The sequence below is a fragment of the Limnohabitans sp. B9-3 genome (assembly GCF_002778325.1).
GTDB lineage: Bacteria > Pseudomonadota > Gammaproteobacteria > Burkholderiales > Burkholderiaceae_C > Limnohabitans > Limnohabitans kasalickyi.
Map to the genome: position 1 here is coordinate 227292 of NZ_NESI01000002.1, position 55895 is coordinate 283186.

General features: G+C 58.2%; 54 protein-coding genes (2 of these 54 cut by a window edge). 22 read left to right on the plus strand and 32 right to left on the minus strand.

What is annotated here, in order from left to right; genetic code table 11:
* On the plus strand, positions 1-520 hold the 3' portion of the coding sequence (locus tag B9Z42_RS03950) for an Hsp33 family molecular chaperone HslO (RefSeq protein WP_100132043.1). 455 nt of this gene lie to the left of the window's left edge; only the last 520 of its 975 coding nucleotides appear in the window; its start codon lies beyond the left edge, outside the window; it ends in the stop codon at positions 518-520.
* A gap of 1 nt (position 521) precedes the next feature.
* Here the strand turns inward: B9Z42_RS03950 and B9Z42_RS03955 are convergent, their stop codons facing one another.
* The 5 genes from B9Z42_RS03955 to B9Z42_RS03975 are packed head-to-tail and all read right to left on the minus strand — an operon-like array spanning position 522 to position 5128.
* The gene (locus tag B9Z42_RS03955) at positions 522-965 is read right to left on the minus strand and encodes a hypothetical protein (RefSeq protein WP_100132044.1); all 444 of its coding nucleotides are present in this window, start codon (positions 963-965) and stop codon (positions 522-524) included.
* Positions 966-969: 4 nt separating this feature from the next.
* Positions 970-1245 (minus strand): cell division protein FtsB, encoded by a 276-nt coding sequence (gene ftsB / locus B9Z42_RS03960; protein ID WP_100132045.1) that lies wholly within the window; start codon positions 1243-1245, stop codon positions 970-972.
* A 9-nt stretch (positions 1246-1254) separates the two neighbouring features.
* Complete coding sequence (gene eno / locus B9Z42_RS03965) at positions 1255-2538, minus strand: phosphopyruvate hydratase (RefSeq protein WP_100132046.1); 1284 nt, start codon at positions 2536-2538, stop codon at positions 1255-1257.
* A 58-nt stretch (positions 2539-2596) separates the two neighbouring features.
* A complete protein-coding gene (gene kdsA, locus B9Z42_RS03970; protein WP_100132047.1) occupies positions 2597-3454 on the minus strand; it encodes a 3-deoxy-8-phosphooctulonate synthase in 858 nt (285 codons plus the stop codon).
* A gap of 21 nt (positions 3455-3475) precedes the next feature.
* On the minus strand, positions 3476-5128 hold the full coding sequence (locus B9Z42_RS03975) for a CTP synthase (RefSeq protein WP_100132048.1): 1653 nt from the start codon (positions 5126-5128) through the stop codon (positions 3476-3478).
* Positions 5129-5197: 69 nt separating this feature from the next.
* On the opposite strand from B9Z42_RS03975, the gene coaBC reads away from it, so the two are divergent.
* Together coaBC and dut are read left to right on the plus strand one after the other, a co-directional pair.
* A complete protein-coding gene (gene coaBC / locus B9Z42_RS03980) occupies positions 5198-6415 on the plus strand; it encodes a bifunctional phosphopantothenoylcysteine decarboxylase/phosphopantothenate--cysteine ligase CoaBC (protein ID WP_100132049.1) in 1218 nt (405 codons plus the stop codon).
* Positions 6416-6500: 85 nt separating this feature from the next.
* Positions 6501-6950, plus strand: a complete 450-nt coding sequence (dut, locus tag B9Z42_RS03985; RefSeq protein ID WP_100132050.1) for a dUTP diphosphatase — start codon at positions 6501-6503, stop codon at positions 6948-6950.
* Between the two features lies 1 nt (position 6951).
* Here dut and B9Z42_RS03990 read toward each other — a convergent pair whose 3' ends face one another.
* Complete coding sequence (locus tag B9Z42_RS03990; RefSeq protein ID WP_100132051.1) at positions 6952-7476, minus strand: peptidylprolyl isomerase; 525 nt, start codon at positions 7474-7476, stop codon at positions 6952-6954.
* A gap of 19 nt (positions 7477-7495) precedes the next feature.
* On the opposite strand from B9Z42_RS03990, the gene B9Z42_RS03995 reads away from it, so the two are divergent.
* Both B9Z42_RS03995 and B9Z42_RS04000 read left to right on the plus strand, forming a co-directional pair.
* A complete protein-coding gene (locus B9Z42_RS03995; protein ID WP_100132052.1) occupies positions 7496-8641 on the plus strand; it encodes a cupin domain-containing protein in 1146 nt (381 codons plus the stop codon).
* A gap of 154 nt (positions 8642-8795) precedes the next feature.
* Complete coding sequence (locus tag B9Z42_RS04000) at positions 8796-8990, plus strand: hypothetical protein (RefSeq protein WP_100132053.1); 195 nt, start codon at positions 8796-8798, stop codon at positions 8988-8990.
* Positions 8991-9070: 80 nt separating this feature from the next.
* Here the strand turns inward: B9Z42_RS04000 and B9Z42_RS04005 are convergent, their stop codons facing one another.
* The 7 genes from B9Z42_RS04005 to B9Z42_RS04030 all read right to left on the minus strand — a co-directional run bounded on the left by B9Z42_RS04005 (position 9071) and on the right by B9Z42_RS04030 (position 14698).
* The gene (locus B9Z42_RS04005; protein ID WP_100132054.1) at positions 9071-9856 is read right to left on the minus strand and encodes an MBL fold metallo-hydrolase; all 786 of its coding nucleotides are present in this window, start codon (positions 9854-9856) and stop codon (positions 9071-9073) included.
* Between the two features lie 26 nt (positions 9857-9882).
* Positions 9883-10950: an outer membrane protein assembly factor BamC gene (bamC, locus tag B9Z42_RS04010; protein ID WP_100132280.1), complete on the minus strand. Its 1068-nt coding sequence runs from the start codon at positions 10948-10950 to the stop codon at positions 9883-9885.
* Between the two features lie 56 nt (positions 10951-11006).
* Complete coding sequence (dapA, locus tag B9Z42_RS04015) at positions 11007-11900, minus strand: 4-hydroxy-tetrahydrodipicolinate synthase (RefSeq protein WP_100132055.1); 894 nt, start codon at positions 11898-11900, stop codon at positions 11007-11009.
* Positions 11901-11974: 74 nt separating this feature from the next.
* On the minus strand, positions 11975-12532 hold the full coding sequence (locus B9Z42_RS04020) for a bifunctional 2-polyprenyl-6-hydroxyphenol methylase/3-demethylubiquinol 3-O-methyltransferase UbiG (RefSeq protein ID WP_100132056.1): 558 nt from the start codon (positions 12530-12532) through the stop codon (positions 11975-11977).
* Positions 12533-12538: 6 nt separating this feature from the next.
* Positions 12539-13336 (minus strand): SDR family oxidoreductase, encoded by a 798-nt coding sequence (locus B9Z42_RS04025; protein WP_100132057.1) that lies wholly within the window; start codon positions 13334-13336, stop codon positions 12539-12541.
* Position 13337: 1 nt separating this feature from the next.
* Complete coding sequence (locus tag B9Z42_RS16485) at positions 13338-13472, minus strand: hypothetical protein (RefSeq protein ID WP_255407980.1); 135 nt, start codon at positions 13470-13472, stop codon at positions 13338-13340.
* 5 nt (positions 13473-13477) lie between these two features.
* Positions 13478-14698 carry an MFS transporter gene (locus tag B9Z42_RS04030; RefSeq protein WP_100132058.1) on the minus strand — a complete coding sequence of 407 codons (1221 nt, stop codon included), beginning with the start codon at positions 14696-14698 and terminating at the stop codon, positions 13478-13480.
* 148 nt (positions 14699-14846) lie between these two features.
* Here B9Z42_RS04030 and B9Z42_RS04035 point away from each other — a divergent pair, with 148 nt between their 5' ends.
* Together B9Z42_RS04035 and parC are read left to right on the plus strand one after the other, a co-directional pair.
* Positions 14847-16826, plus strand: coding sequence for a DNA topoisomerase IV subunit B (locus B9Z42_RS04035; protein WP_100132059.1), 1980 nt, complete (start codon positions 14847-14849; stop codon positions 16824-16826).
* On the plus strand, positions 16823-19174 hold the full coding sequence (gene parC, locus B9Z42_RS04040; protein WP_100132060.1) for a DNA topoisomerase IV subunit A: 2352 nt from the start codon (positions 16823-16825) through the stop codon (positions 19172-19174). The genes B9Z42_RS04035 and parC overlap by 4 nt, the downstream gene beginning before the upstream one ends.
* A 4-nt stretch (positions 19175-19178) precedes the next feature.
* Here the strand turns inward: parC and B9Z42_RS04045 are convergent, their stop codons facing one another.
* From B9Z42_RS04045 to B9Z42_RS04080, 8 genes are read right to left on the minus strand one after another with little or no spacing between them, the layout of a single operon-like run.
* Positions 19179-19973 carry a crotonase/enoyl-CoA hydratase family protein gene (locus B9Z42_RS04045; RefSeq protein ID WP_100132061.1) on the minus strand — a complete coding sequence of 265 codons (795 nt, stop codon included), beginning with the start codon at positions 19971-19973 and terminating at the stop codon, positions 19179-19181.
* A gap of 18 nt (positions 19974-19991) precedes the next feature.
* Positions 19992-21026: an acyl-CoA dehydrogenase family protein gene (locus B9Z42_RS04050; RefSeq protein WP_100132062.1), complete on the minus strand. Its 1035-nt coding sequence runs from the start codon at positions 21024-21026 to the stop codon at positions 19992-19994.
* Positions 21027-21036: 10 nt separating this feature from the next.
* Positions 21037-22194, minus strand: coding sequence for an acyl-CoA dehydrogenase family protein (locus tag B9Z42_RS04055; protein ID WP_100132063.1), 1158 nt, complete (start codon positions 22192-22194; stop codon positions 21037-21039).
* Positions 22191-23474: a CaiB/BaiF CoA-transferase family protein gene (locus B9Z42_RS04060; RefSeq protein WP_100132064.1), complete on the minus strand. Its 1284-nt coding sequence runs from the start codon at positions 23472-23474 to the stop codon at positions 22191-22193. The genes B9Z42_RS04055 and B9Z42_RS04060 overlap by 4 nt, the downstream gene beginning before the upstream one ends.
* Entirely contained in the window at positions 23471-24457 is a 987-nt protein-coding gene (locus B9Z42_RS04065) for a tripartite tricarboxylate transporter substrate binding protein (protein ID WP_100132065.1), read from the minus strand. The genes B9Z42_RS04060 and B9Z42_RS04065 overlap by 4 nt, the downstream gene beginning before the upstream one ends.
* Positions 24458-24479: 22 nt before the next feature.
* Positions 24480-25460 (minus strand): tripartite tricarboxylate transporter substrate binding protein, encoded by a 981-nt coding sequence (locus B9Z42_RS04070; RefSeq protein WP_100132066.1) that lies wholly within the window; start codon positions 25458-25460, stop codon positions 24480-24482.
* Between the two features lie 53 nt (positions 25461-25513).
* Complete coding sequence (locus B9Z42_RS04075) at positions 25514-26011, minus strand: MaoC family dehydratase (RefSeq protein WP_233203516.1); 498 nt, start codon at positions 26009-26011, stop codon at positions 25514-25516.
* A gap of 35 nt (positions 26012-26046) precedes the next feature.
* On the minus strand, positions 26047-27264 hold the full coding sequence (locus B9Z42_RS04080) for a CaiB/BaiF CoA-transferase family protein (protein ID WP_100132067.1): 1218 nt from the start codon (positions 27262-27264) through the stop codon (positions 26047-26049).
* A gap of 105 nt (positions 27265-27369) precedes the next feature.
* Here B9Z42_RS04080 and B9Z42_RS04085 point away from each other — a divergent pair, with 105 nt between their 5' ends.
* Positions 27370-28272 (plus strand): LysR family transcriptional regulator, encoded by a 903-nt coding sequence (locus B9Z42_RS04085; RefSeq protein WP_100132068.1) that lies wholly within the window; start codon positions 27370-27372, stop codon positions 28270-28272.
* A 79-nt stretch (positions 28273-28351) separates the two neighbouring features.
* On the opposite strand, the gene B9Z42_RS16325 is transcribed toward B9Z42_RS04085, so the two are convergent.
* A complete protein-coding gene (locus B9Z42_RS16325; RefSeq protein ID WP_199171974.1) occupies positions 28352-28504 on the minus strand; it encodes a hypothetical protein in 153 nt (50 codons plus the stop codon).
* 184 nt (positions 28505-28688) lie between these two features.
* On the minus strand, positions 28689-29087 hold the full coding sequence (locus B9Z42_RS04095) for a thiol-disulfide oxidoreductase DCC family protein (protein WP_100132070.1): 399 nt from the start codon (positions 29085-29087) through the stop codon (positions 28689-28691).
* Between the two features lie 66 nt (positions 29088-29153).
* On the opposite strand from B9Z42_RS04095, the gene B9Z42_RS04100 reads away from it, so the two are divergent.
* From B9Z42_RS04100 to B9Z42_RS04110, 3 genes are all read left to right on the plus strand, one after another.
* On the plus strand, positions 29154-30467 hold the full coding sequence (locus tag B9Z42_RS04100) for an amidase (protein WP_100132071.1): 1314 nt from the start codon (positions 29154-29156) through the stop codon (positions 30465-30467).
* Positions 30468-30552: 85 nt separating this feature from the next.
* On the plus strand, positions 30553-30942 hold the full coding sequence (locus B9Z42_RS04105) for a hypothetical protein (protein ID WP_100132072.1): 390 nt from the start codon (positions 30553-30555) through the stop codon (positions 30940-30942).
* 114 nt (positions 30943-31056) lie between these two features.
* Positions 31057-31503, plus strand: coding sequence for a hypothetical protein (locus B9Z42_RS04110; protein WP_143474030.1), 447 nt, complete (start codon positions 31057-31059; stop codon positions 31501-31503).
* On the opposite strand, the gene B9Z42_RS04115 is transcribed toward B9Z42_RS04110, so the two are convergent.
* Together B9Z42_RS04115 and B9Z42_RS04120 are read right to left on the minus strand one after the other, a co-directional pair.
* A complete protein-coding gene (locus B9Z42_RS04115) occupies positions 31500-32426 on the minus strand; it encodes a 3'-5' exonuclease (protein WP_100132074.1) in 927 nt (308 codons plus the stop codon). The genes B9Z42_RS04110 and B9Z42_RS04115 overlap by 4 nt on opposite strands.
* 30 nt (positions 32427-32456) lie before the next feature.
* Positions 32457-33677 carry an MFS transporter gene (locus B9Z42_RS04120; RefSeq protein ID WP_233203517.1) on the minus strand — a complete coding sequence of 407 codons (1221 nt, stop codon included), beginning with the start codon at positions 33675-33677 and terminating at the stop codon, positions 32457-32459.
* Positions 33678-33808: 131 nt separating this feature from the next.
* Here B9Z42_RS04120 and B9Z42_RS04125 point away from each other — a divergent pair, with 131 nt between their 5' ends.
* The 4 genes from B9Z42_RS04125 (at position 33809) to B9Z42_RS04140 (ending at position 36874) form a co-directional block, all read left to right on the plus strand.
* Positions 33809-34363 (plus strand): phospholipase D family protein, encoded by a 555-nt coding sequence (locus tag B9Z42_RS04125; RefSeq protein ID WP_100132075.1) that lies wholly within the window; start codon positions 33809-33811, stop codon positions 34361-34363.
* Between the two features lie 175 nt (positions 34364-34538).
* The gene (gene phaP, locus B9Z42_RS04130) at positions 34539-35084 is read left to right on the plus strand and encodes a TIGR01841 family phasin (protein ID WP_100132076.1); all 546 of its coding nucleotides are present in this window, start codon (positions 34539-34541) and stop codon (positions 35082-35084) included.
* Positions 35085-35186: 102 nt separating this feature from the next.
* Positions 35187-36296 (plus strand): NAD(P)/FAD-dependent oxidoreductase, encoded by a 1110-nt coding sequence (locus tag B9Z42_RS04135; RefSeq protein WP_100132077.1) that lies wholly within the window; start codon positions 35187-35189, stop codon positions 36294-36296.
* A gap of 20 nt (positions 36297-36316) precedes the next feature.
* Positions 36317-36874, plus strand: a complete 558-nt coding sequence (locus B9Z42_RS04140) for a C40 family peptidase (RefSeq protein ID WP_100132078.1) — start codon at positions 36317-36319, stop codon at positions 36872-36874.
* A 69-nt stretch (positions 36875-36943) separates the two neighbouring features.
* On the opposite strand, the gene B9Z42_RS04145 is transcribed toward B9Z42_RS04140, so the two are convergent.
* Positions 36944-38053, minus strand: coding sequence for a quinone-dependent dihydroorotate dehydrogenase (locus B9Z42_RS04145; protein WP_100132079.1), 1110 nt, complete (start codon positions 38051-38053; stop codon positions 36944-36946).
* Between the two features lie 41 nt (positions 38054-38094).
* Here B9Z42_RS04145 and rpiA point away from each other — a divergent pair, with 41 nt between their 5' ends.
* Positions 38095-38793, plus strand: a complete 699-nt coding sequence (rpiA, locus tag B9Z42_RS04150; RefSeq protein WP_100132080.1) for a ribose-5-phosphate isomerase RpiA — start codon at positions 38095-38097, stop codon at positions 38791-38793.
* Positions 38748-39494, plus strand: a complete 747-nt coding sequence (locus tag B9Z42_RS04155; protein ID WP_233203518.1) for an SDR family NAD(P)-dependent oxidoreductase — start codon at positions 38748-38750, stop codon at positions 39492-39494. Before rpiA ends, B9Z42_RS04155 begins: the two co-directional genes overlap by 46 nt.
* A 7-nt stretch (positions 39495-39501) precedes the next feature.
* Here the strand turns inward: B9Z42_RS04155 and B9Z42_RS04160 are convergent, their stop codons facing one another.
* The 5 genes from B9Z42_RS04160 to B9Z42_RS04180 all read right to left on the minus strand — a co-directional run bounded on the left by B9Z42_RS04160 (position 39502) and on the right by B9Z42_RS04180 (position 46397).
* Positions 39502-40113 (minus strand): LysE family translocator, encoded by a 612-nt coding sequence (locus B9Z42_RS04160; RefSeq protein WP_100132082.1) that lies wholly within the window; start codon positions 40111-40113, stop codon positions 39502-39504.
* Positions 40114-40118: 5 nt separating this feature from the next.
* Positions 40119-42260: a M3 family metallopeptidase gene (locus tag B9Z42_RS04165; RefSeq protein ID WP_100132083.1), complete on the minus strand. Its 2142-nt coding sequence runs from the start codon at positions 42258-42260 to the stop codon at positions 40119-40121.
* 13 nt (positions 42261-42273) lie between these two features.
* On the minus strand, positions 42274-43140 hold the full coding sequence (gene folD, locus B9Z42_RS04170) for a bifunctional methylenetetrahydrofolate dehydrogenase/methenyltetrahydrofolate cyclohydrolase FolD (RefSeq protein ID WP_100132084.1): 867 nt from the start codon (positions 43138-43140) through the stop codon (positions 42274-42276).
* 97 nt (positions 43141-43237) lie between these two features.
* A complete protein-coding gene (locus B9Z42_RS04175; protein WP_100132283.1) occupies positions 43238-43864 on the minus strand; it encodes a response regulator transcription factor in 627 nt (208 codons plus the stop codon).
* 22 nt (positions 43865-43886) lie between these two features.
* On the minus strand, positions 43887-46397 hold the full coding sequence (locus B9Z42_RS04180; protein ID WP_100132284.1) for a PAS domain S-box protein: 2511 nt from the start codon (positions 46395-46397) through the stop codon (positions 43887-43889).
* 167 nt (positions 46398-46564) lie between these two features.
* Here B9Z42_RS04180 and aceE point away from each other — a divergent pair, with 167 nt between their 5' ends.
* From aceE to iaaH, 4 genes are all read left to right on the plus strand, one after another.
* Positions 46565-49276: a pyruvate dehydrogenase (acetyl-transferring), homodimeric type gene (aceE, locus tag B9Z42_RS04185; protein WP_100132085.1), complete on the plus strand. Its 2712-nt coding sequence runs from the start codon at positions 46565-46567 to the stop codon at positions 49274-49276.
* 15 nt (positions 49277-49291) lie between these two features.
* Positions 49292-50953, plus strand: a complete 1662-nt coding sequence (gene aceF, locus B9Z42_RS04190) for a dihydrolipoyllysine-residue acetyltransferase (protein ID WP_100132086.1) — start codon at positions 49292-49294, stop codon at positions 50951-50953.
* 9 nt (positions 50954-50962) lie between these two features.
* Positions 50963-52846, plus strand: a complete 1884-nt coding sequence (gene lpdA / locus B9Z42_RS04195) for a dihydrolipoyl dehydrogenase (protein WP_100132087.1) — start codon at positions 50963-50965, stop codon at positions 52844-52846.
* A gap of 141 nt (positions 52847-52987) precedes the next feature.
* Complete coding sequence (gene iaaH, locus B9Z42_RS04200) at positions 52988-54385, plus strand: indoleacetamide hydrolase (RefSeq protein ID WP_100132088.1); 1398 nt, start codon at positions 52988-52990, stop codon at positions 54383-54385.
* On the opposite strand, the gene B9Z42_RS04205 is transcribed toward iaaH, so the two are convergent.
* Positions 54382-55161 (minus strand): helix-turn-helix transcriptional regulator, encoded by a 780-nt coding sequence (locus B9Z42_RS04205; RefSeq protein WP_100132089.1) that lies wholly within the window; start codon positions 55159-55161, stop codon positions 54382-54384. The two genes, iaaH and B9Z42_RS04205, sit on opposite strands and share 4 nt — an antisense overlap.
* A 186-nt stretch (positions 55162-55347) precedes the next feature.
* Here B9Z42_RS04205 and B9Z42_RS04210 point away from each other — a divergent pair, with 186 nt between their 5' ends.
* A protein-coding gene (locus B9Z42_RS04210) for a Bug family tripartite tricarboxylate transporter substrate binding protein (protein WP_100132090.1) crosses the window boundary here: on the plus strand, positions 55348-55895 show its 5' portion. It continues 409 nt past the right edge of the window; the window shows 548 of its 957 coding nt (coding positions 1-548); its start codon is at positions 55348-55350; its stop codon lies off the right edge, out of view.

A 55895-nucleotide genomic window follows, 5' to 3' on the forward strand; every position in this document is an offset into this window, starting at 1 on the left:
GTTCAGCGACGTGCTGCAGCATTACATGCTGCAAAGCGAGCAACTCGACACCACCTTGGTGCTGGCCGCCAACGACACCACCGCGGCTGGTTTGCTAATTCAACGCTTGCCTATCAAGGGGCAAGGCAACTTGGCGGCCAAAGCCAGCATGGAAGACGAAGACGAAATTGGTCGCAACGAAGACTACAACCGCATCGCCATCTTGGCCGGCACATTAACGCCCGAAGAGTTGCTGACCTTGGATGCCGACACCATCTTGCGTCGCCTGTTTTGGGAAGAAACCTTGGTGCGCTTTGAACCGTTGACACCCAGTTTTGCCTGCTCGTGTAGCCGTGAACGCGTGAGCAACATGATCCGCGGCTTGGGCGCAGAAGAGGCCGAAAGCATCTTGGCCGAGCGTGGCGAGATTGAAGTGGGTTGTGACTTTTGCGGTCAGCAATACCGTTACGACCCTGTCGATGCGGCGCACATTTTTGCGCCACCCGTGCAGCAACCGCCTGCACCGACTTCGCTGCAGTAAGTTATTTTTTCGCGAGCAACTGGCTAAACAGCTGGTGCTCGCAGTCTGCATCTGCGCAGTTTTCGCAGGCCCCCGTCCAGCGTACCGGTTGTGTTTGTCGCATGTGGGCCGCCAAGGCCTCGAAACCCATGGTCTGTGCGCGTAGCGCCGCCGCATACAGGCCGTTCGTGAAGCGTTCAGCACCTTGGCCATACACCACTTGAAATTGGGTTTGTTGAATCGCTAGAACTTGTCGCAGCACCTCATCAGTTCTGTGTTCGGTCACTGACGCCGCTGACGTCAAGTCAAGCCCACAGAGCAACACGATGTCGTTGGGGGCGAGCTGTTCGGGGGAGGGGGCGTCAACCACGACCCAGTTAATTTGCCGTGCTGTGAAATAGGCCGTGAAGGCGAGTGCGAGCTGTGTTTTGCCCGTTTGAGGCGCGCCAAGGATGGCGATGCGCATGCGTTCAGCGTGCGATTTGCACGAAAATTTCGTTCGGCTTGACCATGCCGATTTCAGAACGTGCGCGCTCTTCGACCATTTCCAGTCCGTCTTTCAAATCATGAAGTTCGGCGCTTAGTCGGTCGTTGGCCAAACGTGATGCCGCATTTTGTTGCTTTTGGTCTTTGAGCACTTGGCGCAAGCGCATCACGTCGGGAACACTGCCGCGACCCAGCCAGAGTTGGCCTTGCAGCATGAGCAGCAAGGCCAACAAAACCAAGTGGAGAGGGCGCAGCAGCATGAGCCAGGCTTATCGAAGGTTGTAGAACGCGTCGCGGCCTGGGTACACCGCCACGTCGCCCAAGTCTTCTTCGATGCGCAACAGTTGGTTGTACTTGGCCATACGGTCAGAACGGCTCATGGAGCCGGTTTTGATTTGACCGGCGTTCAAGCCCACCGCGATGTCAGCGATGGTGCTGTCTTCGGTTTCGCCAGAGCGGTGGCTGATCACGGCGGTGTAGCCTGCGCGCTTGGCCATCTCGATGGCTGCAAACGTTTCGGTCAAGGTGCCGATCTGGTTGATCTTGATGAGGATCGAATTGGCGATGCCTTTGTCGATGCCTTCTTTGAAGATCTTGGTGTTGGTCACGAACAAGTCGTCACCCACGATTTGCACTTTCTTGGCCAAGCGGTCGGTCAACACTTTCCAGCCGTCCCAGTCGCCTTCAGACATGCCGTCTTCGATGCTGATGATAGGGTACTTGTCACACCAAGTGGCCAACATGTCGGTCCATTGTTGGGCGGTCAACTGCAAGCCCTCGCCCGACAAGTGGTACTTGCCGTCTTTGTAGAACTCGCTCGCAGCGCAGTCCAAACCAATGGCGATTTGCTCACCAGCGGTGTAGCCTGCGGCAGCAATCGCGTCCAAGATCATTTGGATAGCGGCTTCGTGGCTGGTGACGTTAGGCGCAAAACCACCTTCGTCGCCCACAGCGATGCTCATGCCTTTGTCGTGGATGATTTTCTTCAAGGCGTGAAACACCTCAGCACCCCAGCGCACAGCTTCACGGAAAGTGGGTGCGCCGACGGGGATGATCATGAACTCTTGCAAGTCCAAGTTGTTGTTGGCGTGTGCGCCGCCGTTGATCACGTTCATCATGGGCACAGGCAGTTGGTTGGCGTTCATGCCGCCAAAGTAGCGGTACAAGGGCAAGCCAGACTCTTCAGCGGCAGCACGCGCCACTGCCATCGACACGGCCAACATCGCGTTGGCGCCCAAACGGCTCTTGTTTTCTGTGCCGTCAAGGTCAATCAGGGTTTTGTCGAGGAAGGCTTGCTCAGAGGCGTCCAAGCCCAAAATAGCTTCAGAAATTTCGGTGTTGATGTGCTCAACGGCTTTCAACACGCCTTTGCCGAGGTAGCGGCTTTTGTCGCCGTCGCGCAGCTCGATGGCTTCACGGCTGCCGGTGGATGCGCCGGAGGGCACAGCGGCACGGCCCATCGTGCCGGACTCCAACAACACATCACATTCCACGGTGGGGTTGCCGCGGCTGTCCAAAATTTCACGGGCGACGATGTCGACGATAGCGCTCATTGCTGATTTCCTATTTCAAGTTTTTAAAAAGGGTTGGAGGCTGTGTGCTTGGCGCACCTCAGGCTTCAAAATTGTTTTCTAAGAAGGGGCGTTTTTTGGTCACAGCATCGAGCTCGACCAAGGTTTCTAACAACGCTTTCATCTTGCCCAAAGGCACGGCGTTGGGGCCATCCGACCAAGCGTCTGCGGGGCGGGGGTGGGTTTCCATGAACAAGCCCGACACACCTGCGGCCACACCAGCACGGGCCAAAACGGGAACCATCTCGCGGGCGCCACCACTGACCGTGCCTTGACCGCCTGGTTTTTGCACAGAGTGGGTCACGTCAAACACCACGGGGGCGCCAGATTTGCGCATTTCGGCCAAGCTGGTCATGTCAGCCACGAGGTTGTTGTAGCCAAAGCTCACGCCACGTTCGCAGGCCAAAAAGTTGTCTTCGGGCAAGCCAGCTTCGCGTGCGGCGTCGCGTGCTTTGTCGATGACGTTTTTCATGTCCCAAGGGGCCAAAAACTGGCCCTTCTTGATGTTCACAGGTTTGCCCGATTGCGCCACGGCGCGGATGAAGTCGGTTTGGCGGCACAAGAAGGCAGGGGTTTGCAGCACGTCGACCACGCTGGCCACGGTGGCGACTTGCGAGGCTTCATGTACATCGGTGAGGATGGGCAAATGCAGTTGTCGGCGCACTTCGTCAAGAATCTTCAAGCCTGCATCGATACCCACACCGCGTTGGGTGCTGCCCGACGAACGGTTGGCTTTGTCGAACGAGCCTTTGTAGATCAAAGGGATACCCAAGCCAGAGCAGATTTCCTTGAGCTGGCCTGCCACGTCCATCGACATTTCCAAACCTTCGATCGAGCAAGTGCCTGCGATCAAAAAGAAGCGTTGGTCCAGACCGACGTCAAATCCGCAAAGTTTCATGGGTGTCCTGTGAACAGAAAATTAAGCTTTTGCCAAAGCCTTGTGGTCCAGCGCCGCCTTCACGAAGGCGTTGAAGAGCGGGTGACCATCCCATGGCGTCGATTTGAACTCGGGGTGGAACTGAACGCCCATGAACCAAGGATGCACGGTTTGTGGCAACTCGACGATTTCAGTCAGTTGCTCGCGTTGCGTGAGGGCAGAGATTACCAAGCCTGCTTTGCGAAGCGTGTCGAGGTAATTCACGTTGGCTTCGTAGCGGTGGCGGTGACGCTCGGTCACCACGTCGCCGTAAATTTTGTGGGCCAAGGTGCCGGGGGCCACGTCTGAGCTTTGTGCACCCAAACGCATGGTGCCGCCCAAGTTGGAGTTGGCTGAGCGGGTTTGGATGCTGCCGTCCGCGTCTTTCCACTCATTGATGAGGGCGATCACAGGGTTGGGGCCATCGGGCACAAACTCGGTGCTGTTGGCGTCCGTCAAGCCAGCCATGTGGCGGGCGTACTCGATGGTGGCCACTTGCATGCCCAAGCAAATGCCGAGGTAGGGCACTTTGTGTTCACGGGCGAATTGGGCTGAGGAAATCTTGCCTTCCACACCGCGAATGCCAAACCCGCCGGGCACAAGAATGGCGTCGAATTTTTCGAGCTGCTGCACGTTGTCAGGGGTGATGAGTTCGGAGTCAATGTACTCAATCTTCACGCGCGCATGGTTCTTCATACCGGCGTGACGCAGCGCTTCGTTGAGCGATTTGTAGCTGTCGGACAGTTCGACATATTTGCCGACCATGGCAATCGACACTTCGGTCTTGGGGTTGGCCACTTCGTGGACCAAATCGTCCCAGCGTTGCAAGTTGGCGGGCTGCACGTTGATGCGCAGTTTGTCGCAGACCAAACGGTCCAAGCCTTGCTCGTGGAGCATGCGCGGTACTTTGTAGATGGTGTCCACGTCCCACATGGAAATGACGCCCCACTCAGGCACGTTCGAGAACAGGCTGATTTTTTGGCGCTCTTCTTCAGGAATTGGGCGGTCTGCACGGCACAGCAAAGCATCGGCTTGGATACCGATTTCGCGCAGTTTTTGGGCGGTGTGTTGGGTAGGTTTGGTTTTGAGTTCGCCAGCCGCAGCAATCCAAGGCACGTAGCTCAGATGCACGAAGGCGGTGTTGTGTGCGCCGAGCTTCAGGCTCATTTGGCGCGCGGCTTCGAGAAAGGGGAGTGACTCAATATCACCCACGGTACCGCCAATTTCAACGATGGCCACATCGACCGCTTCAGGTGTGCCGTAAGCCGCACCGCGTTTGATGAACTCTTGAATTTCGTTGGTGATGTGCGGGATGACTTGCACCGTTTTGCCGAGATAGTCGCCGCGACGCTCTTTGTCGAGCACGCTTTGGTAAATCTGGCCGGTGGTGAAGTTGTTGGCCTTTTTCATGCGCGTCGTGATGAAGCGCTCGTAGTGACCTAAGTCGAGGTCGGTTTCGGCGCCGTCTTCGGTCACAAACACTTCGCCGTGTTGGAAGGGCGACATGGTGCCTGGGTCTACGTTGATGTAGGGGTCCAGCTTGATGAGGGTGACTTTGAGGCCGCGCGATTCAAGGATGGCGGCGAGTGAGGCGGCTGCAATTCCCTTACCAAGGGAAGAGACAACACCGCCGGTGACGAATACAAATTGGGTCATGCCAGATCGGGAGGCTGTCTCCCGGTAGGTGGAAATCGAAATTATAGGCGCTCTGCTACATTGCGAGCCATGTCTGATCTGTCAAATAAACACATTGTTTTGGGTTTGAGCGGGGGCATCGCCTGCTACAAAGCGGCCGAGTTGTGTCGCGCTTTGATCAAAGCGGGGGCCACGGTTCAAGTGGTCATGACGGAGGCCGCAGCCCAGTTCATCACCCCTGTCACGCTACAAGCCTTGTCCAACCGCGCGGTGTACGTGTCGCAATGGGATGCGCGTGAGCCGAACAACATGGCGCACATCAATTTAAGCCGCGAGGCCGATGTGATTCTTGTCGCCCCAGCCAGTGCTGACTTCATGGCCAAACTGCTGCACGGTCGTGCAGACGATTTGCTGAGTCTTATGTGCTTGGCCCGGCCCATTGACCGCGTGCCCTTGATTCTTGCGCCTGCGATGAATCGCGAAATGTGGCAACACCCCGCCACCCAGCGCAACATGGCACAACTCAAGGCTGACGGCACACATGTGCTCGACGTGGGGCAAGGCGAACAAGCCTGCGGCGAAACGGGTGACGGCCGCATGCTGGAGCCAGAAGAAATTTTGGAAGACTTGATTGCTTTTTTTCAGCCCAAGGTGTTGGCTGGCCAGCACGTACTGGTCACAGCCGGTCCCACTTACGAGGCGATGGACCCTGTGCGTGGGATCACCAATTTGTCGAGCGGAAAAATGGGTTTTTCCATCGCCCGTGCTGCGCGCGAAGCGGGTGCTGAGGTGACCTTGGTAGCGGGCCCTGTGCATCTGCCCACACCGCGTGGTGTGCGGCGTGTGGACGTGCGCTCGGCTTTAGACATGCAAGCGGCAGTGCTCAAGTGTGTAGATGCTGCTTCGGTGTTTGTGGCCACCGCTGCCGTCGCCGATTGGCGTGTGGCGGATGTGGCGGGGCAGAAAATAAAAAAAGATGTCTCAGGTCAATTGCCCCAGCTCAACTTTGTCGAAAACCCAGACATCTTGGCCGGTGTGGCGCAGTCAGCACGAGCCCAAAGTGGCGCTTTGTATTGCGTGGGTTTTGCGGCCGAAAGCCATGATTTGCTCCAACACGCCACGACCAAACGCGCGCGCAAAGGTGTGCCGCTGTTGGTGGGCAACATTGGCCCCGCAACCTTTGGGTTAGACGACAACGCCTTGTTGTTGGTGGACGCCCAAGGCGCAAAAGAGCTACCGCACGCCACCAAGCTCGCGTTGGCGCGTCAGTTGGTGGCCGAAATTGCCAGGCGCTTACACAGCGCTTGATCCCCCTTCATGGCGGTAATGTCAGAGGGCAACTTGGCCAACAAGAGCTCATTCAATTTTCAACATTCTTTTCATTCAATTCACCATGAAACTCGACGTCAAAATTCTTGATCCCCGCATGGCAGAGCATTTGCCGCAATACGCCACGCCCGGTAGTGCGGGTCTAGATTTGCGCGCTTGCCTAGACGCCCCCATCACGCTGGAACCCAACGCATGGCAATTGGTGCCCACAGGCATCGCCATTCACTTGGCCGACCCCGCTTATGCTGCACTGATCTTGCCGCGCTCAGGTTTGGGTCACAAACACGGCATCGTGTTGGGCAACTTGGTGGGATTAATTGACAGCGATTACCAAGGCCAATTGATGGTGAGCGCTTGGAACCGCAGCACAGTGGCTTTCACCCTAGAGCCCATGGAGCGTTTGGCACAACTGGTGATCGTGCCCGTGGTGCAAGCGCAATTCAATGTGGTGAATGAGTTTGCCGCCGCCAGTGAGCGCGGCGAGGGCGGTTACGGCTCCACAGGGAAAAAGTAAGTCAGTGCAACAAGCCTCCGCCTGGGGCTTGGGGTTCGATTTTGAAAAAACCGGTGCCCATGGTGCCGCGTTCTTGCTCTTCTTGCGTGGCTTCGCGCACCGAGGCCACGGTTAAGTGAATGCGAATGGCAATGCCTGCCAGCGGATGGTTGCCGTCTAGCACCACATGCTCGGGGTAGAGGTCGGTCACGGTGTAGAGCAAGTCTTGTGGCGCATCAGGATTGCAGCCCTCGGGCAGGGCGTGTCCCTCGACCGTGTGGCCTTCTTCCAGCTCTTTCGGGAAGCGTGATCGTGCTTCCAAGAACACCAAGTTTTCGTCGTAGTCGCCAAAGGCTTCTTCGGGTTCGAGGTGCAGGTCAATCTGTGCGCCCACGCTGTGGCCTTGCAGGGCTTCTTCGATTTTTTGCAGCAAGTCATCCCCGCCGAGCAAGAACTCGATGGGCTCGTCGAGTTCGTCGAGCACCTCGCCCAAGGTGTCTTTCAAGGTCCAGGTCAGGCCGACCACGCAGTGTTGGGTAATTTCCATAGGGCAAAATTGTCGCACGATGCATGTGAACAAACCCCTGACCCTACTTGGCGGCATCAGCCCCGCCGAATTTATGACCACCTATTGGCAGCGCAAACCTTTGCTGGTGCGCCAAGCCATTCCTGAATTCACGGCCTTGCTGAGCCGCCCCGAGTTGTTTGACTTGGCGGGGCAGCCTGAGGTGGAGTCGCGCTTAGTTGTCGGCGACAACGCCGGTCAGCGCGCTTGGGACATGCAGCGTGGGCCGTTCAAGCGCCGCGCCATTCCCAAACTCACGGAGCGTGATTGGACTTTGCTCGTGCAAGGCGTGGATCTGCACGATGACCGCGTGGCTGCGCTGATGCAGCAATTTCGCTTTGTGCCGGATGCCCGCTTGGATGACGTGATGATCAGTTACGCCAGCGACGGTGGCGGCGTTGGCCCGCACTTTGACAGTTATGACGTATTTTTGTTGCAAGCCCATGGACAGCGTCGGTGGCGCATCGGGCGTCAAAAAGATCTCTCCTTGGTGCCCGACGTGCCATTGAAAATTTTGGCGAACTTCAAGCCAGAGCAAGAATGGGTGCTCAACCCCGGCGATATGTTGTATCTGCCACCGCGTTACGCCCACGACGGCGTAGCCCTGGGTGAGTGCATGACGTATTCCGTGGGTTTCAGAGCACCCCAAATGGGAGATTTGGCCCGAGAACTGCTGGTTCGTGTGAGCGAAGAGGCTGAAGATGCCGTTGGTCACGAACTTTACAAAGACGCCGATCAAGCGGCGGTGACCAAACCTGCTGCCATTCCGGAGGGCTTGGTTGACTTCGCCAAATCTGCTTTGCAGCGTGCTGTGAATGACCCGTTGGCACTGCCTCGTGCCTTGGGTGAGTTCTTGACGGAGCCTAAAGCTAACGTATGGTTTGAAGCGGGTTTGCCGCCTAAAAAGCTCAAAACAGTGCATTTAGACCGACGAAGCCGCATGATGTATGACAGTCACCATATTTTCTTAAATGGGGAAAGCTGGCGCGCCGCAGGCAAAGATGCCACCTTGATGCGCAAATTGGCGGATGAACGTGCCTTGGACGAGTCGTCAATTGCCACAGCCAGCCCCGAGGCCTTGTCGTTGCTCAATGACTGGTGCGACGATGGGTGGCTGCATGCGAATGTCCAAAAGCCCCCAAGATGACACGAGCCTGACGTGCCGGGTGCGGCAGATCGGGAATTACCCTATAATTTAAGGCTGAGTTAGAAGGTCTCGAGGTCATCGGCTCGGTCATAGTGAAAGCTATGGCAATTTTCGAAAATTGTTTTATCCCCTCCCTCCTTTAAGGAAAATTGACATGAAAAAATCGCTCCTGTTGGCGACTCTTTTGGCTGCTGCTGCTCTCGTCGCTTGCGGTAAAAAAGAAGCTCCTGCTGTTGAAGCCGCTCCTGCTGCGCCAGCCGCTGCACCTGCTGCTGACGCTTCGGCACCTGCTGCTGACGCATCTGCCGCCGCTCCTGCTGCACCTGCTTCTGAAGCCGCCAGCAAGTAATTCGTCTTCGGATGAATCCAAAAAGCCACCCTCGGGTGGCTTTTTTCATGGGCGCTTGACGGCCTAAAAGGTCAAGATACTCAAACGTGAATCCATTCATTCGCGCCGTTTGGCTCTGCCACATCAATCTCTAGTGGGTTGCATCCCATCGCTTCCGACAAGCAGGCACGGGCCAGTTCTGGCGTGTTGTTGCGCTCGCTCAGGTGGGCGGCAAGGACATGGATGAGCGCATCGTGTTTGACTTGGCGCAGCAAATCAGCGGCAGCGTGGTTGGCCAAATGCCCCCATGCACCGCCTATGCGTTGTTTGAGAAAGCTGGGGTAGCTAGAGCGCTGAAGCATCTCGGGGTCATGGTTACTCTCAAGCAACAGTGCGTGACAACCTTGCAAGGCACTCACCACATGGGGTGTGATGTGCCCCAAATCAGTCACGATGCCCAACTGACGGTCGCCATCGGTGCAACGCAACTGCAAGGGCTCGCGTGCGTCATGCGGCACGGTGAAGGGGGAAATTAGCAGGTCCCCGCAGGGCAGCGTTTGTCCATCTCGCACTTCTCGAACCCAAGTTCGCAGCGGTTCCCAGTGGGGGTCTTGGACGGCCAGCCAAGTGCCTCGGCTCATCCAAATGGGGGTGTTGTGGCGTTGAACTAGGCTGCGTGCACAGCCAATGTGGTCGCCATGCTCATGGGTGATGAAGATGGCATCGAGCGCTTCTGCCTGTGTGCCCGCTTCATCAAGCCGTGCTTCTAAATCGCGCAGCCGCAGACCGCAATCAATCAGCAAGCGAGTGGTATGCGTGCCACTCTTAGCCTCAACCAAGGTGGCATTGCCTGAGCTGCCGCTGCCCAGGCTTTTAAAGCGCAGCATGACGCAGGGTCATCTGAGCAGTCGGCTTAGCGCAAATCGTCAGACAGCAGCTTCAAGATACGCGTAGCGATCGGCGAATTGCCGGCTGCTTCGCCGGTGGCCGTGTGCACCGTGACCTGTGTTTGTGCTTGGGTTGTCACAACGCGAATTTGGTACTTCACCGGACCTGTGTCAGATGTTGAACTGCTGAACAGCTTGCTGAGGAAGCCCTTTTCTTCCTTGTCTGCTGTATCAACGTAGCGCACGAAATAAATACCTTTGGCGCGGTCACGGTCTTCGACGGTGAACCCCGTGCGGTCCAATGCCAAACCGACGCGACGCCAAGCGACGTCAAACGAGTCGGGCAGCGTCAAGGTGCTCGCGCCTCCGCTGTTGACGACCACCGCTTGCGCGGTAGGGGCTGCTTTGCTGGCCAAGATGGTTTTGCTTTGGTCCGCTGTCACGCCGAGCTTGATCATTAAGCGACTCAAAAACTCAGCTTCCAACTCGGGGTCGCTGGGCGTGGCTTGCCACATGGTACGTGTTTTTGTGGCGTCTGTGTACTCTTCGCTCATGCCGCGGTGGGTCACATAAATATCGACGCCACCGGCGGCATTGCGCTCTAAGCGCGTGCGAAATTTGTCCCGCGTGCCGGATGAATACAGGCTGTTCAGCACCTTACCCAGGGTACGACGGACGAAGTCTTGCGGAATCTTGGCGCGGTTTTCGGCCCATTCGGTTTCCAGCAAGCCCAACTGTTCTTGCTCGACGGTGTAAGTGAAGCCGTTTTCTTTCCAAAAGGCTTGGGCGATCGGCCAGACAGATTCGGCCGGGCGGTTGACCACAAGCCAGCGCTGGCGGCCATCACGCTCCAGACGTACATCATTGATTTGTTTGACCGCTGTGGCGGGCAATACGCCGGTTTGCGCTGCCGACATGTTGCTGGCCAACACCGAGCCACCAGGCACGGCATAGCGTGTGTCGCGCGCCAATTGCGTCAAGTCAGGGGGAATGTCTAAGGGCACCACTTTGGTGGTGCCGTCAGATTTGTAGTTCACCTTGTCGGTGTCCATCAGCGAGCCACAAGCGCTTAGAAAACCGAAAGCAAGCAGCATGACGGCAGTGCGCGTCAAAGAGAAAGAAAGCGTCACAGCGATAGCCTTTGTGTGAATCAAATCAAACCAGCAGCGCGCAAAGCGCCTTCAACCACGGGCTCGTTTGATGGGGTGAGTTCGGTCATGGGCAAGCGCAAGGTAGGACCGCACAGGCCCATGCGTGTCATCGCCCATTTCACGGGAATCGGGTTGGCCTCGACAAACAGGTGTTTGTGCACGGGCATTAATTTGAATTGAATCTCCATGGCACGTTTCACGTCACCCGCCATCGCAGCCACGCAGAGCTCGTGCATCAAGCGCGGCGCCACGTTGGCGGTCACGCTGATGTTGCCTTGGCCGCCGCACAACATCAAAGCCACGGCGGTAGGATCGTCACCGGAGTAAACCGCAAAGCCTTTGGGCACATCGCGAATCAGCCATTGGGCGCGTTCGATGTTGCCGGTAGCTTCTTTCATGCCAACGATGCCCGGCACTTGGGCCAAACGCAGCACGGTGTCGTGGGCCATATCGGCCACAGAGCGACCGGGCACGTTGTACAAAATCACGGGCAAGTCCACCGCTTCGGCGATGGCTTTGAAATGCTGAAACTGGCCCTCTTGGGTGGGCTTGTTGTAGTAGGGCACCACTTGCAATTGGCAATGTGCGCCAATTTTCTTGGCGAACTTGGCCAGCTCAATCGCCTCAGACGTCGAGTTGGCACCGCAGCCGGCCATGATGGGCACATGACGTTCAGTGTGTTTGGCGGCTTGTTCGACCGACACGCGGATGATTTCGCAGTGTTCTTCTACGTTAACGGTGGGCGACTCGCCGGTGGTGCCCACAACGCCGATGCAATCGGTGCCTTCGGCAATGTGCCAGTCGATGAGTTTGCGCAGGGTGGGGTAGTCAACGCTGCCGTCTGTGTGCATGGGGGTGGCCAGTGCCACGATGCTGCCGGTGATAGGTGTCATGTCCGCAAGTTCGGTCGGGGTAAAAGAGTCATTCTAGCCAGTGCTTCGACGGGTTGGACCAAGGGCTTGCCCGCTCACAACGGGTAGCGCACGGGCAATGTCATGTTGCTGGCAGGCTTTACAGCCGCGATGCGTTGCACAAAGCGATCTGGAGCGTCCAGAAATCCTTCTTCAAAGGCCACCACGCGCAGGTCTTTGCACACGTTCAACAGCTCACCGGGTTGCAGCAAAAAGTCTGGGCGCGAGGGCTTGCCCACGGTTTCGTTGCCTGCGGCAAAGGTTTCGTAAATCAAGACGCCGCCTACCTCCAAACTGGCGAGCAGCTCTGGCCACAAGGGGCGCCATAAATAATTCGTCACCACCACCGCACCAAAAGTTCGACCCGACAGCGGCCAAGGCCCGTTTTCAATGTCGGCACACAAAGTTTCGCCCAATCCAGCGACGGCGGCGATGGCATCGGGGTTGCGGTCCACGCCGATGACGTCATGGCCCAATGTGGCGAAATGCCGCATGTGGCGACCATGGCCGCACGCGACGTCCAACACTGTGGCGTTTGGTGCCACAAGGTGCGACCAGCGTTGCACCCAAGCGGAGGGTGCCTCGGTGCCATGAAGATGTGTGGGGGTGGTCATGTGGATTTATTTATTGAGGGCCGCCCACACCATGCGGTCCAGCAGTTTTGGGGCGATCAGTTTGAGCCACTGGCCCAACTTACCTTGGCCCGTCATCACCACGTCGCGTTGGCGTTTTTGCATGCCTTGGATGATCAGTGCCGCACAGGTGGCGACAGGCATGGCGTTGTCTTCTTTGAGGCCACTCACGCCGGCTTTGTGACCTTGGGCGTTGAAGCCGTTGTAGCGAATTTGGGTGTCCACCACGCCGGGGTAGGCGGTGGTCACGCTGACGCCAGCCTCTTGCACTTCGGTGCGCAGGGCTTCAAAAAACCCCGTCATGGCAAATTTGCTGGCGCTGTAGGCTGTGCGCCCGGGCACACCGACCAAGCCCGCCAGCGACGACACCGCCACCACGCGCCCGCGGCTTTGCTTGAGAAACGGCAGGGCTGCATGTGTGCACCACACGCTGCCCCACAGGTTGATGCGCATCACGTTCTCGTACCAATCGAGGTCGTCAAAACGCACCTCATCCAGCATGGCATGGGCTGAGATACCTGCGTTGTTGATCAAGGTGTCAATGCCGCCAAAGCAACGCACGGTTTCATCAATGAGTTGCTTGCATTGCACTTTGTTCGACACGTCGGTGGGCACCAGCAGCGTGTGTGCGCCATGGGCTTGGCAGATCGCCTCCATGTCGCGCAGCTTCTCGATGCGACGTGCAGCCAACACCAAATTCACGGCGGGCCCCCACTGTTTGGCCAGCTGTTGCGCGATTTCAGCGCCAATGCCGTCAGACGCTCCGGTGATGATGATGGTTGTCATGTCAGAAACACCCCCACACTTGGTTGGCCAAGGTCATTAAAAAGTCTGGCTGCAAATATAAAGACAGAACGCCCAGCAGCACCAGTGTGCAGGCCAAGCCTACCAACACCTGCCGCCAAATGGGGTGCTGCGCCATGAAGCTCATGCGGCAACCGGTGCGTGGCCGCGGGCAATTGCGTTTTCACGCACGGGCAAGTTCACCAGTGCAGCAAAAACACCCAGGGCAATCGCGATGTACCAAACCACGTCGTAGCTGCCGGTTTTGTCATACAAGTACCCGCCCAGCCACACGCCCATGAAGCTGCCAATCTGGTGGCTGAAGAACACAAAGCCACCCAGCATCGACAAATGCGCTACGCCAAAGATTTGCGCCACCACCGCATTGGTGGGCGGCACGGTGGAGAGCCACAGCAGGCCCATCACCGAAGAAAAGATGTAGACGCTCCATGGCGTCAGCGGCACGATCAAGAACACGCTGATGGCCACCGCGCGCGACAAGTAAATGAACGCCAAAATTTTGCGCTTGGCCAAGCGTTGGCCCAAACTACCCGCGATGTACGTGCCAAACACGTTGAACAAGCCAATCAGCGCCAAAGCAATGCTGGCCACTTCGGGTGACAAGCCATGGTCTTTCAAATAACTGGGCATGTGCACACCAATGAACACCACCTGAAAACCGCACACAAAGTAGCCCGCCATCAGCAGCTGAAAGCTGCGATAGCCAAAAGCTTCACGCAGCGCATGCACGATCGATTGGTCGCGCTGCGGCTTTGCGCCGCCAGCAAACCCAGGCTCGCGCAAACCATAAGCCAACGGAATGATCAGCAAGGTGGCCAGTCCCAACCAGACCAAGGCCTGTTGCCAGCCCAAGGTGCTGATCAAAAAGCCTTCGGTGGGCACCATCAAAAACTGACCAAACGAGCCCGCGGCTGCCGCCACACCCATGGCCCACGAGCGCTTTTCGGCGCTCACGTTACGGCCAATCACGCCGTAAATCACGGCGTAGGTGGTGCCCGCCTGAGCGATGCCAATCACCACGCCTGCGGTCGCGGTGAATAGCGCAGGGGTGTCTGAATACCCCATGCCCACCAAGCCCAGTGCGTACAACACCGCACAAGCCACGATCACACGGAAGGCGCCAAAACGGTCGGCCAGCATGCCCGAGAAGATGCCTGCGACACCCCACGTCAAGTTTTGGATGGCAATCGCCATGGCAAAGTTTTCACGGCTCCAGTTTTGCGCTTGCGTGATGGGTTGCAGCCACAGGCCAAAGCCGTGGCGCACCCCCATGGACAAGGTCACGATGGCGGCCCCGCAAAGCAGCACTTGCCACATGGGTATGGTTTTGTTGTTTTCAGTCATCCCTAGACTTTAACCAAGCCTGCGTGCACCAGGGTGTCGCCGTGGCTCATTCAGCGCACGTGGGCGCGATGTCCGTCAAAAGTTATCAATGCGCATTGGCTGTTGTTTTATCCAGTCCTGCGTTTTGTTCTGTCTACAATTCCTGTCCATGGCGACCAAGCAAACCACTCCCCCTCCCGAATACTCCGAAGGCTCGATTCGCGTTCTCAAAGGACTCGAACCCGTCAAGCAGCGTCCGGGCATGTACACCCGCACCGACAACCCGCTGCACATCATTCAAGAAGTGCTGGACAACGCGGCCGACGAAGCGTTGGCGGGTTATGGCAAAAAAATCAGCGTGACCTTGCACGCCGACGCGTCGATCAGCATTGATGACGACGGACGCGGCATTCCGTTTGGCATGCACCCTGAAGAAAAAGCACCTGTGATTGAGCTGGTGTTCACCCGCTTGCATGCGGGCGGCAAATTCGACAAAGGCTCGGGCGGCGCGTACAGCTTCTCCGGCGGTTTGCACGGCGTGGGCGTGAGCGTGACCAACGCCTTGGCCAAACGCATGGAAGCCACTTCGCACCGCGAAGGCCAAGTGGCCCGCTTGGTGTTCTCGGGCGGCGACGTGATCGAGCCCTTGGTGACGCGTGCACAAGCCACTGGCGACCGCAAGCAAGGCACCTCGGTGCGTGTGTGGCCTGACGCCAAATACTTTGAATCCTCGGCTTTGCCGATGAACGAGCTGGTGCACTTGCTGCGCAGCAAAGCCGTGCTCATGCCCGGCGTGAGCGTGACGCTCATCAACGAGAAAACCAAAGAAACCCAAAACTGGCTCTACAAAGGCGGCCTGCGCGACTACTTGATGCAGACCCTGCACGGCGAGCCCGTCATTCCTTTGTTTGAGGGTGATGGTTATGCCGACAGCAACCACGACAGCTTCGCCGAAGGTGAGGGCGCGGCGTGGGCCGTGGCCTTCACCGAAGACGGCGCACCGGTGCGCGAGAGCTACGTCAATCTGATTCCCACCAGCGCTGGCGGCACGCACGACAGCGGCTTGCGTGATGGTTTGTTCACCGCGGTGAAAAGCTTTATTGAGTTGCACGCTTTGCTGCCCAAGGGCGTCAAGCTCATGCCAGAAGACGTGTTTGCCCGTGCCAGCTATGTGTTGAGCGCCAAGGTGCTTGACCCGCAGTTCCAAGGCCAAATCAAAGAGCGCCTCAACTCACGCGATGCGGTGCGTTTGGTGTCGAGCTATGTGCGCCCCACCATGGAACTGTGGCTCAACCAACACGTCGAGTACGGCAAAAAGTTGGCCGAGCTGGCCATCAAAGCAGCACAAACCCGCCAAAAAGCTGGCCAAAAAGTTGAGAAGCGCAAGGGCTCCGGCGTGGCTGTGTTGCCCGGCAAGCTGACCGATTGCGAAAGCAAAGACATTGCGCACAACGAAGTGTTTTTGGTCGAGGGCGACTCAGCGGGTGGCAGCGCCAAGATGGGCCGCAACAAAGAAAACCAAGCCATCCTGCCGCTGCGTGGGAAGGTGTTGAACACCTGGGAAGTCGAGCGCGACCGCTTGTTTGCCAACAACGAAATTCATGACATTTCGGTGGCCGTGGGCGTGGACCCACACGGCCCCAACGACAGCCCTGACATGAGCGGCCTGCGTTACGGCAAGGTGTGCATCCTGTCTGATGCGGACGTGGACGGCTCGCACATTCAAGTGCTGTTGCTCACGCTGTTCTTTCGTCACTTCCCCAAGCTCATCGAAGCGGGCCATGTGTTTGTGGCGCGTCCCCCGCTGTTCCGTGTGGACGCTCCGGCGCGTGGCAAAAAGCCAGCCACCAAGGTGTATGCCTTGGACGAGGGTGAGCTCACCTCCATCCTCGACAAGCTGCGCAAAGACGGCGTGGGCGAGGGCAAATGGAGCATCAGCCGCTTCAAAGGCTTGGGTGAAATGAGTGCCGAACAACTGTGGGACACCACACTCAACCCTGACACCCGTCGCCTCATGCCCGTGCAACTGGGCTTGCTGGACTTTGCCACCACCGAAGGTTTGATCACACAACTCATGGGCAAAGGCGAAGCCGCCGCACGCCGTGAGCTGATGGAACTGCATGGCGATTCGATTGAGATTGACGTATGACCGATTTGTTCACCCCCGAACTCCCAACCGCTGACAACGACGGCGACATCGCATTGGGCCACTACGCCCAACGCGCCTACCTTGAATACGCGCTCAGCGTGGTCAAAGGCCGCGCCTTGCCCGACGTGTGCGATGGCCAAAAGCCGGTGCAACGCCGCATTCTGTATTCGATGTCTCGCATGGGCCTCGGGTTCAGTGGCCCCAACAACAACACGGGTGCGAAGCCCGTTAAGTGCGCCCGCGTGGTCGGTGACGTGCTGGGCCGCTACCACCCCCACGGCGACAGCGCCGCCTATGAAGCGCTGGTGCGCATGGCGCAAGACTTCGCCCAACGCTACCCACTGATCGACGGCCAAGGCAACTTCGGCTCACGCGACGGCGACGGCGCTGCGGCCATGCGCTACACCGAAGCCCGCTTGGCCAAAATCACCACGCTGTTGCTCGATGAAATCGACGAAGGCACGGTTGACTTCCAGCCCAACTACGACGGCTCCACCGAAGAGCCCAAGCAGTTGCCCGCCCGTTTGCCATTTGCCCTGCTCAACGGCGCAAGCGGCATTGCGGTGGGTATGGCCACTGAAATTCCAAGCCACAACCTGCGCGAAGTGGCCGATGCGTGCGTGGCGCTCATCAAGACCCCCAAGATGAGCGACGCCGAGTTGCTGCAAATCTTGCCCGCACCCGATTACCCCGGTGGCGGCCAAATCATCAGCAGCGCGTCTGACATTGCCGACGCCTACCGCACAGGCCGTGGTTCACTCAAAGTGCGCGCCCGCTGGACCATTGAAGAATTGGCCCGTGGCCAATGGCAACTGGTGGTCAACGAGTTACCACCCGGCGTGAGCAGCCAACGCGTTTTGGAAGAGATTGAAGAGCTGACCAACCCCAAGGTCAAGACCGGGAAAAAAGCGCTGAGCGCCGACCAAACCCAACTCAAAGCCACTGTGCTGGCCGTGTTGGACGTGGTGCGCGATGAGTCAAGCAAAGATGCGGCTGTGCGTTTGGTGTTCGAGCCCAAGACCCGCACGATTGAGCAACAAGAACTCATCACCACCTTGCTGGCGCATACGAGCCTTGAAACCTCGTCTTCCATCAACCTCACCATGGTGGGTATCGATGGTCGCCCTGTGCCCAAGTCGCTGCGCGACATGCTGACCGAGTGGATCGAGTTCCGCTCTGCCACTGTTCTAAGACGCTCGCAGCACCGCTTGAACAAAGTGCTGGACCGCATCCATATCTTGGAAGGTCGCCAGTTGGTGCTGCTCAACATTGACGAGGTGATTGCCATCATCCGTCAGAGCGATGAGCCCAAGCAGGCGCTGATGGAACGCTTCCGTTTGAGCGAACGCCAAGCCGAAGACATCTTAGAAATTCGCCTGCGTCAGCTGGCGCGTTTGGAAGCCATCAAGATTGAGCAAGAGCTCAAAGAACTGCGCGACGAACAAGCCAAACTTGAAGACATCGTGGGCAACCCATCGGCCCTGCGCCGCTTGATGGTCAAAGAAATTGAGGCCGACGCCAAAACCTTTGCAGACCCACGTCGCACGCTCATTCAAGAAGAGAAAAAAGCAGTGGCCGAAGTCAAGGTCATTGACGAGCCAGTGACCGTGGTGGTCTCTGAAAAAGGCTGGGTGCGCGCACGCACCGGCCACGGCCACGAAGCCAGCGCCTTCGCCTTCAAGGCGGGCGATGGCTTGTACGGCACGTTCGAGTGCCGCACGGTGGACACCTTCATCGCGTTTGGCTCCAACGGACGTATCTACTCGGTGCCCGTGTCTGCCTTGCCTGGCGCACGTGGCGATGGCCAACCTGTGACCACGCTGGTTGATTTGGAATCAGGCACCCAACTGTTGCACTACGTGGCTGGCCCCGCTGGCGCCACGTACTTGCTCAGCAGCTCGGGCGGCTATGGTTTCATGGCCAACATCGAGCACATGATTTCACGCAACAAAGGCGGCAAAGCCTTCATCACCGTGGGCGAGGGCGAAACCGTTTGCCGCCCATCCCCTGCCAGCGGTGGCTCGGGCGCGCAGCCTGTGGCACCCGCTACGCATGTGGCCTGTGCGTCGACGGGCGGCCGCTTCTTGACCTTTGAGTTGGCTGAACTCAAAGCGATGGAAAAGGGCGGTCGCGGTTTGATGCTGATTGACCTTGAAGCCAAAGACACCTTGGCCGGTGCTGCTGCGTACACACGCAGTGTGCGCATCGAAGGCATTGGCCGCGGTGGCAAAGTGCGCGAAGAAACCCTAGAAATTCGCAGCTTGAACAACGCCAAAGCCGCACGCGCCAAGAAGGGCAAAGTGGCTGACTTGGGCTTCAAGCCGAATGCGGTGGTGCGGGTGGAATAACCACTCAGTTGCCAAATTGCGGCGCTCTCTTCTCCACAAACGCCCGCACAGCCTCATGGTGATCCGTCGTCATGTGCGCAATCGCTTGGTAGCCTGCAGACAACTCCAGCAACGACTCCAAGGAGCTGCGTTCGCCTTCGCGCAGCAAGCGTTTGGTCATGCGCAGCACGCCGCCGGGGTTGGCCACAATTTTGGCGGCGAGTTTGCGGGCTTCGTCCAGCAGGGTGTCGTGCGCGACCACGCGGGACACCAAGCCACAAGACAGGGCTTCTTGTGCCGTCAAGGCCTCGCCGGTGAACGCCATTTCGCTGGCTTTGGAAATGCCCACCACGCGCGGCAGCAGCCACGCGCCGCCGTCGCCGGGCACGATGCCCACTTTGACAAAACTCTCGGCAAAGGTGGCTTTGTCGGAGGCAATGCGCATGTCGCACATGCAGGTTAAGTCCAAGCCCGCGCCAATGGCGGGGCCGTTGATGGCGGCGATCACGGGCACGTCCAAGTTGTACAGCGCTTTGGGCAAGCGCTGAATGCCGTTGCGGTATTCCTCGCGAATGGTGTCGGGTGTGAGGCTTTCTTTGAAATAGCGCTGCATGTCTTTGACGTTGCCACCCGAGCTGAACACGGGGCCGGTGCCCGTCAAGATCACACAACGGATGGTGGTGTCCAAGCGAATCGCATCGCACGCGTCGACAAACTCTTGCACCGCAGTGTTGCCCGTGAGCGCATTGCGCGTCTCGGGTTGGTTCATGGTCAAGATCAAGACAGCGCCTTCGCGCTCGGTTTTCAAAAATTGTGTCATGGTGAATTTCCTGTGTGTTTATGCGGTGACATCGGTGGCGCTGCGGATCAAGTCCAGCACCAAGCCGCTGCGGTTATCGACCAACTCGTGGCCCAAGACGGTATGCCAATAAGACTCAGCGCCACCCGATTGACGCCACGCATGCAAGCGGCGGGTGAATAGCTGCAAATCAAACTCACGCGTGAAGCCAATCGCGCCGTGGATGGAGTGGCTCAAGCTGGCCACTTCCAAGGCGGCTTCGCTGGTGCGTGCTTTGGCCACGGCCACACGCACACGGTCGGGCACGGCGGTGTCGCTGGCGCAGCCCAATTGGGCCGCCATGTGGGCGGCAAAACTGTGTTCGGCCATGACGCTGAGTTGGTGCTGAATGGCTTGGAACTTGCCAATGGCTTTGCCAAACTGCACACGGTCGTTGGCGTACTGCAAGGTGTTGTTGAACACGGCCAGCAAAGCGCCCGACAACTGCGCTGCATTGATGCAGCCCAGCAGCAAGCGCACGTCTTGGTGTTTGGGCAGCTTCACGCCAGCGGCGACGTGTTCGGGCGACCAACGCAAATCGGCATCCAGCACAAAACTGGCGGGTGAGCTTTGTGCGTGTTGGGTAGACAGCAACCACGTGTGTTGTGCATCGCTGACCAACACCGCATCGGCTACGCGACCCAGTTGCACGTTGGCACACATCAAGCTGCCGTCATCCGCCAAGCGGCCTTGCGCGAGCGTGATGCTGCCTTTGGCCGCATCCGCCCAAGCGGAATCAACCAGCCCCACCTCTGACAAACCCGCTTGCGCCAACACACTACGCGCCATCATGGTTTCAGCCAAAGGCACAGGCACGGTGTAGCGACCACACAGGGCCATCACGTCCTGTGCCTCACGCAAGGACAAGCCTGAGCCACCTTGGGCTTCTGCCACCAAAGCATCGGCAAAACCCGAGCTGTCGATGTGCGCCCACAGTGCAGCACCGTCGCCCGATGCTTCAATCTGGCGTACCACGGCAGGGGTGCATTGGTCGGCGAGGAGTTGACGCAAGGCGTCTGAAAAAAGATCGTCCATCACATGTCTTTCAACGGAGGCCTAAGCCGCGCGCGATCATGCCGCGCAAGATGTCACGCGTGCCACCGCGCAGTGAATACGAGGGCGCCACTTGCGTCACGTAGTTGAGGGTTTGCAGCAGCTCTAGGGGAATGTCTTGCGATTCGCGGGAGAACAAATCGTCGGCAATCGCCGCGGGAATCAGTTGCTCCACCCCCGTGCCCAAGTCTTTCACCAAGGCGGCTTCCACCACGGGGCTTTCGCCGCGGGTGAGCTTTTCGGTGATGGCCACCGACATGGCGCGCAAGGGCGTGAGTTGGCTGGCAATTTTTCCGGCCAAGCGCACAGCCTCGGGCGTGCGACCTTGAGGAGTTCGGATGAACGCCAACCATTGGTCAAACAACACAATGCTGGAGTACAAACGCTCGGGCCCGCTACGCTCAAAGGCGAGTTCGGCGGTGACTTGTTCCCAACCTTGGCCCTCGGCGCCAATCAAGGCATCGTCTTGGAGTTGCACGTTGTCGAAGAACACTTCGCAGAAATGGCTGTCGCCCGAGAGGTCGGTGATGGGGCGCACGGTCACGCCGGGCAACGACAAATCGACGATCACTTGCGACAAGCCTTTGTGTCGATCTTCGGTGTCGCCCGAGGTGCGCACCAGCGCGATCATGTAGTGGCAGTGGTGGGCGTTGGTGGTCCAAATTTTTTGGCCACTTAGCGACCAACCCGCGTCGGTTTTTGTCGCGCGTGTTTTGACGCTGGCCAAGTCTGAACCTGAGTTGGGCTCGCTCATGCCAATGCAAAAGAACGACTCACCGCGGCAAATGGGCGGTAGGTAAAACTGCTTTTGCGCTTCGGTGCCGTATTTCAAAATCAGCGGACCACTTTGCCGGTCGGCAATCCAGTGCGAGCCCACGGGCGCACCGAAGTTCAAAAATTCTTCGACCAGCACAAAGCGTGTGAACGCATTGCGGCCACCGCCGCCGTATTGCGTGGGCAGGGTAATGCCCAGCCAACCGCATTGGCCAAGCTGACGGCTAAAGGCAGGGTCGTAGCCCGACCACGACTTGGCACGAATGTGCGCTGGCACGTCGCGCATGGCCTCGCTCAAAAAGGCACGCACCTCGGCGCGCAAGGCCTCATCGTCCGCAGGAATGCGGCTGAGGTTCAGTGAATCCAGAGTGCTCATGCCGGTAGGTCTCCCAAAACACCTTGTTGTTGTAATTCGTTCATCGTTTGCTCAGACAGTCCCAGCACCTCGCTCAGCACGCTGCGCGTGTGTTGCCCCAACTGAGGCGGCGTGGTGCGGTATTGCACGGGGGTGTCCGACATGCGGATGGGGCTGGCCACCAACGGAATGTCGCCCGCCACGGGGTGCGGCATGGTGAACTGCAAACTACGGGCTTGCACTTGGGGGTCGGCAAACACATCGGCCAAGGTGTTGATCGGGCCACAGGGCACACCCACTTGCTCGAACAGTTCAATCCATTCGCGTGTGGTGCGCATGACGGTGGTTTGCCGCATCAAAGGAATCAACACATCACGGTGGATCACACGCGCTTGGTTCGATACAAAACGTTCGTCCGTGGCCCATTCCGACTTGCCCACGGCCTGGCAAAACTTGGTGAACTGGCCGTCGTTGCCAATGGCCAAAATCATGTAACCGTCGGCGGTGGGGAAATCTTGGTACGGCACCGTGTTGGGGTGCGCGTTGCCCATGCGGGTGGGGGACTTGCCGCTGTAGAGGTAATTCATGCCTTGGTTGGCCAAGCAGGCCACACCCACGTCCAGCAAAGCCAAATCGATGTGCTGGCCGCGTCCCGTTTTTTCGCGTGCGGCCAAGGCGGCCAAGATGGCGGTGCTGGCATACAGGCCGGTCAAGATGTCGGTCAACGCCACGCCCACTTTCATGGGGCCTTCGCCGGGTTCGCCATCTGGACGACCCGTGATGCTCATCAAGCCGCCCATGCCTTGGATCAAAAAGTCATAGCCTGCACGGTGCGCGTAAGGGCCGGTTTGCCCAAAGCCGGTGATGGAGCAATAAATCAAACGTGGGTTGATGGCTTGCAGCGAGGCGTAGTCCAAGCCGTAATGTGCCAAGCTGCCGACCTTGAAGTTTTCAATCACGATGTCGCAGCTTTTGACCAACTCGTGCAGCAGCTTTTGCCCAGCAATTTGGGTGAAGTCCACCGCGATCGATTGCTTGTTGCGGTTGGTGCACAAGTAATAGGCCGAGTCGCGTGTCGGGTTGCCTTCGTCGTCTTTGAGGAATGGAGGGCCCCAAAGCCGCGTGTCGTCGCCCGTGCCGGGGCGCTCCACCTTGATCACATGCGCGCCTAAGTCGCCCAAGGTTTGCCCAGCCCACGGACCGGCCAGCACACGGGATAGGTCGAGCACACGCACATGCGACAACGCGCCTCTGGGTGCAGTTTCAGAGGGCTGAGGCGCTGACGCGTTGTCTGCACTCATTGCTGTTCCACTTTGGCTTTGGTGACGATGCGTTTCCACAACTGAATTTCAGCACTTTGGAAAGCGCGCATTTCTTCAGCACCACCGCGCATGGTTTCGGCGCCTAACTTTTCATAGAAGTCACGGGTCTCAGGCATGGCTTCGATCTTGCCCATCAGCGCTGCCAGCTTGTCGGTTTCTGCTTTAGGAGTTTTGGCCGACACAACCGCGCCAACCCAGGTGTAGGCCGTGAAACCAGGCAAGCCAGCTTCGTTTGCGGTGGGCACGTTGGGCACCGCTGGCACGCGTCGATCACTGGCCACGGCCAAAGCACGCAGCTTGCCGCCCTTGACCAACTCGGATGCGCCCGTCACGTCGGCAAATGCCATGGTGACGGTGCCCGAAGCGACGGCCGTCATGGCTTCAGAGGCGCCTTTGAAGGGGATGTGGAGCAACTGAACGCCCGCCACGTCATTGAACAACTCGGCCATCAATTGGTAGCCGGCCGAACCCGAGCCGTAGTCGAGTTTGCCGGGCTGGGCCTTTGCTGCTGTCACCAAATCGCTCACGGTGTTGTAGTTGGACTGCGCAGGCACCACCAACAAGGCGGGGGCACGCATCATCATCGACAGAGGCGAGAAGTCGGCCACAGGGTCATAGGGCAAGCTCTTGAACAGGGCTGCATTCACCGCCAAGGTGGAGTTGCTGCCCACGAACACGGTGTAACCGTCCGCAGGTGCGCTCAAAACGGCGCGCACGGCAATGAACCCATTGGCCCCCGGCTTGTTGTCCACCACCACGTTTTGACCCGTGAGTTCGGTGAACTTCTTGGCGAAGTAACGCGCCGAGGTGTCGGTGCCGCTGCCGGGTGGGAATGGCACCACAAACTTGACAGGCTTGGAAGGAAAGTCTGCTGTCTGGGCCAAGGCCGAGGTGGTGCCCAAAGCGCCCACCACCGACATACAAGCAGCCACCACTGTTTTGAAAAAGAATGAACGGTTCATGCAAAGTCTCCTGAATGTGAAATCAATCTAGGGAAGCGCCGGTCTGCTTGACCACACGGTCCCAACGCTCCAACTCGGCTTTGATGTAGTTGCCGTATTCGATGGGCGTGGAGCCCAAAGGCTCCGCACCTTGAATCGCCAACTTGGCACGCACGTCGGCCGAGGCCAAAGCCTTAACGACCTCCGTGTTCAAACGTTTAATGATGTCGGGCGATGTTTTTGCGGGCACCAACACGCCTTGCCAAGCGCCGACTTCAAAGCCCGGCATGATGGTTTCGCTGAGGGTCGGCACATCGGGCAAGACGCTGGTGCGTTTGAGGCTGGTCACGGCCAAGGCTTTGAGGCGTTTTTCTTTGATGAAAGGCAGCGCTGAGTTGATGGTGTCGGTGGTGAATTGGGTTTGACCTGCCACCAAATCGGTCAACGCGGGGGCGCTGCCTTTGTAGGGCACATGCACGGCGGTGAGGCCTTTGTCTTGCAAGATCATGTAAGCGCCGAGGTGGGTGATGTTGCCGTTGCCCGCCGAGCCATAGCTCAGTTTGTCGGGGTTGTTTTTGGTGTACTGCACAAACTCCTGCACGGTGTTGACAGGCAGTGAGGGGTGCACGGCCAGCACCAGCGGAATGACCGCCGTCAAGGCCACGGGCGCGAAGTCGGCGCGCACGTCGTAGCTCATTTTTTTATACAACGCGGGGCTCAAGGTCACGGCTGAGGTGTTGTAAAAAATGGTGTAGCCGTCTGACGGCGCCTTGGCCACCAACTCCGCGGCGATGTTGCCGTTGGCGCCGGGTTTGTTGTCGACCACCACAGACTGGCCCATTTGCTCGGTGAGCTTTTGGGCCAACACGCGCGCGACCAAGTCGGTGGGGCCGCCAGGTGGAAACGCGATCACCATGCGAATGGGTTTGTCGGGGTAATTGGTTTGCGCCATGGCGACGCCAGAGGTGAGGGTGGCCATGGCCAGGGCAGAGGTTAAGACGGTTCGACGGGTGGTGATTTTCATGTTTGTCTCCTTTTATTGAATGGCGAGCTTGATGTGTTGAGCGCAACGCTACTTTAAGTGGGGCGACCGGCGAGCAATCGCGTGGCGGTGTAGGTCATCACCAATGTGCCGCGCTGGTTGAATACGCGAATGTCCGAGCTGACAATGGCGCGGTTTTTGGTAGAGGTGGGGCGCACGCCCGTGACGTCGATCTCAGCGTGGATGGTGTCGCCCACCACCACGGGTGCCAAGATTTTTTGCGTCAATTCCAGCATGGCCAAGCCGGTTCCTTGGATCATGGTTTGCAAAATGAAACCTTCGATCAAGGTGTAGGTCAGCGCGCCGGGCACGGGGCGGCCTTGGATGGCACCGCCTTCGTAGCCTTCTTCAATGAAGATCGCTTCCAACATGCCCGTGCAGGAAATGAAGTTGACCAAGTCGGTTTCGGTGATGGTGCGGCGGAAGGTGTCGAACTGCTGGCCAACCGAAATGTCTTGCCAATAAAAGCCTTGGCCTAAGCGTGTGGGTTGAGGTGTCATTTGCGGTGTTTTTTGGGGTGTGGGCGATGCCATGAGAGTCTCGGACCTTACTGGTGTGAATGTTTGAATCAGGGGGCGGGCATTTTTTGCGCTTCATGCGCCTTGACTGCACCGCTGGCCACCCAAGCCGACACGGTGTCGGCCGACACGCCCGCTTGCGCAAACACATCGTGCGTGTGCTCACCCAGTCGCGGCACTGAGTTCACAGGTGGGCGTTCGCCGTCAAACAAAACGGGCACGCCCGGAAAGCGCAAAGCGCCCATGGCGGGGTCATCGAGTTCTGCGAAGAATTGGGTGGCTTGCAAATGCGGATCGGTTTTGAGGTCGGCCAGTGTGTTCATGCGCGCTGCTGGAATTTCCAAGCGCTCACACAGCGCCAACCAATAGGCGGTGTCGTGCTGCGCCACGATCTGCCCCGTGATTTCGTACAAAGCTTCGATGTGTTGTGTGCGAGCGGGCATGCTGGTGAAGCGCGCATCGCTCGCCAATTCGGGATGGTCGACGCCCTGAAAGAACTTTTGCCAGTGCGCGTTGGTGTACGGCATCATGCACACGTAGCCGTCGCTGGTGCGGTAGGGCCTGCGCCAATCGGCCAGCACGCGTGGGTAGCCGGGGGCTGACAAGGGCGGCTCGAAGTGTTCGCCGTAAAAGTTTTCGACCAAGTTGAACGCCACCATGGTTTCAAACATGGGCACCTCCACCATGCCGCCCACGCCTGTGGCTTGGCGTTTCATCAAGGCTGCCATGATGGCCATGGCCGCCACCAAACCGCTGGTTTTGTCGGCCGCGATGCAGGGAAAGTAGCGGGCCACGCCACTTTGCTGTTCCATCAACGCAGCGCTGCCAGACAGGCCTTGGATGATGTCGTCGTAGGCGGGCTTGCCGCCGTAAGGTCCCGATGCCGTGAAACCATGCAAGCCCGCAAAGACCAGCTTTGGAAATGCGGCCAGCAATGCATCAGGGTCTAAGCCCACCGCGCCTAATTTTTGGGGTCGCATGCTGTGCATGAACACATCGGCGGTGGCAATGAGTTGGCGCAAGGCGGCAGGACCTTCTGGTTTTTTCAGGTCAATCACCACACTCTTTTTATTGCGGTTCACGCCCAAGAACAAAGCGGACATGCCGTTTTCGTGGCCTGGCCCGGTGTAGCGCGTGGAGTCGCCCTCGGGCGATTCCACCTTGATGACTTCGGCCCCCAAATCGGCCAGCCACTGGCTGGCGTAGGGCCCCATCACCACGACGCTGGCGTCAACGATGCGAATGCCTTGAAGCGGCAATTGGCTCATGGTTGGGTCTCCTTGGTTGGATCTTTTCTGAGCCTGAATTTAGTGTGCCGTCATAATTGAGTCCAATATTAATAATTTGTAAACCAATACTCAAACGGTATCAGTGTGAACCTTCGTCAACTTCAACAATTCGTCGCGCTGGCCGAGACCGGCAACTTTCACAAAGCGGCCGAGCGCATGCACATGGCCCAGCCACCGCTGTCGGTGTCCATCAAAAAGCTGGAAGACGAGTTGGGCGGGCCCTTGTTTCTGCGTTTGTCCACCGGCGTGCAGTTGACGCCTGCGGGGCAAGCCATGTTGGCTGACGCACGGCTGGCCATTTTTCACGCCCAGCAATGCCAGCAAGCGGTGAGCACCGCATTGCAAGGCGAGGGCGGTGTTTTGCGGGTGGGGTTTATCGGTTCGGCCACGTACTCACTGCTGCCGCGATTGATTCCGAGTTTTAGGCGGCGTTTTCCCAAAGTGGAATTGGCATTGGACGAATCAACCACGGCCAATATTTTGATGCGGCTCGAAGCCAACACACTGGACTTGGGGCTGGTGCGCTTCCCCGTGTTGCATGCGGGTGACTTTGAGCTCACGCCGGTGGAGAGCGATGAGTTTGTGCTGGCTGTCCCTGCTGATAGCCCTTGGGCCAAGCAGGCGTCCGTGGCCTTGTCTGAGTTTTCACAAGAACCGTTCGTGATGTACACCGAGGCCTCGGTGCCCAATTTGTTTGCGGTCGCCATGTTGCGTTGCCAGCAATCGGGTTTCACCCCCCGTATTGCCCAAGATGCGGTGCAGGTCCAAACCATCGTGAGTTTGGTCGAAAGCGGCTTGGGCGTGGCGCTGGTGCCGGGCGTGGCGCGGCGTTACAGCAACAACGGTGTGCGTTTTTTAAGCCTCTTGGACAACCCTGAAAAACTCAACATTGGCATTGCTTTGGCCACGGTTCGTCAATCGGGTAACCGCTTGGTGGCGCGGTTTATTCAGCATGCCAAGGCTGAGCAAGCGGAGTTCGTGCGCTGATTGGGTCATGTTTGAAATGCCAAAACTCATAAAAAAAAAGCGACTCATCGAGTCGCTTTTTTGTGTCGAACTTCAGCCTTTACGCTTTGGTTTCTTCTTTGGCCGCAGCAACGGGTTCAGCCTCTTTCTTAGGCGGGCTGCAGTCGAAGCAGACAAACATGGAAGAGCCCAAGATGCGTTTGAACGAGCCGTTGTTGCGAGGCTTGTGCACGCCACACTTGATACAGCTCATGGTGTCGCCTGTACGGCCAAGGCCTTCAAATGGAGAACCGCCCTTTTTTGACTTGTAGCGCAATCCATCGTTGGAGATTTCTGTTTTTTCTGGGCGTGACATTCGTTTGAGTTCTCGGGGCAAAGAACGTATTTTCGCAAATTTATCAACCGATCAGACGGCCTAGGCTTAAAAAGCCCAAAAATCAATGTAAAAAACGTTTTGATAGCTTCAAAACGCTGGGTCCAATGCATTTGGAGATAGCTTGGCGGTGTTTGGCGAACCACACATAGGCGGGCTGAAGCAGCGGTTGTAGCCAAGATCGCGACAAAATCCAGGCCAAAAACGGCAACTTTGCCAACTTGTAAGCCAAGGCAAACACGGGCACGCCGACCAACACCTCGCCGCTTGCCATGCGTCCGTGGATTTGCGCCATGGCCAATTCGCAGGAAATGGCGTGGGTATTGGCGTCAAAACTGTTGTGCGCCACATCCACAAAACCCAACTTTCCCTCGGCGTTGCGCGTTTGCAAAAACTCAATTTCGGCCACGCACAAGGGGCATTGGCCGTCGTAGTAGAGGGTAAGTTCGGGTGCGCTGTGCATGACAGGGGTGGCGGGTAAAACCATCAATAATTGAATGTCTTCAGGCTATCACACGAGGAATTCCCAATGTCCGACACGTTTTCTCACGCCACATCTCAAGACCGGGTCACACGCAGCTTGCAGCTGGCCCACAGCGAGGCTGCACAACACGTGTTCACCCATGTGTTCGACGAGCAAGCGCTGGCGCAAGCCCGCGCTGCTGATGCCGCTCGCCAAGCCGGCAAGCCTCTGGGCGCTTTGCATGGCCTGCCTATCACGCTCAAAGACAACTACGACATGGCCGGCCAGACCACGATGGCGGGCACGGTGGTGTGCGAGGGCGAACCTGCTGCGGCGCAAGACGCTGTCTCGGTTGCCCGTTTGCGCCAAGCCGGTGCCGTGATTGTGGGCAAAACCAACATGAGCGAGTTTGCGTTCTCAGGCGTGGGCATCAACCCGCACTACGGGACGCCGCGTAACCCGTGTGATGCCAAGGTCGCGCGCGTGCCGGGTGGTTCGTCGTCGGGTGCGGCGGTGTCGGTGGCTTTGGGGCTGGCGGTGGCGGGCTTGGGCTCAGATACGGGGGGCTCCATTCGTATTCCAGCGGCCTTGTGCGGTGTGGTCGGGTTCAAAAGCACGCAGTCACGCATTCCTTTGCAAGGGGTGATGGAGTTGTCGCGCACGCTCGATACCGTGGGTGCCATCACCCGCAATGTGCGCGACAGCTTGGTGGTGGAGGGCGTTTTGTCGCAGCAGCCCTTGTTGGCTGATGCGGCGGATTTGCGCGGTGTGCGTTTTGCTGTGCCGCAAACTTTGTTTTTGGACGAGCTGGACCCCGAAGTGGCCTTGGCGTTTGCGCGAGCTTTGACCCGCATTTCTGCGGCGGGCGCACAACTGGTTGAGTTGCCTTTGTCCGCGTTGAGCGAGATTGCAGCGCGCAGCCAGCCGGGTGGTTTTTCACCGGTTGAAGGTTTTGCGGCGCACCATGCGCGTTTGGCGCGCGCCCCAGACCGCATCGATCCGCGTGTGGCGTTTCGCATGGCGCAGGGGAAGGGCGTCAGCGCCCTCGATTATTTGGAGCTGCACAACCGGCGTCACGAATGGATCAGCCACATGGAGGCCGAGCTGCAAGGCTTTGATGCCATGCTCAGCCCGACGGTGGCCTTGGTGGCCCCAGAGTTGGCGCCGTTGCTGGTCGACGATGTGGCCTTCTTCAATACCAACCGACTGCTGTTGCGCAATCCGGCGGCCATCAACTATTTGAATGGCTGCGCGTTCAGTTTGCCGTGCCAAGTTGCAGGTGAATTGCCTGTGGGCTTGATGGTGTCGTCCTTACGCGGTCATGACGCTCGACTGGCTGCCATTGCTTTGGCGTTAGAGCCTTTGCTGATTGCGCCTTAACAAGGGTTTGCAATGCCTTTACAAATGCGTTGCGCGCGGCTTTGAGTTGGCGATGGACAATAGAGGTCTTCAAAGGAGAGCCCACATGAACTTCAATCAACGCACCCTTGGATTAGGCCTTGTGTTGCTGCTCTGCTTCAGCGCGGCCCAAGCACATGGTCCCTACAGAGGCGGCAGCTATCGCCATGGCGGTGGCTGGGGTTACAACGGCTGGTGGGCTCCGGCGTTGGTGGGCGGTGCCATGGTGGGCTCGGCGGTGTATTTGTCGCGGCCCTATCCCGATGTGCAGACGTCGACCATCATCCTCAACAACCCGCCGACGGTGGTGGTGACCCACCCTCAACCCATGTACGCCCCCCAAGTCAGTGGCATGCCTGCTGCACCTGTTGAAGCTTACTTTTGCCAAGAAACGCGTCAGTACTACCCCCAGGTGCAAACCTGCGTCAGCCCTTGGTTGGTGGTGATTCCTCGTTAACTTTGCGGGGACTTTTCAGGGGTGTGGGCGTCCGCTGTCATCCATTCGCTCAAGCCGCGCGTTGTGATCTGACCGCAAGGTCTTTGATCGCAACTTTTGCAAAGTGAGTTCCCCATGAAACGTGTTGTCCAACTCTTGGTCTGTGTTTTAGCAGGTGTGTGCGCTGTTCCCGCGATGGCGGATGGTCGTGGTCACGGTGGCTGGCATGGCGCAGGTTGGCATGGCGCAGGTGGGCATGTGAACCGCTTCAATGGTGGTCAGCAGTTCGGTGCTCACCAAGGCGGCGTTCACCAGGGTGGCGGTTTTGCTTATCGACACGGCGGTCACGGCCATCGTGGTGGTTGGAGCGGCAATTGGGTGGGCCCCGCTGTGGGGGCGGCCTTGTTAGGCGGCGCTATTTATGCTGCCAGCACCCCCAGCTATGCGGTTCAACAGCAAGTTCTGATTGCCCCCCAGCCTCTGCCTGCAGCACCGCGTGTGGCGTACTTTTGCAGCACGGCTCAGGCCTATTACCCCCAAGTGCCCACTTGCCAAGTGCCTTGGCAGTTGGTCAGCTATTAAAGCGTGACCATCTCTTTGTGACCTTCGCGGTTGGAGTAGCGCACTTGGCCGCCTTGGGTCTCAATTTCAACCCGCGCGCTGCGTTGGCCATAAACCCGGCTTTTCAGCCAATCCAACTCTTGCTGCCGTTCTTTTGGGCCAGCCACTACGCGGCTCCAGCAGCGTAACTCGGCGGACCAGCGGTAGCCCCGTGTTTTGAGCATGTCTTTGGTTTCAAACGGTGAGTTGATCGCGTAGATTTTTTCTTGCGGCTTATTGAGCGTTTCGAGCAAGGCCAGCATGGCGGTTTGTTGGCTTTGCGGCAGTACGCGGTTGAGTAACTCCAGCAAAGCCCAGCAGTCGGCTTCGGCGCGATGGGCCTCGTAAAAATAGCCTTGGGTGCCCACCAAATACTCCAGTTTGGCCGACCCAAACCCTTCATCGCGCCAGTTGATGTCGTTGATGCTGCAGGCCCAGTTCAGCTTCTGAAACAGGGGCCAGCGCGCTTCCACAAACGGGCGGTCAAATTTGGCGTTGTGGGCAATCACCACTTGCACGTCTTTCATCAGCGCGGCCACTTGGGCGTCGTCAATGCGTTTGCCTTGCACCATGTCGTCGGTGATGTGGTGCACCGCGATGGTGGCGGGGGGAATGGCAAAGCCGGGGTCTTCCAACTCGTCAAACACGTTCAGCACTTGGTAGACCACACCGGTTTCTGGATCGAACTCGAACACCAGCATGCCCAGCTCGATCACACGGTCGTTATTGGAATCAAGGCCTGTGGTTTCGGTGTCGAGCACCACGCCTTTGCACAAGCGCTGGCCCGGTTGTGCCTGGTTCATCGTGTGACGTGGCACCAAGCGGCGCAACACGCGGTAGTCGGGGTGCTGCTCCAGTTGTTGGGCAATTTGTTCGAGGGCTTGGGGGGTGAGCGTGTCGGTCATGCGAGAGAAAAACGGTGAAATGAGAAAAGTTTAAGCGCGGTCCGCTTCAGTCGCGTTGCGCCGGGCGGTGGCCTGCGAAAAAAACAAGCCCAGAGCCACCACGGCGACCGCATCGCAGGCCATCACAGCGCTCGATGAAAAGTGGTCCATCAACGCGGCCAAAGCCAATACGCCGAGGGATTGCCCCAAAAACAAGGAGCCTGCAAACAGGGTCACGCCGGTGGCGCGCGCCGTGGGCACCATCTGTGTGGCCTTGGCTTGCAAGGTGTTGTGAAGCATGGCGAAACCAAAGCCCGCCACAAAGCATGCCGGAATAGCCAAAGGCCACCAAGGCGTGAGCGCGATCCCCCCAAATGCCAAGCCTAAAGCCAAGCCGCCGTAGCGGGCCAGCCCGACTTCGCCAAAGCGGCGAATCGTCGACTTGGCGGTGGCCATGTAGGTCAAGCCACCCAATCCAAAGAGTGCTGTGGTGGCGCCTGACAAGGTCAAAGAAATGCCATGCGTGTGGTGCAAGTGCGACGCCGTCACGGCCAACAAGCCAAACACGGTGGCACCTTCGAGGACCGCGGTCCCCAATAAAGTGCGGGCCCACGGGTTGCGCGCCACTTGGGCCAGTTGTTTGAAAAATCCAGCGGGGGCATGGTCAGCAGGGGGCGTGTGGTCAAGGTGTGCGCTGTGGCGCCACAGCAGCCAAGTGACAACACAGAAAAAAGCCGCCATCAGCGCAAACGCCCAACGCCAGCCTAAGGTATCGGTCAGCAAGCCGCCAAACAGTTGGCCCGCCGTGATGCCCAGCATGGTGCCCAAGCCCACACGGGCCAAGGTTTCTTGCCGCATTTCGTAATGCACCATGTCGCCCACCCACGCCATGGTCAGCGGAATGATGGCCGCTGCGGCGACCGCGGTGACCACCCGCGCCGCCACTAAAAATTGCAAATCACCGCTTGCCACGGACAACGCGCAGCCCACGGTGCAGACCAAGGTGGCCAGCAGCACCACGCGGTACTTGCCAAAACGGTCGCCGACGGGGCCATAAAACAATTGCATCAAGCCATAGACGATGGCAAACACAGAAATAACTTGGGCCACTTCGCCAATAGGCGCATTGAACTCACGCGACAGCTCCGGCAGCATGGGGTCGCAAATGCGCTGCACCGCCATGCTCGAAAACGTGGCCAAAGACAACAGAAAAATCGCTCGTCGGGTGGCGGGCGATAGGGCGAGAGAGAGGGGATGTGGGGCAGATTTCAAAGCGCAACCACTTTACTACGGGCTTGCTTTTTCGCATGTCACAGGGGCGCATGATTTGGTGATTTATCTTTGAATTTGTTGATAAATTGATTAAATTAATTAATCAGTCATCGAGCAGATAACATTCACGCATGGAGCACCTGAGATTTGTTCGCGTGATGTTGGCCGTGTACGCGTTTGCGCTCAGCGCGGGCTGCGCGTCGGTTGACAAAGCGCCTGATTTTTCCAAGTCCTCTCTTCCCACCGCCGAGGTATTGGGGGTGTATTTCAGTCCACCGGCCGGTGCGGCTGCCGCCATCGTCAAAGCCATCGACGCCAGTGAGCGCGAAGTGCTGGTGCAAGCCTACGGCTTCACGCACCAGGGCATTGCGCAAGCCTTGGTGCGGGCGCAGCAGCGTGGGGTCGCCGTTCAAGTGCTGTTGGACATGAAAACTGGCAAATCCAACCGCGGTGTGGCGGACGTTTTAGCGGCGGGCCACGTGGCGGTGCGTGAAGATGGCAAGCACGCCATTGCGCATAACAAAGTGATGGTGATTGATGGGGCGGTGGTGATTACCGGCAGCTTTAACTTCACAAATTCGGCAGAAATGCGAAATGCCGAAAACACCTTGATTCTCAAATCTACCGAATTGGCGCAAATTTACAAAAAACAATGGACGCAGCATTGGGCGCATGGGCGGGAGTGACCAGTCCGCGTCCAGATTTAGTCTGCCGGCTCTAAACACCGGTTTCAGCGCAGGCCATTGCTTGTCAAGGCTGACATTGTCTTTAGAATTCAATCAATGCTGCACTGCAACAAAAAGCAGCCCAGGTGGGTAAGTTCTGCGCAGTTTTCATTTTTATTAATTTTGGAGATTCAACATGAACATGACCCCTGAACAAATCATCGCTGCCAACAAAGCCAATTTGGAAACACTGATGGGCTTGACCACCAAGGCTTTCTCTGGTGTAGAGCAACTCATCGAGTTGAACTTGGCGGCTGCCAAATCTGCTTTGGCTGACTCGCAGCAACAAACCCAAGCTGCTTTGAGCGTGAAAGACGCCCAAGAGTTGGTGGCTTTGCAAGCCAGCCTGTTCCAGCCTTTGGCCGAAAAAGCAGCCGCTTACAACCGTCATTTGGTCGAAATCGCGACTGGTTCCAGCGCTGAGTTTCAAGGCCACGTTGAAGGCAAAGTGGCTGAAGCTCAAAAAGCTTTCCACGCCATGATCGACAACGCCACCAAAAATGCACCTGCCGGTTCTGAAGCCGCTGTGGCTGCCTTCAAAACGGCCGTTTCTGCCGGCAACAATGCCTTAGAAACTGTGCAAAAAGCGGTGAAACAAGCAACGGATGTTGCTGACGCTAACCTGAAAACCATGACCGCTACCGCTTTGAACGCTGGCAAAACAACTGCTAAAAAGCGTTGATCCAACGCTGACCCTTTCAGGTTTTCCAAGACCTTGAGACGGCACCTTCGGGTGCCGTTTTTTTTGGTTCTAATACAAGCCTGTTGAACAAGGAGTGCTGTTTTGGACAAAGTGGATGGTGTCGTGATTGGCGCAGGGGTGGTCGGATTGGCGGTGGCGCGCGCGCTGACGCAGGCTGCGCCCGACAACGCCCGCGATTGGTTGGTCCTCGAGGCGGCAGACGCGATTGGCACTGGCACAAGTTCGCGCAACAGTGAGGTCATCCACGCTGGTATTTACTACCCGCAAGGTTCGCTCAAGGCCCAGTTATGTGTCAAAGGGCGCCAAATGCTCTATGCCTATGCGGCGGAGCGTGGCATTGGACACCAGCGTTGTGGCAAGTTGATCGTGGCGACCAACGATCACCAAGTGACGGCTCTTCAGAGCATTCTTCAAAAAGCCCATGCCAACGGCGTGACCGACTTGGTGCAAATCGACGCTGCTTCGGCACAAGCCATGGAGCCCGCCTTGTCGTGTGTGGCGGCTTTGCATTCACCCAGCACCGGTATTGTGGACAGCCACGGTTTGATGCTCAGTTTGCAGGGTGACTTTGAAAATGCAGGGGGCATCGTTGCGTTCAATTCAGCGGTGACTGACGCCGTCTGCACGCCTGAAGGGATCGTGTTGTGTATGGCCGATGGCTCGGAATTGATGGCGCAAACGGTGGTCAACGCGGCGGGTTTGACCGCACCTTGGCTGGCGCGCAAGTTTCAGGGCTTGGCCGCGCAGCATGTGCCGCAGGCTTACTTTGCCAAGGGAAACTATTTCACGCTCTCAGGTAAATCACCGTTTTCGCGCTTGATTTACCCCGTGCCTGAAGCCGCAGGTTTGGGCGTGCATTTGACTTTAGACCTGGGCGGTCAAGCCAAATTTGGCCCCGATGTGCAGTGGGTCGACAGCCCCGACGACTTGGTGGTGTCGCCCGAGCACGAGCAACTGTTCTACAACGAGGTGCGCAAATATTGGCCGGCCCTAGCCGACGGCGCTTTGCAAGCGGGCTATGCCGGCATTCGCCCCAAGATTTCTGGCCCGCAAGAGGCATCGGCCGACTTTTGCATCCAAGGCCCTGCGGTGCATGGCGTGAAGGGTTTGGTGAATTTGTTTGGCATTGAGTCGCCGGGCTTGACCAGCTCGCTCGCCATTGGCGAGGCTGTGCGGCAGGCGTTGCAATAAAAGCGGATGTTGGTGCTGACATGTCTGTGACTACAAGCACCTCCAAAGGCATACACGTCGCCATGCTTGTCCCCAGGCATGCAATGACGAAGCGCCATTTTTTGGCGTTGTGTTTCACGCCTTGGGTGTTTGGGTGTTCGACGGCACCGCGTCAGGCGTCGATTACCGCACCGACCCCGCAAACCTATCCCAATAACCCTGCCAAGCGCCAAGACATCGTGATGCAAGCCATTGCCATGCTCGACCGCGGCTACACCTACGGCGGCAAAAAACTGCACACGGGGTTTGATTGTTCGGGCTTGGTGACGTTTGTTTACAAAGAATCAGCGGGTATTTCGCTCAAAGGGAGTGCGGCGCAGATGGCCAGTGCCAGCAAACCGTTAGAAGCCCATGAAGCCCACCCGGGTGATTTGGTGTTTTTCAACACGCTAGGCAGCGCGTTTTCGCATGTGGGCATTTACATCGGCTCGGGCAAATTTGTGCACGCTGCCAATGAGCGCACCGGTGTGAAAACCGAGCGACTGAGCAACGGCTATTGGTCCAAGCGCTTTGAGGGCTACCGCACCATTTTTGCCTAACGCCTAACGCCTAACGCCTAACGCCTAACGCCTAACGCCTAACGCCTAAGCTCCGTTTATCTTTGCGTTTTAGCCATGATCGCGAATGGCCAGCGCAGCTTCTTTCACCAACGCGGGGCCTTTGTAAATCAAGCCGGTGTAAATCTGCACCACATCCGCACCCGCTTTGATTTTGGCCACGGCATCGTCGCCGCTCAAAATGCCGCCCACGCCGATGATGGGGAAGTTCGGGCCCATCGCCGCACGGAGCTGGCGAATGACTTCGTTGCTTTTCTCGAACACAGGCGCGCCTGAGAGACCACCGGTTTCTTCACCGTGCGCCATGCCTTTGACCGCATCGCGGGCGATGGTGGTGTTGGTGGCGATCACGCCCCATGAAGGCTCAGCTTGCTTACCTTCACCGGATGAATGCGAGCCATCACTCACGCAATGACGCTTCAAGGTGGCCGCAATCACCGCGATTTGGTCGCTGTCCAAATCAGGTGCAATTTTGATGAATACCGGTACTTGCTTGTTGTGCTTTTTAGCCAACTCAGCACGGCGTTTGGCGAGCGTGCCAATCAGCGCGTCTAGTGCTTCGTCGCTTTGCAACTCGCGCAGGTTCTTGGTGTTGGGGCTGGAGATATTCACCGTCACGTAGTCGGCGTGTGGGTACACGCCGTCTAGGCAAATCAGGTAGTCGTCCGCGGCGTTCTCGATGGGTGTGGCGGCGTTCTTGCCGATGTTCAGGCCCAAGAGCATGGGCGAGCCGCCTTGCTTGGCTGAATTCGTGCGGAACTTCGCCAGCTTCACGTTGGCCAAGAACGCATCCAAACCATCGTTGTTAAAACCTAGGCGGTTGATCAGCGCATTGGCTTCGGGCAAACGAAACATGCGCGGCTTGGGGTTGCCCGGCTGGCCCTTGGGCGTGACCGTGCCCACTTCGACAAAGCCAAACCCCATGGCGGCCAAGCCGTCGATGCAGTGCGCGTTTTTGTCCAAGCCTGCGGCCAAGCCCACACGGTTGGGAAAGGTCAAGCCTGCCAACTGCACGGGGTCTTGCACACGGGTTTGGCAGTAGGCCCAAGCCAGCGGTGTGTTTTGTGTGCGGGCCAGCATGGCCAGCGTGTGCTCATGGGCGGTCTCTGCATCCATGGCGAACAGAAAAGGACGGGCAAGTGAATAAGGCAACAACGACATGGATAATCTCAAGCTTTGATAGAACCCTTGGATTTTCGCCCATGAGCACCCCACAAAACGTTGCCCCCCTGACACAAGATGAATTGAAAACTTTGGTGGGCCAAGCCGCCTTGCAGTACGTGCTGCAAGGCGAGGTGGTGGGTGTGGGCACGGGCTCCACGGTGAACAAATTCATAGACGCGCTGGCGACGATGAAAGACCAAATCAAAGGCGCGGTGTCGAGCTCGGTGGCCTCCACCGAACGCTTGCAAGCCTTGGGCATCCCCGTGTTTGAAGCGGCCGACGTGGAAAGCCTGTCGGTCTACATCGACGGCGCCGACGAAATCGATCACCAAGGCCACATGGTCAAAGGCGGCGGCGCGGCGTTGACCCGCGAAAAAATTGTGGCTGCGCAATCCAAGATGTTTGTCTGCATTGCGGATGAAAGCAAGCTGGTCGATACGCTGGGTGCTTTCCCCTTGCCCGTGGAAGTCATCCCCATGGCCACTGCACGCGTGATGCGCCAGTTCGCCGCGATGGGCGGCAGCGCCAAGGTACGTTTGAAAGACGGCCAGCCGCTGGTGACCGACAACGGCCAACACATTGTCGATGTGACAGGCCTGAAAATCAGCGACCCCCTAAAGTTTGAAACTGACGTCAGCCAATGGCCGGGTGTGGTGACTGTGGGTGTGTTTGCGCACCAAAAAGCGCAGGTGTGTTTGTTGGGCACTTCGACCGGCGTGAAGACGCTGACGTTTTGAACAGCCTAGGCACTTCTTACCGCGCCTTGGTGCTGGGTGCCACAGGCGCACTGGGCAGCGCTTTTGTGGAGGCCTTGCGCGCTGATGCAGCTTGCTCGCACGTGGTGGGCTTGTCGCGCAGCTCGCAACCCGCGTTTCGCTTGGAAGACGAAGCCAGCATGGCCGCTGCAGCGGCGGCTCTCGTGGCTCAAGCGCAAGGGCCGTTTCACCTCATCATCGACGCCACGGGCGCGCTCGTGATCGACGGGCAGGGTCCAGAAAAGCATTTAGGCGCACTCAACGCCATACAGCTGGCCCGAGCATTTGAAGTCAACACCATCGGCCCCGCGTTGCTGGTCAAACACTTTGTGCCCTTGTTGGCCACCGAGCAGCGGAGCATTTACGCCAAGCTCTCAGCGCGTGTGGGCAGCATCAGCGACAACCACAAGGGAGGTTGGTATGGCTACCGCGCCGCCAAAGCTGCTCTGAATATGGTGCTGCAAACGGCCGCGATTGAAGCGGCTCGCAAACGCCCCCAACTCGTGGTCGCGGCTATGCAGCCTGGCACGGTGGCGTCTAACTTGTCAGCCCCGTTTGTGCCTGCCAAAGACTGCCTCACGCCTGCGCAATCGGTGGCAGGTTTGTTGAGTACTTTGGATGATTTGCCGGCACAAGCTGCCGCGCATTTTGTGGACTACAAAGGCGAAGCCATTCCTTGGTGAGCACGGTTTAAAACTTCGCCATCCAAGTGGCAGTCAGCACCAAGATCGCGGCCATGCCACGGTTGAACCAGCGTCGGCGCAGACCGGTATCTTTGGGGCCGTTGAGCCAAGCCCGCAACAGCGAGCCGATGAGGGCGTAAGTTAGGTTGCTTGCAAATCCAAAGGCGACCATGGCGGGCAAGAGCAGGCCCAATCGCGGCCAGAAGTCTGGGCGACCAGCCAGCCAGCCGGAGACGAGGGTCAAGGCCAGCATCCACGCTTTGATGTTCACGAACTGCAGCATCACGCCTTGGAGAAAGGTGACGTCTAGCCGTTCAACTTGGGCGCTGGAGGGTGCCGCTGCCCGCGCCAATTTGAACGCCAGCCACAGCAAATAAGCCACGCCCACGACTTGGATGCCGCTTCGCAATGCGGGCTGCGCTTCGATCAACGCGCCCACACCTGCGGCAGACAAGCTGAGTATCAAGCCCCAACCGACGGGCACCGACACCACAAACGGCAACGCATGGCGCAACCCTCGGTTGGCCGCCAGTGCGGTGGACAGTGTGGTGTTGGGCCCCGGCGTGAAGCTGGTTGCCGTCAGCAACATCAGCAGGGCTGACAGCTCGGCAGCTTGCATGGTGCTTAGGCCATACCTTGGTGTCGCAGCAGCGCGTCTAGCTTAGGCTCACGGCCTCGGAACGCTTTGAACGATGCCATCGCAGGGCGGCTGCCACCAGCTTCCAAAATTTCTTGGCGGTAGCGGCGGCCTGTCTCTAGGCTGGGCTCGCCGTCTGCGCCTGCAGTTTCTTCAAACGCGGCGTAGGCATCGGCACTCAGCACCTCAGCCCACTTGTAGCTGTAGTAGCCGGCGGCATAGCCGCCTGCAAAGATGTGGCTGAAGGTGTGCAGTGTGCGGCCCCATGCAGGGCTTTGCAGCACGGCCACTTCGGCGCGCACGTCGCGCAGTACCTGCATGAAGTCTTGGGCTTTCTCGCCATCGGTGTGCAGCTGCATGTCCACGAGTGAGAACTCGATTTGGCGCAGGGTTTGCAAGCCGCATTGGAAGTTTTTGGCGGCCAGCATTTTGTCGAACAAGGCGCGTGGCAAGGGCTCGCCGGTGTCCACATGCGCCGTCATATGGCGCAGCACAGACCACTCCCAACAGAAATTTTCCATGAACTGGCTGGGCAGCTCAACCGCATCCCATTCCACGCCGCTGATGCCCGACACATCGCGCTCGTTCACTTGTGTGAGCATGTGGTGCAGGCCGTGGCCACATTCGTGGAAGAGGGTGATCACGTCGTCGTGGGTGAGCAGCGGTGGCTTGCCGCCTACGCCCTCTGCGAAGTTGCACACGAGTTGCGCCACGGGGGTTTGCAAAATGCCCGTGTCGGGACGCAACCAGCGGGCCCGCACATCGTCCATCCATGCGCCGCCGCGTTTGCCAGCGCGCGCACCGGGGTCGAGATAGAACTGACCCACCAACTCCGGTGGCAAATTCTTTGTGCGTGTTGCTTCTGTGTGGCGTTCAATGCGATAGAACTCCACGGCAGGGTGCCACACGGGCGCGCTGTCTCTGCGAATGCTCACCTCAAACAGGGTTTCCACAATTTTGAACAAACCGGCCAACACTTTGGGTGCGGTGAAGTACGGCTTGACCTCTTGCTCGCTGAATGCATAGCGCGCCTCTTTGAGTTTCTCGCCGATGTACGGCCAGTCCCATGGTTGTGGGTCTTGCAAGTTCAAGTGTTCGGCGGCAAAGGCGCGCATCTCGGCCACGTCTTTTTCGGCATAGGGGCGGGCACGTTTGGCGAGGTCACGCAAGAAGGCCATCACCTCGGCGGGCGACTGGGCCATCTTGGTGGCCAGCGACACCTCGGCGTAGTTGGCGTAGCCCAAGAGCTGCGCTTCTTCTTGGCGCAGGGCCAAGATTTCTTTCACCCAGGGCGTGTTGTCTTGCTCAGTTTTACCCGCTTGCACCGCTTCAGATTGGTCCGAGGCGCGTGTGGCGTAGGCACGGTACAGCTTTTCACGCAGTGCCGAGCTGTGGGCAAACTGCATGATGGGCAAATAGCACGGCATTTTGAGGCTGAGCTTGTGCATCGGCGCAGCGGGGCTGAGGTTGGCCGTTCCATCGGTGGCTGGTTGGGCGCTCTGTTGCGCGGCGTCTGCCTCGGCGGCAGCGCGGGTGGCTTGTTGCACGTCGTCGGGCACGCCCGCCAATTCGTCAGCCGTAACCAGCAAGGACCATTGGTCGGTGGCATCCAGCACGTTCTCGCTGAACTTTTGGCCCACGTCGGCCATGCGCTCTTGAATTTGCGCAAAGCGTTCTTTGGCGGCACCTTCCAGTTCAGCGCCCGAGAGCACAAAGTTGCGCATGGCGTTGGTGTGGGCTTGGCGCTGCTCGGCGTTCAAACTGGCCAAAGGAATGGCTTTGTACTTGGCGTACAAGCGCTCGTCGGCCCCAAGGCGGGTGTAGAACTCGGTCACACGCGGCAGCGCTTCGGTGTACGCCGCGCGCAGCTCGGGCGTGTCGGCCACAGAATGCAAATGGCTCACCGCACCCCAAGCGCGGCTGAGTTTTTCGGTGGCCACATCCAGCACGGCAGCGATGGCTTTCCACTCGGGCGGAAAGTCAGCAGCCGTCACTTGCCCTAATGCCGCATCTGCAGCGGGCAACAGTTGATCGAGCGCGGGCGCGATGTGCTCGGGCTTGATGGCGTCAAACAGCGGGTGGTCGCCGAAGTCGAGAAGTGGGTTGGTGGGAGCAGTGTGAAGTGTCATCGTCTGTAACTCGTTAAGCGTGTTGCTTCTCAGATAAGGCACGTTGTGCCGATTCCAAGGTGTTGACCAACAACATGGTAATGGTCATCGGCCCCACGCCACCGGGCACGGGTGTGATGTAGCTGGCGACTTCTTTCACGCCGTCAAAGTCCACGTCGCCGCAGAGCTTGCCTTCCTCGTTGCGGTTCATGCCCACGTCGAGCACCACGGCACCGGGCTTGACCATGTCTGCGGTCAGCACATTGCGCTTGCCCACGGCGGCCACGATCACGTCGGCTTGCAAGGTGAGGGCCTTGAGGTTTTGGGTGCGCGAGTGCGCCACGGTCACGGTGGCGTCTTTTTGCAAAAGCATCAGGGCCATGGGCTTGCCCACGATGTTGCTGCGGCCAATCACCACGGCATGTTTGCCTTTTAGGTCGTACCCGATGCTCTCCAACATCTTCATGCAGCCGTAAGGCGTGCAAGGCCAGAAACCGGGCATGCCAGTCATCAGTGCACCGGCGCTGGCGATGTGAAAACCGTCCACATCTTTGGTGGGGCTGATGGCTTCGATCACTTTTGTTGCGTCGATGTGCGCAGGCAAAGGCAGTTGCACCAAGATGCCGTGAATGGCTGGGTCGTTGTTGAGCGCTTCCACGCGGGCCAGCAAATCGGCCTCGCTCATGGTGGCCTCGTATTTTTCGAGCACCGAGTGCAAGCCAGCGTCTTCGCAGGCTTTGACCTTGTTGCGCACGTAAACCTGGCTGGCTGGGTTGTCGCCCACCAACACCACGGCCAAGCCGGGCGTCAGGCCTTGGGCTTTGAGCGCAGCGGTGTCGATGGCGACTTGGGCGCGGAGTTGTTGGGAGAGGGCGTTGCCGTCAATGCGTTGTGCGGTCATGGTGTCTGTGAGGTGGGGGAGGAATTGAAAACGCCCGTCTGGCACGGGCGTTGAGGGGTCATTGTCGCAGCAAGGGCTCTGCAAAGCCTAGGGACGGTTAAGCCTTGGCTGTGTTTTGTCCGAGCGCTGTTTTGAGCAAATCGGCCACGGTGTTGGCGTTGAGCTTTTCCATGATGTTGGCGCGGTGCGCTTCCACAGTTTTGATGCTGATGCCCAGGTCGTCGGCAATTTGCTTGTTCAAGCGACCCGCCACGATGCGTTCCAGCACTTGGGCTTCGCGACCTGTGAGCTTGGCCATCAAGGCGTCGCGGCTGGCGGCTTGTTGCGATTCGGCAAATGACTCGTTGGCCTGAGCCAGCATGCGTTCGACCAAACTCACCAAAGCGGCTTCGTCAAACGGCTTTTGGATGAAGTCCATCGCACCTTTTTTCATGGTGTCCACGGCCATGGGTACGTCGCCATGACCGGTGATGAATACGATGGGCAAGGGCGATTTGCGTTCGACCAATTTGTCTTGCAGCGCCAAGCCGGTCATGCCACCCATGCGGATGTCTACGATCAAGCAAGCGACTTCACGGGCGTCGTAACGGCTGAGGAAGCTTTCAGCAGAATCAAAGCAGCGCACACGGTAGTCTTTACCTTCGAGCAACCATTGCAACGAATCGCGTACTGCCTCGTCATCATCAACAACGTAGACCGTGCCTTTTTTAGGGATCAAACTCATCAATAACTCCAACCTTGGCGGTTTAACGGACTGGTATCCAGAAGGAAAAGCGGCAGCCCGTTATCACTTCAGAATTGTAGAGGTTCTCAGCTTTGAGCCTGCCTTGGTGCGACTCGACGATGCTGCGGCACAAATTCAAGCCAATCCCCATGCCCTCTGGCTTGGTGGAATAGAACGCTTCGAACACCCGTTCCATGACTTCAGGGGGCACGCCACGGCCTGTGTCGGTGACGGTGAATTCAATGACAGACTGGCCTTCTTCAAGGCGTGGCAGCACTTTGAGTTCTACGGCGCGTTCCTGTGAGGGACGCTCTGCAAAGTCAATCGATTCGGCGGCGTTCTTCATCAAATTAATCAGCACTTGCTCGATCAAGATGGGGTCCACGTTGACCTGCGGCAGGTGATCTGCCATCACTTGGGTGAGGCGTACCTGTCGCCGACGCAACTCGATGCCGGCCAATTCGACGGCCTCGTCGACCATGGTGGCGATGTCCGACAAGGTTCGGTTGGGTTCGCTGCGCTTCACAAAGCTGCGAATGCGCTGAATGATTTGTCCGGCACGCTGCGCTTGGTGGGCCGTTTTTTCTAAGGCTTTGAGCAAATCTTCTTCGCTCAGGCTCTTGTTTTGAATACGCGAGACCATGCCGCTGCAATAGTTGTTGATGGCGGTGAGCGGTTGGTTCAACTCATGGGCGACGCTGGAGGCCATTTCGCCCATGGTGATCAAACGGCTGGCGGCTTGGGCCCGTTCGGCTTGCACTTGCCACTGCTCTTCGGCGTTGCGGCGCGGGGTGATGTCGGTGGCAATCACCATTTGGGCCAAACGCCCGTCCACCCAGTTGAGGTAGCGCGAGCGCACCTCCAGCCATTTGCCCAATTCAGGCACAAAGATTTCGGCGTTTTCGCTGCGCACTTCGCTCAGACCATCGGTGGGGAAACCAGCCAGCCCATCGTCTTGGTCTAAGGCGTCATCGTTGGACGCATCAGACGCGGCTTGCAGCTGCATTTGTCGCAACAGGCCTGCTTCGGCCACCAAATTCAGGTGGCCCACCGTGTTGGGTGCAAACCATTGGCGATACAGCTTGTTGGCAAAGAGCAGTTCTTTGCTGCCCAAGGGCGCCACCGACACGGAGGCGTCCAAGCCCTCCAGCACCGTCGTGAAGCGGTCCTGTGCAGCCGAGAGTTGTTCTCGGATGCGGTTGGGCTCGGTGATGTCGGTCATCGAGGTCATCCAACCCGTTTGCTGACCCAGCGCATCGATCAACGGCGACACATACAAACGTGCATCAAACACGAGGCCATCCTTGCGTTTGACGCGCACTTGAAAACCACTGGCCGTGGTTTCGCCCTGCAACTCTTGGTTGAGCTTTTCTTGCAGGTTGTCGATGTCATCATCAGGCCAGTAGGGGAAAGGTGCCTCGCAGCCCACCAGATCCTCTTCGCGCCAGCCCGTCATTTGGCAAAAGGCGGTGTTCACATAGGTGATGCGGCCTGTCATGTCCATGGCCCGCATGCCGGTGAGGATGGAGTTCTCCATGGCGCGGCGGAAGTTGGTTTCAGCCACCAGCGCTTGCTGGGCTTGCACGCGGCGCCGGGTGTGTCGCCAAGTGCCAATCAACATCCAAGCTGTCATGGCGCTAAGTACAGTGACCAACCAGAACACACCATTGCCAATCAGGCCTGGTGACGTCCTGTAGGCCTGCGCGTGCAGCGAGAGGGAATAGCCGACCGGTGTGATGGGTACCTCGTATTCGTTGGTTTTGAGTAACCACGGCAGCACCTCTGTCACGCGAGGTCGGGATTTGTTGGCTTGACCCGCCAATACGTTGTTGTCCGCATCGCGCAAAGACACCGCGTATTTGTTTCTGATGTCGGCGGGCACGCCAAAACGCAGCAGTCCGTCTAGGCTGTACTCTGCCAAGATCACGCCCTCAAACTTACCGCGGTTGACGATAGGGACTTGCAGTTCGAGCTGGGTCACGCTCTGAGAATTGGCTTGGTTGTAGGTGATGGGTTGCGAGTAGACCGGTTGCAGCAAGCCGCGGCTCAGTTCTGAGGTAGCTTTGGTCACGTTATTGCTGAGGGTCTCACCTTGCCAATGCACCACAGCCGCGCCGACGCTGGCGTAGCTCGCACGCACACGGCTGCGACCGTCTAACCAAGACAAGCTGGTGATTTCTGGGTTTTGACTCAGCAGCCCTTGGGCTTCGATCGGAAATTCAGCCACGTTGGTTTCGCGGTTCGCCAGATCGCGCGCCATGCGCAAGAGCTGTTCTTGTTTGTCCAGCAAGCGTAAGCGCAAGCGTTGTTGCGCGTACTCCACATCGCGGCGAACCGTCTCTTGTTCACGGTCGATTTCTTCAAACTTCAAATACCAAAAGGCTGTAGAGATAGCAGCCAAGAACAACACCACCGCTGCCAAAGGAGCCATGAAGGCAAATCGGTCTTGGCGCGTCGGCGTTTGTTGACGCCACCATGCGCTCCAGCGCTTGGCTAAGGGCTTGAAAACTTGAAAGTAAGAGGGCAAAGACATGGGGCTGTAGTTTAGGTCGGGCAGCTTTTGTGATTTCAGTAGAAACCCTATCAAAATTTCATAATAAGAAATCACGAACTGCTATTTGAAATTAGATTGAAAATGTGAGAAACTTATCACTGGAGTCAAAAGCCAAAAAAACTCGTGCCCACATATAGGAGACAAGCATGTCAGCACAACCGACAGATCTGCGCACATTCGCCACAAACGATGCAGACAGCCAAGAAACCCGTGAATGGATGGACGCGCTCACCGCCGTCATCAATGCCGAGGGTCCCGAGCGCGCCCATTACCTGTTGGAGCAATTGCTCGAACACGCGCGCGAGAGCAGCATCGACATGCCGTTCTCTGCCAACACCGGCTACGTGAACACGATCGAACCCGATCAAGAGGCGCATTGCCCCGGCAACATCGAAATTGAAGAGCGCCTGCGCGCCTACATGCGCTGGAACGCGATGGCGATGGTGGTCAAAGCCAACCGCCACAACCCCGCTGATGGCGGCGACTTGGGCGGCCACATTGGCTCCTTCGCCTCGTTGGCCCACATGTTTGGTGCAGGCTTTAACCACTTCTGGCACGCTGAAAACGAAAACCACGGTGGTGATTGCCTGTACATCCAGGGTCACGTATCACCTGGTGTGTACGCCCGCGCTTACCTGGAAGGCCGCTTGACCGAAGAGCAGTTGCTCAACTTCCGTCAAGAAGTGGATGGCAAAGGCTTGTCCAGCTACCCACACCCCAAACTCATGCCTGAGTTCTGGCAGTTCCCCACCGTGTCTATGGGTCTTGGTCCCTTGATGGCCATTTACCAAGCGCGCTTCTTGAAGTACTTGCACGCACGCGGCATTGCCAACACCGAAAACCGCAAAGTCTGGGTGTTCTGCGGCGATGGTGAGATGGACGAAGTCGAATCCTTGGGCGCCATTGGTCTGGCTGCGCGTGAAAACCTCGACAACTTGATCTTCGTGGTGAACTGCAACTTGCAGCGCTTGGACGGCCCAGTGCGCGGCAACGGCAAGATCGTGCAAGAGTTAGAGGGCGAATTCCGTGGCTCCGGCTGGAACGTCATCAAGCTCTTGTGGGGCAGCGAGTGGGACAAGTTGTTGGCCCGCGACAAAGACGGCGCCTTGCGCAAGATCATGATGGAAACCTTGGACGGCGACTTCCAAGCGTTCAAAGCCAACGACGGTGCCTACGTGCGCAAGCATTTCTTCGGTCGCGATCCACGCACACTCGAGATGGTCGCCCACATGAGCGATGACGAAATTTGGAACTTGAAGCGCGGCGGCCACGACCCACAAAAGGTCTACGCCGCCTACGACGCTGCCGTGAAGCACAAAGACCAACCCACGGTGTTGCTGATCAAAACCGTCAAAGGTTTTGGCATGGGCAAAGCGGGTGAAGGCAAGAACAACGTTCACCAAACCAAGAAGCTCACGGACGACGACATCCGCTACATGCGTGACCGCTTCAACATTCCCGTGCCTGACAGCGAGTTGGCCAATGTGCCGTTCTACAAGCCCGCAGACGACACCCCTGAGATGAGGTACTTGCACGAGCGCCGTAAGGCCTTGGGCGGTTACTTGCCACACCGCCGCACGAAAGCTGAAGAAAGCTTCACTGTACCGTCGTTGGACATTTTCAAATCGGTGATGGAGCCCACCGCCGAAGGCCGTGAAATCTCCACGACTCAAGCTTATGTGCGCTTCCTCACGCAGCTCTTGCGTGACCAAGCCTTAGGCCCACGCGTGGTGCCCATTTTGGTGGACGAAGCCCGTACCTTTGGTATGGAAGGTTTGTTCCGTCAAATCGGTATTTACAACCCTGCAGGTCAGCAATACACACCGGTCGATAAAGACCAAGTGATGTATTACAAGGAAGACAAAGCCGGTCAAATTTTGCAAGAAGGCATCAATGAAGCCGGCGGTATGTCGAGCTGGATTGCAGCTGCAACGAGCTACTCCACCAGCAACCGCATCATGGTGCCGTTCTACGTGTACTACTCGATGTTCGGCTTCCAACGCATTGGCGACTTGGCATGGGCGGCGGGCGACATGCAAGCACGCGGCTTCTTGTTGGGCGGCACATCAGGCCGTACCACTTTGAACGGCGAAGGCTTGCAGCACGAAGACGGCCACAGCCACATCATGGCCAACACCATCCCTAACTGCGTGTCGTATGACCCCACCTTCGCCCACGAAGTCGGCGTCATCCTGCACCACGGTTTGAAGCGCATGGTCGAGAAGCAAGAAAACGTTTTCTACTACATCACCTTGTTGAACGAAAACTACGCGATGCCTGGCCTCAAAGCAGGCACCGAAGAGCAGATCATCAAAGGCATGTACTTGCTGCAACAGGGCGAGGGCAAGAAGACGGCACCCCGCGTGAACTTGTTGGGTTCGGGCACCATCTTGCGGGAGTCCATCGCTGCACGCGACTTGCTCGCTGCCGATTGGGGCGTGGCTGCCAACGTGTGGAGCTGCCCAAGTTTCAACGAACTCACACGCGACGGCCAAGACGCTGAGCGTTACAACTTGTTGCATCCCACGGAAACACCCAAAGTGCCTTTCGTGTCGGCCCAGTTGGACCCATACGTCGGCCCCGTGGTGGCTTCCACCGACTACATGAAGGCGTATGCCGAGCAGATTCGTTCGTTCATTCCTAAAGGCCGCACCTACAAAGTGTTGGGCACCGACGGTTTCGGTCGTTCAGACTTCCGCAGCAAGCTGCGTGAGCACTTTGAAGTCAACCGCCACTACATCGTGGTGGCAGCCCTCAAGGCCCTCAGCGAAGAAGGCACCGTGCCCGTGGCACAAGTGGCGGAAGCCATCAAAAAGTACGGCATCAAAGTCGACAAGATCAACCCGCTGTACGCTTAATCTGGGAGACACAACATGGCATTGCTAGAAGTACAAGTCCCGGACATCGGGGATTTCGATGAAGTGACCGTCATTGAGTTGATGGTCAAAGTGGGCGACACCGTGAAAGCGGACCAGTCCCTGATCACCGTTGAATCAGACAAAGCCTCGATGGAAATTCCATCGAGCACAGCGGGTGTGGTGAAAGAACTGCGCGTGAACTTGGGTGACAAGGTCAAGCAAGGCTCGGTGGTGTTGGTGGTGGAAGCTGCGGGTGCCGCTGCAGTGCCTGCGACTGCCGCGCCTGCTGTAGCCGCGCCCGTTGCTGCCGCTGCTGCGCCAGCACCTGTGGCGGCTGCACCAGCTGGCGCCGCATCTGGCCCCATTGAAATTCGCGTGCCAGACATCGGCGACTTCAAAGACGTGGTCGTGATTGAAGTCATGGTCAAGGCTGGCGACACCATCAAGGTCGAACAATCGTTGATCACGGTGGAATCGGACAAAGCGGCGATGGAAATTCCATCGTCACATGCGGGTGTTCTCAAAGATCTCAAAGTCAAAGTGGGCGACACCGTCAACATTGGTGACTTGTTGGCCATTTTGGAAGGTACGGTGTCTGCCGCTGCAGCACCTGTGGCTGTTGCCGCTTCTGCGGTTGCCGCTGTGATTGCAGCACCTGCTGTCGTCGCTGCATCAACTGCTGTTGCTTCAGCCGTCGCTGCTGTGGGAACACCTGCGCATGCGCCCGGTGCGTCCACCTTAGGTTTGCCACACGCATCGCCCTCTGTTCGCAAGTTCGCCCGCGAACTCGGCGTGCCGTTGGATGAAGTCAAAGGCAATGGCCCCAAAGGGCGCATCAGCCAAGACGACGTGCAAGCCTTCACCAAAGCTGTCATGTCGGGTGCTGCCCAAACCAAAGCGCAAGCGGCCAAAGCCCCTGCAGCTTCGGGTGGTGACGGTGCGGCCTTGGGTCTGATCCCTTGGCCCAAGGTCGACTTCGCCAAGTTCGGCCCCATCGAGCGCAAAGAAATGGGCCGCATCAAGAAGATCAGCGGTGCCAACTTGCTCCGCAACGCTGTTCTGATTCCAGCCGTCACCAACCACGACGACGCCGACATCACCGACCTCGAAGCTTTCCGCGTCTCCACCAACAAAGAGAACGAGAAGAGCGGCGTCAAGGTCACGATGCTGGCGTTCTTGATCAAGGCTTGTGTGGCCGCGCTCAAGAAATACCCAGAGTTCAACAGCTCGCTGGATGGCGATGCCATCGTCTACAAAAACTACTGGCACATCGGCTTTGCCGCTGACACGCCCAATGGTTTGATGGTCCCAGTCATCCGCGATTGCGACAAAAAAGGCGTCTTACAGATCAGCCAGGAAATGGGCGAGCTGGCCAAAAAAGCCCGCGACGGCAAACTCGGCCCCGCCGAAATGACGGGCGCTACCTTCACCATCTCCAGCCTCGGCGGCATTGGTGGCAAGTACTTCACACCCATCATCAACGCCCCCGAAGTGGCCATCCTCGGTGTGTGCAAGAGCACCATGGAACCCGTCTGGGACGGCAAGGCATTCCAGCCCCGCCTGATGTTGCCTCTGAGCTTAACGTGGGACCACCGCGTCATCGACGGCGCCGCAGCGGCACGCTTCAACGCGTTCCTCGGTCAAATCCTCAGCGACTTCCGTCGCGTGTTGCTCTAAGGATTGGATATGGCAATGATTGATATCCAAGTTCCAGACATTGGCGACTTCGACGAAGTCACCGTGATCGAGTTGTTGGTCAAACCCGGCGACACCGTCAAGGCCGAGCAATCGCTCATCACGGTGGAGTCCGACAAAGCGTCGATGGAAATTCCGTCGTCACACGCGGGTGTGGTGAAAGAGTTGAAGATCAAGCTGGGCGACAAGGTCAAACAAGGCTCTGTTGTGTTGGTGTTGGATGCACAGGGTGCGGCTTCTGCTCCTGCTGCACCAGCTGCACCAGCTGCTTCAGCTACAGATCCTGCACCCGCAGCGGCTCCAGCCGCAGCAGCACCCGCTGCAGCTGCGCCTGTTTCATCAGCGCCCGCACCAACAGCGCCCGCACCAACAGCCTCATCCTTCGGTGGCTCTGCCGACATCGAGTGCGATGTGCTCGTGTTGGGTGGTGGCCCTGGCGGTTACTCAGCAGCGTTCCGCGCGGCTGACTTGGGCTTAAGCGTCGTCATCGTTGAACGTTACGCCACCTTGGGCGGCGTGTGTTTGAACGTAGGTTGCATTCCCTCCAAAGCCCTGCTGCACGTCGCAGCGGTGATGGACGAAGTAGCGCACATGGCCGACCTGGGCGTGAACTTTGGTGCATCCGTGGTCAACATCGACAAGCTGCGCGGCCACAAAGAAAAAGTCATTGGCAAACTCACAGGCGGCTTGGCGGCCATGGCCAAGATGCGCAAGGTCACCACCGTGCGCGGCTTGGGCCAGTTCGTCGGCGCCAACCACCTCGAAGTGTCCGAGACCACCGGCACTGCACAAGAACAAAACGGCAGCAAAAAAGTGATCGCCTTCAAGAAGGCCATCATCGCTGCCGGCTCGCAAGCTGTGCGCTTGCCTTTCATGCCGAATGACCCCCGCGTGGTGGACAGCACAGGTGCTTTGGAACTCAAAGAAGTGCCCAAGCGCATGCTCATTTTGGGCGGCGGCATCATCGGCCTGGAAATGGGCACCGTTTACAGCACGCTGGGCGCACGCCTGGACGTGGTGGAAATGATGGACGGCCTCATGCAAGGCGCTGACCGCGACTTGGTCAAGGTTTGGCAAAAGATGAACGCCAAGCGCTTTGACAACATCATGCTCAAGACCAAGACCGTGTCAGCACGCGCCTTGCCCGAAGGCATTGAAGTCACGTTTGCACCGGCAGAAGAGGGCGGCACCGCCCCCGCGCCGCAGGTGTACGACCTCGTGTTGCAAGCCGTGGGCCGCACGCCCAACGGCAAAAAACTCGCCGCTGAAAAAGCCGGCGTGGCGGTGACCGACCGTGGCTTCATCAACGTCGACATTCAAATGCGCACCAACGTGCCGCACATCTTTGCCATCGGCGACATCGTGGGCCAACCCATGTTGGCGCACAAGGCGGTGCACGAAGCACACGTGGCTGCTGAAGTGATTGCGGGCGAACTGCAAGGCAACAAAGAGCTGGCTGCCGCTGCGTTCAACGCACGCGTCATCCCAAGCGTGGCTTACACCGACCCCGAAGTGGCATGGGTGGGCTTGACCGAAGATCAAGCCAAAGCGCAAGGCATCAAGGTCAAAAAGGGCTTGTTCCCTTGGTCGGCTTCTGGCCGCGCCATTGCCAACGGCCGCGACGAAGGCGTGACCAAACTGCTGTTTGACGATTCACCCGAGGCCCACGGCCACGGCAAGATCTTGGGCGGCGGCATGGTGGGCACGCATGCGGGCGACATGATTGGCGAGATCGCTCTGGCGATTGAGATGGGCGCTGACGCCGTGGACATCGGCAAAACCATCCACCCCCACCCCACGCTGGGCGAAAGCATCGGCATGGCGGCGGAGGTGGCGCACGGTAGCTGCACGGACTTGCCGCCTAGCAAGAAGTAAACGCTTCGCGCAGTAAACAAAGAAGCCGCCAACCTGTGAGGGTTGGCGGCTTCTTTCATGACTTGATGTTTACCGTTATTCATGCGGGTATTCAAAAAGTCGATGTCCTTATAAAGTCAAGCGTTTTGATATTGATTCTTTATGGACCCCCTTGAACTCACCCTGATGGAAGCGGTCTCAGCACTGCGCACGCGGCAACTCGGGCACTTGGAGTATGTCCAGGCCCTGCTTGCGCAAACCGAGCGAATGGCCCCTCTCAATGCTTGGATCAGCCGTGATCCTGAGCGATTGACCGCGCAAGCCAAAGCCCTGGATCAGGAACGCACTGAACATCCAAAGCCCTTGACCGGGATACCCCTGGCCATCAAGGACAACATCGACACCACCGATTTGCCCACCACTGGTGGTACACGGGCCTTGCTCGCCGCCAGGCCGCAGCGCAACGCACCGGTTGTGGATGACCTGTTGCAGGCCGGTGCCCTGATCGCCGGTAAAACCAATCTGCATGAGTTGGCTTTGGGCGGCACCAACCACAATGCCGTCACAGGCGCATGCCACAACCCTTGGAATCCGTCGCGCATTTCGGGCGGCAGCAGCGGTGGTTCTGCGGTGGCCGTGGCCGCGCGCATGGTGCCCGCCGCCCTGGGCACCGACACGGGGGCCTCGGTGCGCCTGCCTGCGGCTTTGTGTGGGGTGATCGGCTTTCGCCCCACAACGGGGCGTTATGCCGCAGAAGGCATGCTGCATTTGTCGCCGACCAAAGACACCGTGGGGCCGATGGCGCGCAGCGTGGCAGATGTGGCTTGGCTGGACGGATGCCTGGCGCATGAAGCCTGCGACTTGCCACATCGGTCACTCAAGGGTTTGCGTCTGGGGTTGCCGCGTGCTGATTTTTTTGAGGGTGCCGACCCCGAGGTGCTGGCTGTCATCGAGCGGTCCTTGCAGGCGCTGATCCGGGAGGGCGTGGAATGTGTCCCTCTGGAAATCAATGAACTGAACTTGCACAACGACGCCACCGGCTCGACCTTGGTCATGTTCGAAATGGTGCGCAGCCTTCCCGCTTATCTGAAGCAACACCGCATGACGATGGATGCGCTCTTGGCTGGCATCGGCAGCCCGGATGTGGCTCGGCTTTTCGCGCGGCAAATTGGAGGGGAAAGGGTCACATCGGCGGCTTACGCAAGGGCACAGGAACGGCGACAGAAACTGCAAGCCGTTTATGCCCGCCACTTTGCAGATCACCGACTGGATGCCGTGGCCTTCCCGACGTGCCGCATGACCGCCCCACGCATCGGTCAGGACGATAGGGTGTTGTTGTTGGGCCAGCAGATGCCCACCTTCCCAACCCTGATCCGAAACACCGACCCGGGCAGCAATGCGGGCTTGCCGGGCATCAGCATACCGGTGGGTTTGACGGCAGAGGGTTTGCCTGTGGGGCTTGAGTTGGATGGGGCCTGGGGCTCTGATCGGCATCTTCTGCGGGTGGCAGCCGCGATTGAGCGCGCCCTGCCGCCCATGCCTCGCCCGCCCGGGGTTTAAGCCTGGCTTAAAAGTTGACCGATCTGACGGGCCAGCTTGGTGCGACCCTGCACGCCGAGTTTTTCAAAGGCATGGCCCAGGTGATAACGCACAGTGGTGAAGCCAATCTGCAACAAGTTGGCAATTTCCTTGTCTGAAAACCCATGCAAACAGTGAACCACCACATCCGTTTCGCGTGGGCTGAGTTGGCAGCGACCCATCAGCAAGCGTCTCAGTTCGGCTTCGTTGTGGCCCATCCATCTGGGTTGGGCGGCATGCACCGCTTCCAACCTGGACAAGGCCGCTGTGAACACCGGCGCAATGATGTTCAGGCAAGCCATGTCCTGACGACTGAAGTCTTCGCGCCCTCGTGCCCTGTAAATCACCAAGTCGCCCAGGCACACATCGCCTTGGTAGGCGTAAACGTTCACACCCCAATGGATCCCGTCTTGGCGCAAGTGGTCGTTGTAAAACTCGGACTGTTCGAGTTCCTGCACCGAACACACATCGCTGACCCGGGCCGGTTGGCGCAACAGGCGCAGGCGCGGCGTGATGGGATCGCAAAATTGGAAGTGCTCTTCATACGCCCGAATTCTGGAAGGCTTGACGTTGTAGGACGCACAAATGGCGTATTTTTTCTGGCCCGCATCCCACTGACGAGACACCAAATGGTCGGCCTGCATGAACTGCGCCAAGGGTTGCGCCAGACTCTGAAGCAACTGCACCTTGGTCGCATCCGAGGCCATCACCGCACACAGCTCCGCCAGACGTCGAGATTGTTGGGTGCTCAGGTACATGGCGAGTTGGTTTGGCTTTTCATGAAGGCTTCAAGTTAACAAACCAACGTGCAGCGTCAAGAGTGATAACCCGTTGTGGAGCTCACAGGCGCTGCGACGCCCGTCAATCTTGAGGGTGTTGCTGATCGACCAAAAATCATACAGTCATCGCCTGGGTTTTCACCTTTTGAACTTCAAGGAACCGTGATGAACAAGAAACTTTGGTTGAGCAGCGTGCTGCTCCTGGTGTCTGGACTGGTGCACGCCAACGACCCCTTGCCGCTCAAAGTGCTGGTGGGTTTTGGGGCTGGCGGCTCGGCCGATCTGGCCGCGCGCCTGTTGGCCGAACGTCTGAAAGACGAATTGGGCCGACCCGTGGTGGTTGAAAACCGCGTGGGAGCCGGTGGCCGCATCGCTGCTGAAGCCTTGAAAAATGCTGCGCCGAACGGGACGACGGTGATGCTGGCCCCCATTGTGGTGCCGGTGCTGACACCGCTGGTGTACAAGAAACTCAATTACGACGTGGAAAAAGACCTCGCGCCCGTGGCGCACATTGCAGACTTCCAGTTTGGGGTGTCGGTCAAGGCCGACAGCCCGATTCGCAGCATTGCGGACTTGGTGCCCGTGGTGAAAAGGAGCCCCCAAAGCGGCTCTTTTGGTTCACCCGCCCCAGGCAGTTTGCCGCATTTTTTTGGCGTGATGATCGGCCAGAAAACGGGGCTCGACATGACCCACGTACCCTACAACGGTGGTGC

What these genes read in the sequence shown, in the direction of transcription:
- B9Z42_RS03955 (WP_100132044.1), bottom strand. Translation starts at nt 965, where the DNA reads ATGCGCATCGCCATCCTTGGCGCGCCTCAAACGGGCAAAACACAGCTC.
- ftsB (WP_100132045.1), bottom strand. Translation starts at nt 1,245, where the DNA reads ATGCTGCTGCGCCCTCTCCACTTGGTTTTGTTGGCCTTGCTGCTCATG.
- eno (WP_100132046.1), bottom strand. Translation starts at nt 2,538, where the DNA reads ATGAGCGCTATCGTCGACATCGTCGCCCGTGAAATTTTGGACAGCCGC.
- kdsA (WP_100132047.1), bottom strand. Translation starts at nt 3,454, where the DNA reads ATGAAACTTTGCGGATTTGACGTCGGTCTGGACCAACGCTTCTTTTTG.
- B9Z42_RS03975 (WP_100132048.1), bottom strand. Translation starts at nt 5,128, where the DNA reads ATGACCCAATTTGTATTCGTCACCGGCGGTGTTGTCTCTTCCCTTGGT.
- coaBC (WP_100132049.1), top strand. Translation starts at nt 5,198, where the DNA reads ATGTCTGATCTGTCAAATAAACACATTGTTTTGGGTTTGAGCGGGGGC.
- dut (WP_100132050.1), top strand. Translation starts at nt 6,501, where the DNA reads ATGAAACTCGACGTCAAAATTCTTGATCCCCGCATGGCAGAGCATTTG.
- B9Z42_RS03990 (WP_100132051.1), bottom strand. Translation starts at nt 7,476, where the DNA reads ATGGAAATTACCCAACACTGCGTGGTCGGCCTGACCTGGACCTTGAAA.
- B9Z42_RS03995 (WP_100132052.1), top strand. Translation starts at nt 7,496, where the DNA reads ATGCATGTGAACAAACCCCTGACCCTACTTGGCGGCATCAGCCCCGCC.
- B9Z42_RS04000 (WP_100132053.1), top strand. Translation starts at nt 8,796, where the DNA reads ATGAAAAAATCGCTCCTGTTGGCGACTCTTTTGGCTGCTGCTGCTCTC.
- B9Z42_RS04005 (WP_100132054.1), bottom strand. Translation starts at nt 9,856, where the DNA reads ATGCTGCGCTTTAAAAGCCTGGGCAGCGGCAGCTCAGGCAATGCCACC.
- bamC (WP_100132280.1), bottom strand. Translation starts at nt 10,950, where the DNA reads ATGCTGCTTGCTTTCGGTTTTCTAAGCGCTTGTGGCTCGCTGATGGAC.
- dapA (WP_100132055.1), bottom strand. Translation starts at nt 11,900, where the DNA reads ATGACACCTATCACCGGCAGCATCGTGGCACTGGCCACCCCCATGCAC.
- B9Z42_RS04020 (WP_100132056.1), bottom strand. Translation starts at nt 12,532, where the DNA reads ATGACCACCCCCACACATCTTCATGGCACCGAGGCACCCTCCGCTTGG.
- B9Z42_RS04025 (WP_100132057.1), bottom strand. Translation starts at nt 13,336, where the DNA reads ATGACAACCATCATCATCACCGGAGCGTCTGACGGCATTGGCGCTGAA.
- B9Z42_RS16485 (WP_255407980.1), bottom strand. Translation starts at nt 13,472, where the DNA reads ATGGCGCAGCACCCCATTTGGCGGCAGGTGTTGGTAGGCTTGGCCTGC.
- B9Z42_RS04030 (WP_100132058.1), bottom strand. Translation starts at nt 14,698, where the DNA reads ATGACTGAAAACAACAAAACCATACCCATGTGGCAAGTGCTGCTTTGC.
- B9Z42_RS04035 (WP_100132059.1), top strand. Translation starts at nt 14,847, where the DNA reads ATGGCGACCAAGCAAACCACTCCCCCTCCCGAATACTCCGAAGGCTCG.
- parC (WP_100132060.1), top strand. Translation starts at nt 16,823, where the DNA reads ATGACCGATTTGTTCACCCCCGAACTCCCAACCGCTGACAACGACGGC.
- B9Z42_RS04045 (WP_100132061.1), bottom strand. Translation starts at nt 19,973, where the DNA reads ATGACACAATTTTTGAAAACCGAGCGCGAAGGCGCTGTCTTGATCTTG.
- B9Z42_RS04050 (WP_100132062.1), bottom strand. Translation starts at nt 21,026, where the DNA reads ATGGACGATCTTTTTTCAGACGCCTTGCGTCAACTCCTCGCCGACCAA.
- B9Z42_RS04055 (WP_100132063.1), bottom strand. Translation starts at nt 22,194, where the DNA reads ATGAGCACTCTGGATTCACTGAACCTCAGCCGCATTCCTGCGGACGAT.
- B9Z42_RS04060 (WP_100132064.1), bottom strand. Translation starts at nt 23,474, where the DNA reads ATGAGTGCAGACAACGCGTCAGCGCCTCAGCCCTCTGAAACTGCACCC.
- B9Z42_RS04065 (WP_100132065.1), bottom strand. Translation starts at nt 24,457, where the DNA reads ATGAACCGTTCATTCTTTTTCAAAACAGTGGTGGCTGCTTGTATGTCG.
- B9Z42_RS04070 (WP_100132066.1), bottom strand. Translation starts at nt 25,460, where the DNA reads ATGAAAATCACCACCCGTCGAACCGTCTTAACCTCTGCCCTGGCCATG.
- B9Z42_RS04075 (WP_233203516.1), bottom strand. Translation starts at nt 26,011, where the DNA reads ATGGCATCGCCCACACCCCAAAAAACACCGCAAATGACACCTCAACCC.
- B9Z42_RS04080 (WP_100132067.1), bottom strand. Translation starts at nt 27,264, where the DNA reads ATGAGCCAATTGCCGCTTCAAGGCATTCGCATCGTTGACGCCAGCGTC.
- B9Z42_RS16325 (WP_199171974.1), bottom strand. Translation starts at nt 28,504, where the DNA reads ATGAGCTGTATCAAGTGTGGCGTGCACAAGCCTCGCAACAACGGCTCG.
- B9Z42_RS04095 (WP_100132070.1), bottom strand. Translation starts at nt 29,087, where the DNA reads ATGCACAGCGCACCCGAACTTACCCTCTACTACGACGGCCAATGCCCC.
- B9Z42_RS04100 (WP_100132071.1), top strand. Translation starts at nt 29,154, where the DNA reads ATGTCCGACACGTTTTCTCACGCCACATCTCAAGACCGGGTCACACGC.
- B9Z42_RS04105 (WP_100132072.1), top strand. Translation starts at nt 30,553, where the DNA reads ATGAACTTCAATCAACGCACCCTTGGATTAGGCCTTGTGTTGCTGCTC.
- B9Z42_RS04110 (WP_143474030.1), top strand. Translation starts at nt 31,057, where the DNA reads ATGAAACGTGTTGTCCAACTCTTGGTCTGTGTTTTAGCAGGTGTGTGC.
- B9Z42_RS04115 (WP_100132074.1), bottom strand. Translation starts at nt 32,426, where the DNA reads ATGACCGACACGCTCACCCCCCAAGCCCTCGAACAAATTGCCCAACAA.
- B9Z42_RS04125 (WP_100132075.1), top strand. Translation starts at nt 33,809, where the DNA reads ATGGAGCACCTGAGATTTGTTCGCGTGATGTTGGCCGTGTACGCGTTT.
- phaP (WP_100132076.1), top strand. Translation starts at nt 34,539, where the DNA reads ATGAACATGACCCCTGAACAAATCATCGCTGCCAACAAAGCCAATTTG.
- B9Z42_RS04140 (WP_100132078.1), top strand. Translation starts at nt 36,317, where the DNA reads ATGTCTGTGACTACAAGCACCTCCAAAGGCATACACGTCGCCATGCTT.
- B9Z42_RS04145 (WP_100132079.1), bottom strand. Translation starts at nt 38,053, where the DNA reads ATGTCGTTGTTGCCTTATTCACTTGCCCGTCCTTTTCTGTTCGCCATG.
- rpiA (WP_100132080.1), top strand. Translation starts at nt 38,095, where the DNA reads ATGAGCACCCCACAAAACGTTGCCCCCCTGACACAAGATGAATTGAAA.
- B9Z42_RS04160 (WP_100132082.1), bottom strand. Translation starts at nt 40,113, where the DNA reads ATGCAAGCTGCCGAGCTGTCAGCCCTGCTGATGTTGCTGACGGCAACC.
- B9Z42_RS04165 (WP_100132083.1), bottom strand. Translation starts at nt 42,260, where the DNA reads ATGACACTTCACACTGCTCCCACCAACCCACTTCTCGACTTCGGCGAC.
- folD (WP_100132084.1), bottom strand. Translation starts at nt 43,140, where the DNA reads ATGACCGCACAACGCATTGACGGCAACGCCCTCTCCCAACAACTCCGC.
- B9Z42_RS04175 (WP_100132283.1), bottom strand. Translation starts at nt 43,864, where the DNA reads ATGAGTTTGATCCCTAAAAAAGGCACGGTCTACGTTGTTGATGATGAC.
- B9Z42_RS04180 (WP_100132284.1), bottom strand. Translation starts at nt 46,397, where the DNA reads ATGTCTTTGCCCTCTTACTTTCAAGTTTTCAAGCCCTTAGCCAAGCGC.
- aceE (WP_100132085.1), top strand. Translation starts at nt 46,565, where the DNA reads ATGTCAGCACAACCGACAGATCTGCGCACATTCGCCACAAACGATGCA.
- aceF (WP_100132086.1), top strand. Translation starts at nt 49,292, where the DNA reads ATGGCATTGCTAGAAGTACAAGTCCCGGACATCGGGGATTTCGATGAA.
- lpdA (WP_100132087.1), top strand. Translation starts at nt 50,963, where the DNA reads ATGGCAATGATTGATATCCAAGTTCCAGACATTGGCGACTTCGACGAA.
- iaaH (WP_100132088.1), top strand. Translation starts at nt 52,988, where the DNA reads ATGGACCCCCTTGAACTCACCCTGATGGAAGCGGTCTCAGCACTGCGC.
- B9Z42_RS04205 (WP_100132089.1), bottom strand. Translation starts at nt 55,161, where the DNA reads ATGTACCTGAGCACCCAACAATCTCGACGTCTGGCGGAGCTGTGTGCG.